Origin of the sequence: Pseudoalteromonas piscicida, assembly GCF_000238315.3 — a bacterium.
Taxonomy (GTDB): Bacteria; Pseudomonadota; Gammaproteobacteria; order Enterobacterales; family Alteromonadaceae; genus Pseudoalteromonas; species Pseudoalteromonas piscicida.
The window spans coordinates 495858-553528 of record NZ_CP011924.1 but is presented as its reverse complement, the minus strand read 5'-3'; the positions used below and the strand labels follow the sequence as shown (position 1 = coordinate 553528).

Annotated in this window: 56 protein-coding genes (2 of these 56 cut by a window edge); 6 read left to right on the top strand and 50 right to left on the bottom strand. The window is 43.5% G+C overall.

The window, feature by feature from the left end; genetic code table 11:
• The 11 genes from PPIS_RS02625 to bamC form a co-directional block, all read right to left on the bottom strand.
• Positions 1 to 20: the beginning of a hypothetical protein gene (locus tag PPIS_RS02625; RefSeq protein WP_010369044.1), read on the bottom strand. It extends 499 nt beyond the left edge of the window; the window shows 20 of its 519 coding nt (coding positions 1-20); its start codon is at positions 18 to 20; the stop codon falls past the left edge of the window.
• A gap of 17 nt (positions 21 to 37) precedes the next feature.
• On the bottom strand, positions 38 to 640 hold the full coding sequence (locus PPIS_RS02620) for a hypothetical protein (protein WP_010369046.1): 603 nt from the start codon (positions 638 to 640) through the stop codon (positions 38 to 40).
• Between the two features lie 10 nt (positions 641 to 650).
• Entirely contained in the window at positions 651 to 1307 is a 657-nt protein-coding gene (locus PPIS_RS02615; protein WP_010369048.1) for a hypothetical protein, read from the bottom strand.
• Positions 1308 to 1340: 33 nt separating this feature from the next.
• Positions 1341 to 1853, bottom strand: a complete 513-nt coding sequence (locus PPIS_RS02610) for a hypothetical protein (RefSeq protein WP_010369049.1) — start codon at positions 1851 to 1853, stop codon at positions 1341 to 1343.
• Positions 1854 to 1861: 8 nt separating this feature from the next.
• Positions 1862 to 4252, bottom strand: a complete 2391-nt coding sequence (locus PPIS_RS02605; RefSeq protein WP_010369051.1) for a PKD domain-containing protein — start codon at positions 4250 to 4252, stop codon at positions 1862 to 1864.
• A gap of 28 nt (positions 4253 to 4280) precedes the next feature.
• A complete protein-coding gene (locus tag PPIS_RS02600) occupies positions 4281 to 4823 on the bottom strand; it encodes a hypothetical protein (RefSeq protein ID WP_223229695.1) in 543 nt (180 codons plus the stop codon).
• Positions 4824 to 4885: 62 nt separating this feature from the next.
• The gene (locus tag PPIS_RS02595) at positions 4886 to 6832 is read right to left on the bottom strand and encodes a hypothetical protein (protein ID WP_010369056.1); all 1947 of its coding nucleotides are present in this window, start codon (positions 6830 to 6832) and stop codon (positions 4886 to 4888) included.
• A gap of 26 nt (positions 6833 to 6858) precedes the next feature.
• Positions 6859 to 7782, bottom strand: coding sequence for a hypothetical protein (locus PPIS_RS02590; RefSeq protein WP_010369058.1), 924 nt, complete (start codon positions 7780 to 7782; stop codon positions 6859 to 6861).
• A gap of 30 nt (positions 7783 to 7812) precedes the next feature.
• Entirely contained in the window at positions 7813 to 9621 is a 1809-nt protein-coding gene (locus PPIS_RS02585; RefSeq protein WP_010369061.1) for a hypothetical protein, read from the bottom strand.
• A gap of 578 nt (positions 9622 to 10199) precedes the next feature.
• On the bottom strand, positions 10200 to 11570 hold the full coding sequence (locus PPIS_RS02580) for a YjiH family protein (protein ID WP_010369062.1): 1371 nt from the start codon (positions 11568 to 11570) through the stop codon (positions 10200 to 10202).
• Positions 11571 to 11635: 65 nt separating this feature from the next.
• Entirely contained in the window at positions 11636 to 12694 is a 1059-nt protein-coding gene (gene bamC, locus PPIS_RS02575; protein ID WP_010369064.1) for an outer membrane protein assembly factor BamC, read from the bottom strand.
• A gap of 332 nt (positions 12695 to 13026) precedes the next feature.
• On the opposite strand from bamC, the gene PPIS_RS02570 reads away from it, so the two are divergent.
• Entirely contained in the window at positions 13027 to 13560 is a 534-nt protein-coding gene (locus PPIS_RS02570; protein WP_010369065.1) for a glycine cleavage system transcriptional repressor, read from the top strand.
• Between the two features lie 9 nt (positions 13561 to 13569).
• The gene (gene bcp / locus PPIS_RS02565) at positions 13570 to 14043 is read left to right on the top strand and encodes a thioredoxin-dependent thiol peroxidase (RefSeq protein ID WP_010369066.1); all 474 of its coding nucleotides are present in this window, start codon (positions 13570 to 13572) and stop codon (positions 14041 to 14043) included.
• 84 nt (positions 14044 to 14127) lie between these two features.
• On the opposite strand, the gene putP is transcribed toward bcp, so the two are convergent.
• The gene (gene putP, locus PPIS_RS02560) at positions 14128 to 15609 is read right to left on the bottom strand and encodes a sodium/proline symporter PutP (RefSeq protein WP_010369067.1); all 1482 of its coding nucleotides are present in this window, start codon (positions 15607 to 15609) and stop codon (positions 14128 to 14130) included.
• A 318-nt stretch (positions 15610 to 15927) separates the two neighbouring features.
• On the opposite strand from putP, the gene PPIS_RS02555 reads away from it, so the two are divergent.
• Both PPIS_RS02555 and PPIS_RS02550 read left to right on the top strand, forming a co-directional pair.
• A complete protein-coding gene (locus tag PPIS_RS02555) occupies positions 15928 to 17148 on the top strand; it encodes an EAL and HDOD domain-containing protein (RefSeq protein WP_010369068.1) in 1221 nt (406 codons plus the stop codon).
• A gap of 89 nt (positions 17149 to 17237) precedes the next feature.
• Positions 17238 to 19256, top strand: coding sequence for a TonB-dependent copper receptor (locus PPIS_RS02550; protein WP_010369069.1), 2019 nt, complete (start codon positions 17238 to 17240; stop codon positions 19254 to 19256).
• Positions 19257 to 19303: 47 nt separating this feature from the next.
• Here the strand turns inward: PPIS_RS02550 and PPIS_RS02545 are convergent, their stop codons facing one another.
• From PPIS_RS02545 to ccmA, 10 genes are read right to left on the bottom strand one after another with little or no spacing between them, the layout of a single operon-like run.
• On the bottom strand, positions 19304 to 20035 hold the full coding sequence (locus PPIS_RS02545) for an MlaA family lipoprotein (protein WP_010369071.1): 732 nt from the start codon (positions 20033 to 20035) through the stop codon (positions 19304 to 19306).
• Positions 20036 to 21289, bottom strand: coding sequence for a c-type cytochrome biogenesis protein CcmI (gene ccmI / locus PPIS_RS02540; protein ID WP_420834862.1), 1254 nt, complete (start codon positions 21287 to 21289; stop codon positions 20036 to 20038).
• Between the two features lie 26 nt (positions 21290 to 21315).
• A complete protein-coding gene (locus PPIS_RS02535) occupies positions 21316 to 21780 on the bottom strand; it encodes a cytochrome c-type biogenesis protein (protein WP_010369077.1) in 465 nt (154 codons plus the stop codon).
• Entirely contained in the window at positions 21777 to 22349 is a 573-nt protein-coding gene (locus PPIS_RS02530; RefSeq protein WP_010369079.1) for a redoxin family protein, read from the bottom strand. The genes PPIS_RS02535 and PPIS_RS02530 overlap by 4 nt, the downstream gene beginning before the upstream one ends.
• A 1-nt stretch (position 22350) precedes the next feature.
• The gene (locus PPIS_RS02525) at positions 22351 to 24309 is read right to left on the bottom strand and encodes a heme lyase CcmF/NrfE family subunit (protein WP_010369081.1); all 1959 of its coding nucleotides are present in this window, start codon (positions 24307 to 24309) and stop codon (positions 22351 to 22353) included.
• A 1-nt stretch (position 24310) separates the two neighbouring features.
• Positions 24311 to 24790, bottom strand: a complete 480-nt coding sequence (gene ccmE, locus PPIS_RS02520; protein ID WP_010369083.1) for a cytochrome c maturation protein CcmE — start codon at positions 24788 to 24790, stop codon at positions 24311 to 24313.
• Positions 24787 to 24990 (bottom strand): heme exporter protein CcmD, encoded by a 204-nt coding sequence (ccmD, locus tag PPIS_RS02515; protein WP_010369085.1) that lies wholly within the window; start codon positions 24988 to 24990, stop codon positions 24787 to 24789. The genes ccmE and ccmD overlap by 4 nt, the downstream gene beginning before the upstream one ends.
• A 2-nt stretch (positions 24991 to 24992) precedes the next feature.
• Positions 24993 to 25730 carry a heme ABC transporter permease gene (locus PPIS_RS02510; protein WP_010369087.1) on the bottom strand — a complete coding sequence of 246 codons (738 nt, stop codon included), beginning with the start codon at positions 25728 to 25730 and terminating at the stop codon, positions 24993 to 24995.
• A 1-nt stretch (position 25731) separates the two neighbouring features.
• On the bottom strand, positions 25732 to 26418 hold the full coding sequence (gene ccmB, locus PPIS_RS02505) for a heme exporter protein CcmB (protein ID WP_010369089.1): 687 nt from the start codon (positions 26416 to 26418) through the stop codon (positions 25732 to 25734).
• Positions 26418 to 27041: a cytochrome c biogenesis heme-transporting ATPase CcmA gene (ccmA, locus tag PPIS_RS02500; RefSeq protein ID WP_081629136.1), complete on the bottom strand. Its 624-nt coding sequence runs from the start codon at positions 27039 to 27041 to the stop codon at positions 26418 to 26420. Before ccmA ends, ccmB begins: the two co-directional genes overlap by 1 nt.
• 103 nt (positions 27042 to 27144) lie before the next feature.
• Between ccmA and fliK the strand changes: the two genes are divergently transcribed.
• Together fliK and PPIS_RS02490 are read left to right on the top strand one after the other, a co-directional pair.
• Positions 27145 to 29595, top strand: a complete 2451-nt coding sequence (gene fliK / locus PPIS_RS02495) for a flagellar hook-length control protein FliK (RefSeq protein ID WP_010369095.1) — start codon at positions 27145 to 27147, stop codon at positions 29593 to 29595.
• Positions 29596 to 29600: 5 nt separating this feature from the next.
• Complete coding sequence (locus PPIS_RS02490; protein ID WP_010369096.1) at positions 29601 to 29897, top strand: EscU/YscU/HrcU family type III secretion system export apparatus switch protein; 297 nt, start codon at positions 29601 to 29603, stop codon at positions 29895 to 29897.
• Positions 29898 to 29930: 33 nt separating this feature from the next.
• Here PPIS_RS02490 and PPIS_RS02485 read toward each other — a convergent pair whose 3' ends face one another.
• The 28 genes from PPIS_RS02485 to PPIS_RS02350 all read right to left on the bottom strand — a co-directional run.
• On the bottom strand, positions 29931 to 30362 hold the full coding sequence (locus tag PPIS_RS02485; protein WP_010369097.1) for a DUF2802 domain-containing protein: 432 nt from the start codon (positions 30360 to 30362) through the stop codon (positions 29931 to 29933).
• On the bottom strand, positions 30363 to 30860 hold the full coding sequence (locus PPIS_RS02480; RefSeq protein WP_010369098.1) for a chemotaxis protein CheW: 498 nt from the start codon (positions 30858 to 30860) through the stop codon (positions 30363 to 30365).
• Positions 30861 to 30884: 24 nt separating this feature from the next.
• Positions 30885 to 31646, bottom strand: a complete 762-nt coding sequence (locus PPIS_RS02475) for a chemotaxis protein CheW (protein ID WP_010369099.1) — start codon at positions 31644 to 31646, stop codon at positions 30885 to 30887.
• Between the two features lie 8 nt (positions 31647 to 31654).
• Positions 31655 to 32425 (bottom strand): ParA family protein, encoded by a 771-nt coding sequence (locus tag PPIS_RS02470; RefSeq protein ID WP_010369100.1) that lies wholly within the window; start codon positions 32423 to 32425, stop codon positions 31655 to 31657.
• A gap of 127 nt (positions 32426 to 32552) precedes the next feature.
• Positions 32553 to 33698, bottom strand: a complete 1146-nt coding sequence (locus PPIS_RS02465; protein WP_010369101.1) for a protein-glutamate methylesterase/protein-glutamine glutaminase — start codon at positions 33696 to 33698, stop codon at positions 32553 to 32555.
• 74 nt (positions 33699 to 33772) lie between these two features.
• Positions 33773 to 36004, bottom strand: a complete 2232-nt coding sequence (locus PPIS_RS02460) for a chemotaxis protein CheA (RefSeq protein ID WP_010369102.1) — start codon at positions 36002 to 36004, stop codon at positions 33773 to 33775.
• A gap of 13 nt (positions 36005 to 36017) precedes the next feature.
• Positions 36018 to 36794: a protein phosphatase CheZ gene (locus tag PPIS_RS02455; RefSeq protein WP_010369103.1), complete on the bottom strand. Its 777-nt coding sequence runs from the start codon at positions 36792 to 36794 to the stop codon at positions 36018 to 36020.
• Positions 36795 to 36813: 19 nt separating this feature from the next.
• The gene (cheY, locus tag PPIS_RS02450) at positions 36814 to 37197 is read right to left on the bottom strand and encodes a chemotaxis response regulator CheY (RefSeq protein WP_010369104.1); all 384 of its coding nucleotides are present in this window, start codon (positions 37195 to 37197) and stop codon (positions 36814 to 36816) included.
• Between the two features lie 42 nt (positions 37198 to 37239).
• Entirely contained in the window at positions 37240 to 37974 is a 735-nt protein-coding gene (locus tag PPIS_RS02445; protein ID WP_010369105.1) for an RNA polymerase sigma factor FliA, read from the bottom strand.
• A gap of 2 nt (positions 37975 to 37976) precedes the next feature.
• Complete coding sequence (locus PPIS_RS02440; protein WP_010369106.1) at positions 37977 to 38837, bottom strand: MinD/ParA family protein; 861 nt, start codon at positions 38835 to 38837, stop codon at positions 37977 to 37979.
• The gene (gene flhF, locus PPIS_RS02435) at positions 38830 to 40305 is read right to left on the bottom strand and encodes a flagellar biosynthesis GTPase FlhF (protein WP_010369107.1); all 1476 of its coding nucleotides are present in this window, start codon (positions 40303 to 40305) and stop codon (positions 38830 to 38832) included. The genes PPIS_RS02440 and flhF overlap by 8 nt, the downstream gene beginning before the upstream one ends.
• A gap of 19 nt (positions 40306 to 40324) precedes the next feature.
• Positions 40325 to 42427 (bottom strand): flagellar biosynthesis protein FlhA, encoded by a 2103-nt coding sequence (flhA, locus tag PPIS_RS02430; RefSeq protein ID WP_010369109.1) that lies wholly within the window; start codon positions 42425 to 42427, stop codon positions 40325 to 40327.
• Between the two features lie 83 nt (positions 42428 to 42510).
• Entirely contained in the window at positions 42511 to 43641 is a 1131-nt protein-coding gene (gene flhB, locus PPIS_RS02425) for a flagellar biosynthesis protein FlhB (RefSeq protein ID WP_010369112.1), read from the bottom strand.
• Between the two features lie 9 nt (positions 43642 to 43650).
• On the bottom strand, positions 43651 to 44430 hold the full coding sequence (gene fliR / locus PPIS_RS02420) for a flagellar biosynthetic protein FliR (RefSeq protein WP_010369114.1): 780 nt from the start codon (positions 44428 to 44430) through the stop codon (positions 43651 to 43653).
• Positions 44431 to 44432: 2 nt separating this feature from the next.
• Positions 44433 to 44702: a flagellar biosynthesis protein FliQ gene (gene fliQ / locus PPIS_RS02415; protein ID WP_010369116.1), complete on the bottom strand. Its 270-nt coding sequence runs from the start codon at positions 44700 to 44702 to the stop codon at positions 44433 to 44435.
• Between the two features lies 1 nt (position 44703).
• Positions 44704 to 45441: a flagellar type III secretion system pore protein FliP gene (gene fliP / locus PPIS_RS02410; RefSeq protein ID WP_010369122.1), complete on the bottom strand. Its 738-nt coding sequence runs from the start codon at positions 45439 to 45441 to the stop codon at positions 44704 to 44706.
• A complete protein-coding gene (fliO, locus tag PPIS_RS02405) occupies positions 45434 to 45892 on the bottom strand; it encodes a flagellar biosynthetic protein FliO (protein ID WP_010369123.1) in 459 nt (152 codons plus the stop codon). Before fliO ends, fliP begins: the two co-directional genes overlap by 8 nt.
• Positions 45892 to 46290, bottom strand: coding sequence for a flagellar motor switch protein FliN (fliN, locus tag PPIS_RS02400; protein WP_010369124.1), 399 nt, complete (start codon positions 46288 to 46290; stop codon positions 45892 to 45894). The genes fliO and fliN overlap by 1 nt, the downstream gene beginning before the upstream one ends.
• A gap of 72 nt (positions 46291 to 46362) precedes the next feature.
• The gene (fliM, locus tag PPIS_RS02395) at positions 46363 to 47457 is read right to left on the bottom strand and encodes a flagellar motor switch protein FliM (RefSeq protein ID WP_010369125.1); all 1095 of its coding nucleotides are present in this window, start codon (positions 47455 to 47457) and stop codon (positions 46363 to 46365) included.
• Positions 47458 to 47467: 10 nt separating this feature from the next.
• Entirely contained in the window at positions 47468 to 47992 is a 525-nt protein-coding gene (gene fliL, locus PPIS_RS02390) for a flagellar basal body-associated protein FliL (protein ID WP_010369126.1), read from the bottom strand.
• A 43-nt stretch (positions 47993 to 48035) separates the two neighbouring features.
• The gene (locus PPIS_RS02385; RefSeq protein WP_010369139.1) at positions 48036 to 50123 is read right to left on the bottom strand and encodes a flagellar hook-length control protein FliK; all 2088 of its coding nucleotides are present in this window, start codon (positions 50121 to 50123) and stop codon (positions 48036 to 48038) included.
• A 142-nt stretch (positions 50124 to 50265) separates the two neighbouring features.
• Entirely contained in the window at positions 50266 to 50712 is a 447-nt protein-coding gene (fliJ, locus tag PPIS_RS02380; RefSeq protein ID WP_010369144.1) for a flagellar export protein FliJ, read from the bottom strand.
• Entirely contained in the window at positions 50712 to 52043 is a 1332-nt protein-coding gene (gene fliI, locus PPIS_RS02375; protein ID WP_010369147.1) for a flagellar protein export ATPase FliI, read from the bottom strand. The genes fliJ and fliI overlap by 1 nt, the downstream gene beginning before the upstream one ends.
• 72 nt (positions 52044 to 52115) lie before the next feature.
• Entirely contained in the window at positions 52116 to 52931 is an 816-nt protein-coding gene (fliH, locus tag PPIS_RS02370) for a flagellar assembly protein FliH (protein ID WP_010369149.1), read from the bottom strand.
• A 3-nt stretch (positions 52932 to 52934) separates the two neighbouring features.
• Positions 52935 to 53975, bottom strand: coding sequence for a flagellar motor switch protein FliG (gene fliG / locus PPIS_RS02365; RefSeq protein WP_010369151.1), 1041 nt, complete (start codon positions 53973 to 53975; stop codon positions 52935 to 52937).
• Positions 53968 to 55686, bottom strand: a complete 1719-nt coding sequence (gene fliF / locus PPIS_RS02360) for a flagellar basal-body MS-ring/collar protein FliF (RefSeq protein WP_096040862.1) — start codon at positions 55684 to 55686, stop codon at positions 53968 to 53970. Before fliF ends, fliG begins: the two co-directional genes overlap by 8 nt.
• A 20-nt stretch (positions 55687 to 55706) precedes the next feature.
• Positions 55707 to 56039, bottom strand: a complete 333-nt coding sequence (gene fliE / locus PPIS_RS02355; RefSeq protein ID WP_010369155.1) for a flagellar hook-basal body complex protein FliE — start codon at positions 56037 to 56039, stop codon at positions 55707 to 55709.
• A gap of 257 nt (positions 56040 to 56296) precedes the next feature.
• Positions 56297 to 57671, bottom strand: partial view of a sigma-54-dependent transcriptional regulator gene (locus PPIS_RS02350; protein WP_010369157.1) — the 3' portion only. Its footprint extends 5 nt past the window's final position; only the last 1375 of its 1380 coding nucleotides appear in the window; its start codon lies beyond the right edge, outside the window; the stop codon is at positions 56297 to 56299.

The window sequence follows — 57671 nt, the reverse complement described above, 5'->3', positions numbered from 1 at the left end:
CACTTCTTTGTTTTTATCATGTTCTTTTCCTTAGCACTCAGTCGAGGTTTTCTGAAATGATAACTGTAAAGTTCATCGAATCCATTTCAGCGCTTGCTGGCGGTACACCCAAACGTGGACACCGTGCTTTGTCTGCCGCGACGGTGATTGTCATAATGTCACAGCTTCCGCCTGTACGCTGCTGTTTATTCACTTGTATACTACGTGTTCCGTATGCTGACGCGCGGAAGTCACCACATGAAACCGTAATATTACCTTTCTCACTCAAGCTACCTGATATATCAAAGTTAAGTAACTGCCCAAAATCGCCATCAACTATAAATTGCGCCTTATATGAACTGATATATTGCATTTCTTGGTTGAATATTCTGTCGTAATACACGTCATAAACAGGTGCAAAATATTGAATATCAAAGCTGTAGCGCTGTCCACCAATATAAACGCCATGTGGAGTAATATTTGCGGCAACATCTAACATATCTTGATGTGTATAAAACGGAGCTGGAGTCACTGGTTCTGCTGTGCCAAATGAAGTAGGGCAAGGTCTCGGGTCTATTTCGATAGGGAAACCAGCGCCAGATGCCATAACAGATGAAGACAATACTGCGCACAAAGAAGCAAATAGAATTTTATTTTTCATTATAATATCCTTATTGAAGTGGAGTATAAACAGCAACAGTGAGATCTAGGCTAGTCAATGCACCTCTAGCTGCTTTTGCCTTGATGTGCATTTTGCTGCATGTTCCACCCGTATTTAGACGTTTTGAAATAATCAGTTTTGTTCCACTATCGCTTAATGTAAACGCCGAACTCCCCGTTCCACAACTTACTGACATAGACACAGAGGTACTGGCTCTGCCTGTTACCTCATAAATCAGATCTTGACCAAAATCACCATCAACCGGTAGCTCAACTTCATACCCTTTAAGCACTCTAATATATTCTGGCGGGTTACCAGGACACGGACCATATATAGGTTCAAACGAATATATCGGTTTCATGTCACTTTTGGTTAATTGATAGCGAGCGCCGCCGACATAAATAGGCTCAGCAGACAGTAGATTAAAGCTCTCAGCAACCTCTGCTTCAGTTAATACTTTTTGATCAGACAAAGGCTCAAGGCAAGGTCGTGACGGATATCTATAATCACAGCAGCCGCTATCAATCGGGCGCGCAGGAGTATTGATTAAACCTGATTGGAGATCCGCACCAACGACCCCGTCGTTTGTTTCTTCGATCTGGCTTGCTGATACGCCCATAGACATTACTATGCCAATTGAAGCGCAAAGATAAGATTTTTTAAACATGTGTTTTCCTTATTATTCCTTTAGTTATTAGAATTACTGTGCATCAGATAAGATGAGTGCATCGAAGCGGATAGATTTTATTATCGCGTCCAAATCAATAAGTTCGCCGGTATGCGGGACAATGTCGATTCGAAGCTGCTTACAGGCACCATTTGTTTTTACACGATTAAAAACATTCATTCTTGCAGGCAGCACGAAATTATACTTTTCAATTAAAATGCTTTGACTAAAGCCAAGTGCCTCTGAATATCCAGAGTCGTTTTGGCAACTAGCAACTAACGAAAGTGGTATCGGGTATGGCACTGCATCGGCCATAATTTCAGCGCTCAAATCAAAAGTAAGTACAGGGTAATCACCGATAAAGTCGTCATATTCATCAAGCAACATTTCTATATTTGACGTATACGTATAAATATTACCGTTAACCACCGTTTCTGGTTCAAAGTCGCTTTTGTTATAGCTGTACTTAGTTCCCCAAACTAAGATGGGCTCGGCAGCATGCACCACTGACGAAGACGCAAGTAAAAGAGCAAATAGATATTTCATTATTTTCCTTATTTGTAATTGCAAATGTTATAAACTATCGGTTGCTGGTAGCCTTCAAGTAGCGTTACCTCAAGGCGATTAGTCGTGGAACTCACATAGTAAGTGTCGCTTTCAGCAGGCGTGATGCGGTAAGTAGCTGTTGCGGGAAAAGACATTTCTTGCCTCTTGTTCAGCGGTACGCTTATCGTTTTGTTGTAGTCAAATACAAAAGGGCTGCTTGCAGGAAAGCTATCAACCAGCTCATATTTAATATTAATTTGGCTCTGACCTTGATAACCGAAACAGCTCCAAACATGCTGTCTTACAGGTTGCATCACCGGCACAAATGCCTCACCCAGCGAAATTTGGAAACCATCGTTGAGTTGTGATGCTGATTGATAAGTGGCATTGATAACTTTATCGTCGGCCGTTTTTATTATCACTCTCTCACCACGAGCCAACTGTACGCTGGTAGAAAACCCGCCGAGATTGTCCGTTACGACGGACATACCGTTGATAGCTAAATTAACATCGGCTATGCCTCGTAACTGGCTATTGACTAGTCGACCTTTAACTGAACCATAGATTAGCTGTGGAGAATCTAATACGGTAAATTCGAAGTTGCGATTAGCACTCGCACCGTCTGTGTCATTAACGACCAACTCAACTCTGTAAACCCCAGCCAAATCAGGTGTAAACGAAAATAGGCTAGTGTTTTCATTACCGGTCAATACGTCATTGTTTGGACCTATCAGCTTCCAACTGTAACTTAGTGCTTGTCCTTCTGGGTCATAACTTTGTGAAGCATCAATGCTGACCAACTGGCCAACTTGAACTTCCGTCTCTAATGGTTCTTTAATTTGAATAATCGGCGATTGGTTATCCGTTACATTAAACGTCACCGATGTCGCCTCTGAATATAGAGCACCATCAAAAGTCTTCAGTTCAATTTGATAACTACCTAAAGCGGAAGGCGTAAACTCTATTTTAGCGTCTTGCAGCGCTGGCAAAGTATCAGAGCCAGGCTGTTTGGCGATGCGCCAAATATAGGACAAAGGCATCCCTTCTGGATCACGACTTTGTGAACCGTCGAGTACGATACTTTCACCCAAGGTAATGTCTGAGATTGGAGCAATAAACGCTGAAGGTTTACTCTCACCGCTTGAGCTGACATTGATAAGTTGTGTATTCGACCAAGATTGCGATACGCCATCTGATACTAACGCCTTGATACCGTATATTCCCGCTAAATCAGGCGTTAATGTTGCTCCGAGTAGCTGCTCTTTACCAATAATATTTGCAGAACTCCCAGAAGGTCTAATCGTCAGTTTCCACTGCCCACTAAGCTCTGCTTGTTCAGGATCAATACATGCATCGCAGGACAAATTAACCACCTCTCCTTGAGTCGCTGAAATATCAGCACCCAACATAGCAATTGGTGGTTGATCAGCATTACTCACCGTAAAGTGATATAACGCGTCGCTGGATAGGCCGCCAAGATCTTTAACATTCAGTTGGACAGTATAGTCACCAACTTTTGTCGCGCTGACAGCTACTTGCTCATCGAACGGTGAACTCAGTCGAACAAAGCTTCCACTAGGCTTTTCGATTATTTTCCATGAATATATCAATAAGTCGGTAACATCAGGGTCATAACTATTTGACCCATCTAGCAACAGCATCTCGTTAGGTTTTACTTGCGTACGTAGACCAAAAATGTCGGCTTGTGGTGCTGCATTTTGCCTTCGGTCAGAAACTTTAACGGACACAGTATCAGTCACAATATTGTTATCTTCATCCGTCACCTGTACCCCTATCTCATAATGACCAACTTCATCAAAAATAAAGGTGCTTTCCAGTTCAGATAAGGGACTAGCTTGGTTTGCAGTCGAGTTTTGTGGTGCAGCCGTAATTGACCATACGGCATGTTCAATGGCTCCTGCTTGTGAAACTGATTCTCTGGCGCTCAGCGTAATACTGTTCCCTTTCTTAGAATCAAAATCAGGGCCCAAGTCCAAAGCAATCACTGACTCTTCACTCACCACAAAATCAACTTTTGCAGTATCGCTATTACCAGCACTATCAGTGACTGTGACCACGCCACTAAAATTGCCAGCGGTGGTAGGACGATATTGGATAACAGAATCGACCGCTTCTACCCTCTCAACTATGCCACCTTGGCTATCTGCGATATGCCAAGAAAAAGTTAACTCACTTTGCGTGTCGGTACTTGAGGAAGCATCAAGCGTAATATTCTGATATAAAAACAAATTTTCAGCTGAAGCATGTAAATACGCTTGAGGTTGCGTGATGTCTGTCATTTGCCCAGCTTCGACTGCATTGATAGTGGCGGCATCGCTTCCACCACAAGCGAGTAGGTTTGCTGTTACAACAGCGATGTAAACTTTTTTAAAATTCAAAATGTAATTCCTTTTATAACTACAACTTTTAGTTATATCTTGCAGCGGCTAATCTAATCGACTCATTGAGCTCTTGCGCTTTTTTCCCCAGTACGTTTGCACTCAGGAGTAACTCATCTCGTTCTGCTTTGAGCATGCTATCTAATGAAGCCGAAGTACTACCATACTGAGAGATTTGTTGATTGCGGTTGGCAATTTTCTCTTTGTAACCCAGCACTTTTTCTCTTTGCTCACCAACACTCTGGCGATACTCACTAATTTCTTGCTTTAATTCGGGAAAGTTTTCGAGTAAAAAGCTGTAATATTCCTCTTCCTTACTCATATCAACTTCTAGTAGTTGTTGAGCACTCAGCGTTGGCTCTACTTGTTTTACTGCTTCTATTTTTGTTTCTTCTGACTTACCGTTCGCGGTAATGTCTTTGTGTTCCAGCTCCTTTGCTGGACTATCTGCGCGTTTTGGTACGCTTACCTTGAGGGTTTCAATAGGCGTGTCTTGTAATTTAAAATGAACAGCAGCACCGATGAGTGCAGCGCTGATTAACCCACCTGTCAAAATTAGTTTCACTTTCACTTTCACTTTAGGTACTCCTTTTAAACTTGTGGGAGAAGTGGAACCCTCTCCCACATTTTTTATTAACTACAGCTTGCTTTATCTACACAAACTTTTGCAGTAACTAATGCGCTGCCTTCCTTAACAGTCCAAGTACGTTTATTAAATCGTTTCCAGATTTTTCCGTAATTGGTTGATACATGCGAAGTAGTACCTTGTGCTTTAGAGCCACCAATAGTGTCTAATGTTCTCAACACAACATTCGCAAAACCACAGACTGCCGATTTACAGAACTTAGTGATACCGTCACCAAGTTGCGCGCCAACTTGGCTTTTACCTGCGTCATCAACAACAGGCTCATCAGAAACTACGTCGTAAGACTCAGCGTAAACAGACAGGAACATTGTCCACATGTCGTTGTACATCTCAGCTTCTAAGTTAGCAGCAATCTCTGCAGCTAATGCCGGATCATTTGATTGTGGTTTCAGATCTAGCGAACATTCCATGCCAAGCTCTTCTCTTGCTTCCTCACGAATGTGATCCCATGAACGAGTCTTGCTTCTGAACCAGCTCCATCCCTTAGATTTACCCGCATTTCTCCAGTAGCTATTCATGCGGTCGACATCAATCGAACACTCACCTTTGATTTCGCCAGGGAATGCGTAGTAGTTGTAGGCTAAGCCTAGGTTTGCAACGAATACACTACGGTTTGGTTGTGGTTCATAAAGCTTACGCTTTACACTCCAAGATGCAGAAACCCCATTTTCATTACCCGTATACTCTTCTTCGATTTGTTCAGAGTATTCACCACAACGAGCGTCACGGGTTACAAAGAAGTTAATACCACCAGATGCAAAAGAATGAGCATCCATCGTGTCGAAGTGAATTGTGTCGCCTTCCAACTCTCGCTCAAATGGCATTGCCCAATCACGCAATACATCTTTGTTTACCAAAGTATTGGCAGGGAAAGTCCAAACATTCTTATAGAACAGAGGAGAGTTATTCGCCTCAACGGTTGGGTTGGCCTGAGTCACACCTGAGTTTAACCGCACGTTAAATACATCCAGCTGTTTGACGCTATAGTCACCATGCCCTGCTTGGTAAAGTGTGCTTGCTAATAAGTCGCGTTCATTTTCCCAAAGGTTGTAGCCCGCACTAGCAAGACCCGTGATCTTGGCACCACTCGTTTCAACGACATCAGTTTGTACTTCCCAAGCTGATTTCACGATTGCACTTTGCGCTGCGAGTAATCGAGTTTGAAAATCAAGCGAACTATCTAAGCGTGTGATTTTATCTTCATACGCGTCATAAAGGCCCTTTGCTTCGTAGTATTCATCACGAATTGCCGCTCTATCTTGTTTCACTCGGTCAATTTCTGCAGTTACGGCAGCCTTTGGTGCTTGATATTTGGTGATAACACCCACTATGCACTGACTCAGCATCGTAGGGTTAGTAGAGTAAGAGACGATACAGGTATTTGTCTCAGTAGCTTGCGCCTTATCTAGCGTATCAAACTCATCTTCTAAAGCACCAAGCTCAATGGCAATACCTTTCCACTTTGCATCTACTGCTTTAAATCGCTCAATAGTACCCGCATTTTGAAACGCTAATTCGTCCATTTCAGCGCGGCTATCGCTGATCTTTCTTATAGTTTCAACCGATGAGCGCGGCAATGCATAAGTAAACTGATACCAGTTACTGACAAACTCTCTGTTACGATAAGCTTGCTCTTGTTGTGCTGGTGTTGATTTCTGACGGTAAGCGTCAGCTTTTATCTTGCTATAATCAGAACACTGAGGTCCCGACGAACCAAGCTCCGCATAATCGCCAATAATAACTTTGCTGCTTGCAGGGCCAACATGTAGTGTTTTTGGGTTCTCGTGGTCAACTGTGATGTCACCAACACCGGCTGGCGTTGGAATACCAAGTGAATCAAGAGGGTTTCCTTTTGTTGCATCTGGCATAGCATATGCTACTGAACTACTAAGTAGCACAGCTAAAACTGATGTAACAGACTTTTTTAAGTACATACCATTTTCCTTACGGGTTATAAAAATCATTGAATCCTTGCTAGCTTGTTCTTAACTAGACTTAGCATGCTGTAATCACGACCAATCGACTTATCTGCAAGCCAATTGACTTGACTATTGATGTAACGATATAAATCTTGTGCTTTCATTTCGTTTAGCAAAATACTGCTATTTGCATAGCTGCGAATATTGGCAAGTTCAGCCGTGCATAGCTGAGCAGATGTGCCTGCTCGACAATTTTGTTCGAGGATTTGTTTTGACGCGCGTAGTTGAGATATATCGGAATTAAGTTGTTCAATCGTGATTGGGTCTTCAACCTCAAATAGCACAAACTCCAGAGTATCTAAGGTATTATCAATGCTATTGAGCAAAGTTAAATACCCTGTAGATGGTGTAGAGATATTGATCATTGTGCTCAAGGTACTGTTCCAAGAACTTAAGCTTGAAGCAACTTGATTAAAATAAGTGGGTTCCGGATAAGTTACGACTTTGCTAACAACGAGCTTACAACCAGGCTTGATAGCTTGAAACCCCGTGATACCACTCATCGCTTCAAAGCTGATATATGAATTTGAAAATCCATGAGTTAATGGGATCGTATTCAATTCACTTGAAGCAGCGCCAGAAATCCGGTTAGAGATACTCGCAACACCATCTGACTCAACACTATACCGAAGTGATAGCGGTCGAATAGACTCACATTGAAAGGTGTACTCTATCGCAGTTTTGAATAATCCATTTCTTACTATACTTGGGCTTGAATAGCTTAATTCTTGCTCTGCATACACTTGTGTTGGCGAATAAGCACAAGGCGGGAAGTATCTTGTTCCTTCCGTTGTTTGCTTTGCCGTACACATGGTATTGGCATCGAATATAGTTTGTTCCGTGGCATTTCCGTGCACACTCATTCCGCCAGACAATAGCAGTCCAGCAAGCAAATATTTGCTCATCAGATTTTCCTTCTGTGTAGTTATCGTTTCTTAGAGTTGCTCTAGAGTAGCTCTGAGAATGTGCCGCTTAACCTGACCATTTGGTGATTCCGCTTTTATAATGAGCTGTAGTTCATTATTGTTCTCAGAACAGGCACTAAAGGGATTTTGCTTTATTAACATTTGAAGTACATTCATCGAACCTGCCGATGCGCTGCCGGTGGGGAATAACGTACTTTCAGGCGTGGAGATATTGACTATGGATGGCATTATCTCTGGGATTGATGGCAACATATTTGGTGTCCAATAAAGTCCATCGTATTCCAAGTATTCTATTTCGATGTTGCCATTATTTGTGAAGAAATTGTCTGCTTGGTCCAACTTCCATACTACCGATTGATACCTATCAACTTCGGTGATATTGAGGTTCGCAATTTGAATTGATTGAGCCGCCAAGACATTTAATCGTGTAATGATCCACTCTAATCGAGCGAGCTGTTCACTGTCTAAACCAAAATCAATCAATGTAGCAATTAGCTCATTAGCTTCATGACCAAGAGTGAAACTCTCTTGCTGAAACTGGCTTAGTTGCGGGTTTATTCGTGTGTACTCTTTACACAACAATGTGTGCTGCTCATTAAATGGCGCTATTGAACTGAAGCCATCAATCGTACTATCAGCCGTCTGTGCAAGTTTTTGAGACAGTCTTCGGCCATCAACATTTTTAGCTAAATAAGCAACATTAATCGCAGTCGCTAGCTTTTTCAAAGAGAGTTCTGTGCCCTGCGCTCGCATATCCTGATAGTGCTCAGTTACAAACCCTGCGAAAGTCGGCATTCGAACAAAAGCAGGATCAACAGGGTGATAATCACTCGAATAAGCATTGCTCAGCAAAGAGGCTTCATTGTTTAACTGTTCCAAATATAACTCAAAATACGTTAGTTTTTTGTCATAATCGGTATCAATAACCACGGCGCTAGCATCAAGTGCGTTAAAGCAAGTCGTTGTCTCGCATTGTCTGAAGCTGACATCAAAATAGGCATTTAATACCTGAGTCTTGTTGATAAATGCTTGTTGTTGAACAAATGGAATGAGGATTAGTGAATCATTCAATGCAGTAAGTCTGCGATTAATAATTCGCACCCTGCTTGATAAAATTGTACTTGCATCATATTTTTTGAGAATTTTCCAAAGCCGGGTCTGGCTATCAACCAGTTGATTTATCTCCACCTTTAGATTTTCTTTCTCAAAAGCACTCATTAAGTCAAATTGATTGATATTTGCATTCACTTTCGCTAAATGCGCATTTAACTTTTCTTCGAGTAGCAAGCCATACTCATATCTTCTGTAGAGCGCAGCATGTGACAAACCCGCTGCAACGCTTCGAGTTGAGCTAATAGTATTCAGTCTAAAATTAACTTTTCGAAGGCTATCACTTGCAGGACTAAATCCTGCAACATCTGCAGGGTTAACAAAATCTTTATATAGTTCACCGTAAAGCGATTGCTGCAATACATAATATTGCTCAATCAAGGCGGTATGATTCATTAAGTCGGTGACATGAAACCATTCATGACCATTTCTGTTTTGGTACCCTAATGCCGATGCTTTAAGCTCTTGCTTTATCCCACAAGGCAGCTCTATCTTCCTAAAACACGATGGTTCCATAGAAGGTTCTGCGGCAACGCAAATATCATTACAACTAGATTCAGAATACTCGGAATAACAAGTACGAGGCATAAAATCTCTAACTTGTACTGATACTTGACATGAGTTTTCAGTTCCCGATGCATAACTTTTACTAGCTATGAAAAAAAATGCGGCAAAACGTAATACGCCGAATCCTTTTACTTCGTACATAAATCAGCTTCCTTAAGCTATGTTTTCCTTAAGCAGGAACATACTAGCGTTGCAAGCCCCGCATGTAAACCCAAAAAGTTACATTTAATAAACAATAAAACCCAAAATAAAAACAAAAAGAAACAAAGCAGGAAAAAACAAATTATTATAATCAAGTAGTTATAACCCACCCTAAGCCACAGCTGAACATCCCGTAAAAAACAAAAATAAATAGTTAACAAGGTTAATTTTATAGGGTTTAAGTTCTTAAAGGTAACGGGGTTTATCCACACATGCTACTTAAGAAGCTTTGGAACGAATCGGAGCTTGCTTGGAGAATGATCTAGGCTGTTATACTTTCGGCTAGCTATACGGTTACAATAGGCTATTGATTTACCATACTTGAGCAAAGTCTCTAATAGAATCGGTAATGTGCTAAACCTGTCAATAGGGCCTGTTAGATTTACAGACGAGGGAATGACTTTGAAGTTACTTTGATGAAGCGGAGTAGTGATAAGGAAAATATTCTCTTTAGAAGAATTAGCTAAAAGTTTAGCTATTCAAATAAAACCCCCTCGCATAGTAGGGGGTTTTTTATTTTAGCCGACTAACCATTTCGCCATAAAGACGATAACAGGCAAGGTAATAAGTGTTCTTAAAATAAAGATTAGGAATAGCTCCCACAAATTCACTGGGATTTTGCTACCAAGCAGTAATGCCCCAACTTCAGACATGTAAATTAACTGGGTAACACTCATTGCGGCAACGATAAACCTGGTAGTATCACTTTCAATAGAACCTGCAGCAAGGATTGACGGAATAAACATATCAGCAAAGCCGACAACGATTGTCTGTGCTGCTTTTTCGGCTTCTGCCACATTGAGTAGCTCGAGGTAAGGAACGAAAGGTGTACCTAAATATTGAAATACAGGGGTGTATTCTGCGATGATCAGGGCAAAAGTACCAACTGCCATAACCACGGGAAGTACAGCAAATACCATATCTAAGGCATTGTACAGGCCTTCTTCTAATGTTCCTTTAAGCCCTGGTGCCGTTTTTGCCTTAGCAAGTGCAATATCCAAAGAATGACCTAATAGGCCTTTTCCTTCTGGCACCGCTTCTGAATCCTGGTTGTGATCGCTACCATCTACATAGATATCCTTTTTAAACCTTAGCGGTGGTAGGCGCGGCACTATGATTGCTGCAACAAAGCCAGCCGCACATACGGTGAGGTAAAAAGGAGCAAACAGGTGTTCGAGTTTAACTTGACCAATAACAACTAAACAGAAAGTAATGGAAACCGCAGAGAATGTGGTGCCGATGATAGCCGCTTCTCGTTGTGTATAGTGTTTATCCTCATATTGTCGAGCAGTCATCAAGATACCTACGCTGCCGTCGCCAAGCCAAGAAGCAACACAGTTTACCGCGCTACGACCTGGCACACCGAATAGCGGGCGCATCACTTTGGTCAAGAGCGTGCCAACCATCTCAAGTAGACCAAAGTTAAGTAGTAATGGCAGTAACAAGCCAGCAAGAATAAAGACAGAAAAGAGTACAGGTAACAAGTCATTTAGCACTAATGCTCCTGTGTTTTCTGAATGGATCGCTTCTGGACCAACACCATTGAAGGTAAGCACAATAAACACCATGCCAACTAGTCGGGTTATCAACCAAACCCAGCTAACGTCAAATAAGTGCTTTATTATGGTTATTTTTAATAGCGCTTGGGGTCTTAGGAGCTTTATCACCAAACTCATGATCCCGGTAATACATACTATTGCGACAATCATGTCTTTAATAAAAGGAGCGACTTGCGCTTGTAACCACTTCGCCATAACAGCAATTGGGATAGTCATTGCTTCCCCCACCGCCACTGGCGTCATAAATAAAAAGATACCAATCAATGACGGTACGATAAACGCAAACCACGTTTGTAAGGTGGAGCGTGGTGTCATAGTGCTCTCTGTCATTTTTTACTTCCACAAAAACAAAGAAAAGAGCCGAAGCTCTTTTCGTTTTTAAATTATTATATTTATTAGATTGTTAGACCTTTTTGCCTAAGCAAAGTGATCAAGGCTTGATGCAGGTTATTCATGGTGTTTGCATCAAGTATGTTACCTTCGCTATCCTTCCAGGTAATTGAAGTACGCGTATCCTGCGCTTGAGCGATCTTTATCGTGTAATCACCATTTTCAATTGGCAACACAACCGCTTCTTCACCCCAAATAGAATCCCAAACGCTGCTTTCAGGCGCTTCGTAACGGACCAAAACTTCCTGCTTTTCTCTATCGACACGGACAACCGTGAAGTTACTTCTTTCTAGGAAGTTTGAGAAGCGATCAAGCACCGCTTCTTGACCTTTTTCAGTCAGAAGCGCGGAATCACCATTCTTGTCAAACCCAAGTTCAAGTGCCAGTACACCCTGACGCTTACGCATTTCAACTTGCAGTAGACGATATTGATAGTCAAATTCTGAAACGACTTCGTTCAGTGCCCGAACTTCGAGGTGATTTTTCTGAAGCGCAGTTAACTCACCATCGCCTTGATAATCTACTAATTCCGCTCGAATTGACGCCGTACGCTGATGTTCTTTTTGCTCGACAGTAAACTTAAACTTTTGCTTAGATGGCTCTGTTGCTTCTTCCCAAAACCAGCCGTCTTTTGGCTTGATCAGTGAATACCAGGTTGTGGTTACCGAGCCTTGCGCCTTGTTATCGCTTTCAAGTCCGGCATTGTGCATCGCCACAACGCCATCCACAGCACGCCAAATAAATGCCGGTAAATCTTCTATACCGTCATTCTTATCAAAAAAGATCCTTGCAGCTTCTTCGCCCTGCTCTACCCAACTGCCTTGCGCAACTGTTAGTACCTGTTGCGGTGCACGGTAACTTACCGGTTCAGCTGTATTTTCATATTGGCCGACTGGCATTGCAAATTCAGGGTCTCGATAAGGCTGAGCTAAGTCCTCAGGGGCTTTCACCGGTGCATTTGCACGATAATTTCTTTCATGATGTGCATCATTTGTGAAAATACTACAGCCGCTTAGACTCACGGCAATTCCAAGAACCAGTGATTTTGGGATCCAATACTGCACTCATTTACTCCTTAGCAAACCCTATTATTATTCGAATCAAAGTTATGATTTAGGATTGCCGAATTGGTTCACACAAAGTTGCCAAAAATTGACAATCTTTGAATTAATAACGCTATGGTATCAAGTATTCCACGTACTATGCTGGGAACACACATCCCATAGCCAAAATTTTGCCTTATGTTACTTGTCATACATTAGAAAAACAAGCAACCATGCCACGCAACCCTAATTCTATTTTTTATTACAACGCGCTAGCGCTAAAACTCAGATATGGTAGTATTTCGCGTTAACTATTAACCTTGAGCGCATTACGTGAAATCAGAGGTTCCAAAATGACCATGCATGCAAACCATCAACTTGTCTTAACCGCAATAGGAGAAGACAGATCTGGTATTGTTGGCGAATTGACCCAGCTTGTGAGTGACTGCAACTGTAATATTATCGACAGTCGTATCGCAATATTGGGAAATGAATTTACCTTTATTATGTTACTCGCCGGTGACATGGCGTCTATTAGTCGTGTAGAACATACCTTACCAGCAAAAGGGATGGAACTCGGTCTCTTAACCATGATGAAACGCACGTCGAGCCATCAGCAAGGCGAATACAGTGCAGGTTATACTTTGGAATATGAAGGACTAGATACTCCCGGTACACTAAGCAAAGTAACGCGCTATTTTGCAGCACAAGGAGTGAATATTTGTTCACTGAAGTCAGATACCTTTGAGCAAGAAGACGAGCTACATATGCGCTGCGAGCTTGAGTTTAATATTCCAGTGGATGTGGATATTGATAACTTTAAAGTTCAGTTCGAAGATCTTTCTCACTCCTTAAACGTAGACTATATATTTAGACGCATTCGCTAAGGATTTACTATGAATACTTTAAAAGTTGGTGATCAAGCACCACTATTTTCACTGCAAAACCAAAACGACGAGACCGTTGAACTTGCTACTTTATTAAAGTCTCACCAAGTTTTAGTCTATTTTTATCCTAAAGCATTGACCCCGGGCTGTACGGTTCAGGCCGAAAATCTACGCGACCACAAAGCTGAACTGGCTGAATTAAACACCGTAGCCGTTGGCATTAGTCCAGATCCTGTGAAAAAGTTAAAGAACTTTGAAAACAAAAAAGAACTCAACTTTGACTTACTTTCGGATGAAGACCACGCGGTAGCCGATGAGTTTGGTGTGTGGGGGCTAAAGAAATTTATGGGCAAAGAATATGATGGCATTCATCGCCTATCTTTCTTAGTCGGTCAAGACGGTACCATCAAGCACGTGTTCAATAAGTTTAAAACCAAAGATCACCATGAAGTCGTGATTAACCACTTAAAAGAGCAAGCTTAAAGTGACTCCTTAAACCGTATTTACGTATATTTAAGAAATAAAAAACGGAGCAAATGCTCCGTTTTTTATTCACTTCAACCGACTTTAATCAAGCGCTTTTTCTACTTTATCAAATGGCGTCGTGATCTCTTTACTTGGCTCCTTGGTCAGTAAGCTGACAGCAAAGATAGCGATTGTCGCAACAATGAATCCAGGAACAATTTCATATAATGTCGCGCTAAGCGGCTCACCATTATAAGTAAACGGACCATAGATCCATACCAACACAGTCACTGCGCCAGATACCATACCAGCAAGCGCGCCAGCAAAGTTCATGCGAGACCAGAATAAGCTTATCAGCACCAGTGGGCCAAATGCGGCACCAAAACCAGCCCAAGCATTACTTACAAGATCTAGAATCGAGCTATCTCTGTCGTACGCAAGATAAATGGCAGCAAGCGCTACAACTAGTACACTAGTACGACCAACAAGCACCAGTTCTTTATCCGAAGCATTCTTATTCAAAAATATCTTATAAAAGTCTTCAGTTAACGAACTTGAACTCACTAACAATTGCGAAGAAATAGTACTCATAATTGCGGCAAGAATAGCTGCCAGTAAAAAACCTGCAATCAACGGGTGGAACAATAGCTGAGATAAAATCAAGAAAATGGTCTCGGCATCATCCACAACAATCCCATGTTCATGTGCGTAAGCTGCACCAAACAAACCTGTGCCCACAGCACCGAGAGCTGCAACTATCATCCAGCTCATCCCTATACGACGCGCTGTCGGCATGTCTTTCACACTTCGAACAGAGATAAAGCGCACGATAATATGAGGTTGACCAAAGTAGCCAAGACCCCAAGACATTGCCGAGATAATACCTATTGCACCGGCCGAGCCAACCCACGTTAACATCGTTGGGTTTAACTCATTTAGTGTTTGAGATAGCGGATTATCGAGCAGTGAGAAGGTAACTAAAGGCACTAAAATCAAAGCGATAAACATAATACAACCTTGCACAAAGTCGGTCAGGCACACCGCTAAAAAGCCGCCAAATAAAGTATAAAGCACAACAACGCCGGTGGTGATGTATAAACCACTCTCATAGCTCATACCAAATGAACTTTCAAACAGCTTACCACCAGCAACCACACCAGAGGAGGTGTATAAGGTGAAGAAAACAATGATCACCAACGCTGAAACTATTCTTAACGCGTTTCCTTTATCTTCAAAACGATTTGCAAAATAGCCAGGAATGGTTATCGCGTCATTTGCATACTCTGTGTAAACACGCAGACGTGGTGCAACCAATAAATAGTTAAGCCAAGCACCAATCACAAGACCTATTGCAATCCATGTACTGCTAAAACCATACAGGAACATAGCGCCCGGCAGACCCATTAAGATCCAACCACTCATGTCGGATGCGCCCGCTGAAAGCGCCGCTACACTTGGTGGTAAGCTACGACCGCCCAACATGTAGCCTGACACATCACTGGTCGACTTTTTATATGCGTATAAGCCAATTCCCAACATCGCAATAAAATACAGTGCGAGAGAGATTATCGTACCTATCTCCAAATTAGCCTCCTAATTGTTAGTTGGGCTCTTCTCCAAATGTGAGCTTTTTCTATCACTTAATTATTCGATTTCTAACTCACTTTGAATAAAAGCCAAAAACATAAAGAACCCACTATAACATGCACAAACCATACACTCAACCACCTGCGACCATTGATCAAAACAGTATTTTATTCGTACCTAATTCAATTGGTTAATTATCATTCGCCCTATGTTCTGTATTTACCCATATTCTATAAACTCAATTTCCCAGCGTGACCTGATCGCACTTTTACCTTATATTAAAGCCAATAGCATTTTGTTTGGACGGTAGTATCTATGTACTTTTACGCGGCTCGTCAGCCAATTTTTGATGTCCAAAGGGAATTGATTGGCTACGAACTTTTATTTCGTGATGGCCTAAATAATGTATTTCCCGAAATTGACGGTGATGAAGCAACAAGTCGCTTGGTTGAAGGCAGCCAGTTTACCTTTGGTCTTGATGACCTCACAAATCAACGCCCTGCTTACATTAACTTCACTCTAGAGACGCTGGCAAAAGGCTATGTGCAAATGTTGGCGCCTGAACAAGTCGTCGTAGAAATATTAGAAACGGTACAACCGGGGAAACGACTCTTAGCGTGTGTAAAAGAGCTTAAAGAGCAAGGCTATACGCTTGCACTTGACGATTACCATCACCAAAATGTGTGGCGCCATTTTTTTCCCTATATTGACCAGATAAAAGTCGATTTGTTGGCAACTAACCTAGAGCAAATCCATGCCATTAAAGCCGCGATACAGGATTTCCCAAACATTGATTTAGTGGCAGAAAAAGTAGAAACCTACGAACAGTTTGAGCTCGCCAAGTCGCTTGGATTCAAATATTTTCAAGGCTTCTTTTTTGCCAAACCCGAAATGGTCAAAACCAAAGCGTTGGCTCCTTCGGAATTAGCCATGGCTGAATTGCTTTATGAAACTTCAAGCGTTGAGCCCGACCTTGCTAGGATCACACAGGTCTTTGAGCGTGATGTAAACCTAAGCTACAAACTTCTTCGTTATGCAAATAGTGCTGTATTTAAACGCCGAGCAGAAATATCAACGATTAAACAAGCCTTGGTTGTACTCGGTAGTGAAGAGCTTAAGCGTCTGATCTCATTATTATTTGCTTCACAGCTTAATACTGAAAAGCCCAAAGAACTACTTTCACTCTCTTTATTGCGCGCACACTTTATGGAAGCAATAGCAACCAAGGCCAATGAGATCTCTGATACTGGAAGTACATTTTTGGTTGGCATGATGTCACTGATGGACGCCATTCTCGATGACGATATGGCCAGTTTATTGACGAAATTACCCTTATCTCAAGAAATTAAATCAACCTTACTGAAGAAACCGAGTGCTTTTGGTATTTATCTAGATCTTGCGGAATCGATGGAAAAGGGTGACTGGGATAGCGTTGACACCATGTCAAAATCTCTTGGCGTAACCAGCCAAAATATCGCCGAACTATATCAAAAGTCGCAAGTTTGGAGTGACACTCAAATAAAAGCGATAGAGTAACCTGTCAAAGGATGCGACAATCTGTCGCATCCCGCTAAGCACCTGATAGCGATAAAATAAGTGCACTAAAACAACTTCAAAGTGAACTTATGAAACGCACCCTACTCTCTCTTGCTATTGTTTCCTTATCTCCCATCACCCATGCTGATGAAATTGAAAAAATTGTTGTTATTGCACCGATGCAAACACCAATTACGCTAACAACGGATACCAAAGCAGTACGCCAACCACTACCAGCACAAGATGGCGCGGATTTACTCTCTTCAATTGCGGGGTTCTCACTAATTAAAAAAGGCGGCGCAAGCGCTGACCCTGTGTTTCGTGGCATGGCAGGCTCTAGAATTGCCATTATCGCCAATAATGGTCAAACGCTTGGTGGTTGCGGTAGCCGCATGGACCCGCCTACGGCATATATTACGCCACAATCCTACGACACCTTAAAAGTCATCAAAGGCCCACAAACTGTGTTGTATGGTCCAGGCAACAGTGCTGCGACTGTGGTGTTTGAACGTGAAAATGAACGCCTAGCTAAATCTGAAGTGATTGGCTTTACCAATGCGGTGCTTTCGAGCCAAGGCCGCCACAGTGTTAACAGTGATATCAAGGCTGGTAATGAACGCGGATACGCTCGGATAGCAGCAAATTACAGTGATGCAGATGATTATGAAGATGGTAATGGCACCAAAGTTCACTCAGCGTATGAACGCTGGAATATAGACACAGAGTTTGCCTATACCCCAAGCGATGACGCTTTTTACTCTATCACTTACGGGGTAAGCGATGGTGAAGTTGCCTATGCCGACCGAATGATGGATGGCAGCCTCTTCGATCGAGAAAATATTGGCCTGAATATCAAATTATCTTCCCTTTCATCACTGATTGAAGAGTTATCATTCAACGCATACTATAACTACGTTGACCACATCATGGACAATCATAGCTTACGCCCTTTTGTTGCAAATATGATGATGAAAACCCCAACCTCCTCCAACCCTGACCGTAAAACTTATGGCGCAAAGCTTACGTTGACTTCAGAAGTCAATGCCCAACATACTTTAATTTACGGTGTCGATTACCAAGTAAATGAGCACCGCAATCGAGTCAGCCGAGATCAATTCAACAATCCGGTAGAAACGATGCCACGCCAAATGGATGCTGAATTTAGACAACTCGGTATATTTGCCGAGTTCGAATATCAATTGACTTGCTCCAGCCAATGGGTTAGCGGATTGCGCATTGATGATTGGCAAAGTGAAGATCATCGCACCATGATAAGCGCAATGATGTCGATGAAACCAAACCCAACCGCCCTACAAACAAGAGACGATACGTTATTCAGCGGATTTAGCCGCTATCAAGCACAATCTGAAAACAGTAGCTATTTTGTCGGTTTCGGCGTTACAGAGCGTTTTCCCGATTACTGGGAAGTAGTCGGTGGTAGCCGAGGAAGTGAAACGTCTATTTCTGCCTTTAATGTCGATACTGAAAAAACCGTGCAATTAGATGCTGGATTGGTAAAGCAGTTCAAAGACATTAACGTCAATTTCTCGGTGTTCTATAACCAAATTGACGACTATTTATTAATCGACAATCTGTTTGAAAAGATGAATATAACATCAAAAGTGACCAGAAATGTTGATGCAGAAACCTTAGGTTTTGAGGGTGAAGTAATGTGGCAAGCGAGCAAAGCGCTACAACTCACCAGTAGTATCAACTACGTAAAGGGTAATAACCTTACCGACAATCTCGCATTAGCTCAGCAACCACCTTTGCAACTGCGTATTGCAAGCAATTACCAATTAAGCGATAAGTGGCAACTAGGCGGATCGGTAAGATTAGTACAACACCAGCACAGAGTGGCGATTGGACAGGGGAATATTGCAGGGCAGGACGTCACTGCGACGGCAGGCTTTGGCACGCTTTCACTTAATACCAATTATCAATATAGCGATGCATTACAGCTCAGTGCTGGTGTAGATAATGTACTCGATAAAACCTATGCCGAACATTTAAGTCGCTCCGGTGCCGCGGTAAGTGGCTTTGACCAAATTGATCGAGTCAATGAGCCGGGACGGACGCTCTGGGCAAATCTTAACTGGCGCTTTTAACCGTATACTAAGATAACGAAAAGGTCGGCGATTGCCGACCTTATTTTTTACAGGTTCTCTAAAAAGTTCTCGTCAAAATCATCCGGCTCTTCTTCTATTGGCGGATTGCCATCGAATAGCTCGTACAATTGACGTTGATAATAGACATCCTTTAAGAAAGTGTATGGATCAAGCGACTCATTTAGCAGCTTTTCTTGTGACATCAAAGCCGCCCTTGCTTCAACCGCGCGCAGCGCAAACACTAATACTGTTTGTGGCGTAGTGAGTGCAATTTCTGGTAAGACAAAGTTATCGACTACATCACCCGTTAAGTTTCTCGCGGTCGTCGGTCCCATACCTGGGATCATAATATACGCACCATCGCCAACACCCCAAACCCCCAAAGTTTGGCCAAAATCTTCGTCTTTAAGCTCAAGGCCAAGTGTTTTCGCAACATCAAACAAGCCAAAAATACCGACCGTAGAATTAACTAAAAAGCGAGCAACATTGATTGCCATATGATCAGGCTTACCCTGTAGGGCCGCGTTTACTGCATCGGTCGGTGCGGCGATGTTGGTGGTGAAATTGACAACACTACTGCGTACAGGAGCGGGAGTCACCGCAACATACCCTTTAGCAACAGGACGCAAAATATAGGCATCCAACACATCCATGTTAAAGTCATAGAGTGGGCGGTTAAGTGATTGAAATGGATCTCGTGGATCCTTTTTCTCTTCGGGTACTTGCGCACAACCGACAATGGTCAACGCAAGTAAGCCTGTGAGCACGGCTTTAAGCATTTATTTCCCTGTATTTGTTAAGACACGACTAATCTCGACATTGAGCTGATTTTCGCCTTGTTGAAGTTCAATTACGCTTGAAACACCCTCAAGTTCTCCATCTGAAGGCATTACTGAACCATCATTAGAAATACGTGCGGTGACCGTAACTTGAGAAAATTTCGACAAGGTTAATTCAGGCATCATTGCCATACTATCATCTAGGTTTACCGTCATTGGCAAGTTAAAGTTTGTAATTTTGGCCACCGCCAATGGCATGGCAGGACCTTCAGCTGCTTTTGCAAAAACGAACAAGGTGCTGTCCTTTGGAATGTTATTCCGTAACTCAGCTGAAATGGTTACAGTAGCGACAATACCAGTTTTTACAGCCACTGGTTCGTCTTTCTGTTGACCCAACTTTTGTTCGATTTCAGCAATGCGCCCTGCAATCATCTCATAACGCGGATCATCTTTGGTTAATTGTGACAACAAGACTTCAAAGGCGGCTTTTGACTCTTTCCAATCTTGACGTTCATAGGCAATTAACGCCAGCAAGCTTATCGCATCAATATTCGTTGGATCATTCTTGAGCACTTTTGACAACATTCTGGCCGCGCGATTCATACTTGGCTCTGAGCCCTCTATCAATAATGCTTGGCTATAATTCACGAGGACATTATTGTTATTAGGTTGCATCACGAGTGCTTTATCAAATGCCTGCATCGCCATCTCAAAGTCATTGAGTGACATTGCAACACGACCAAGTAACATCCATGCAACTGCATCATCGCCAGCTGTTGCTAGTTTAGTTCTTAGCCCCAGCGCAAATGCTTGTAGCTCGTTGGCATTAAGCGGCTCTCCAGATTGCATTACTGCACGCTCACCATACTCAGGTAACTTTTCAACGGCTTCATGCCAGCTCGCTATTTGCCTGTGGCTACCCGTGTAGTAATAAAAGACACCAGTGACCAGCACCATAAATGCAATACCCGTCAGCGCCAACACACGGTTGTCACCACGACTCGTCAATGATTGTTCAGGCGATAACTCATTCAATAAGCGACGCTTGAGTTCAACCACAGATTCATTATAACTGTCTTTTTCGATACGTTGATTAGCAAGCTCTTCTTTTAACTCTTCCAAACGCTGATGGAAAATATCGATACGCTCGGCATTCGCATCATGATCAACCGTGATGCGTCTTTCTTTTTTAATAAACGGAAAAACCACAAAGAGACCGGCAAATACGCCTAGCAGAAGAAACAAAAACCACATTTGGGTTAAATCTGTCGAGAATTCGCTCACTGCTCACGCTCCTGACGTTGATATTGATTAATGAGCTCTGTCAGCTTTTGTTCGTCCGCCGCATTCCAATCTTGCTTTTTCGCAGCGCGCTTTTGACGAAATACGATAAAGCCGAAGCCTAAAATAATGATTGCCACTGGCAGTACCCAAAGTACAATCGTTGCAGGCGTAACCGGTGGTTGATAATGAACGAAATAGCCATAGCGGTCGATCATATAATCAATGACCTCTTGCTTAGACTGACCTTCATTAACCAAAGCGATAACTTTGTCACGTAGATCTTTGGCTACGACAGCATCTGAATCGGCAATGTTTTGGTTCTGGCATTTCGGGCAGCGTAGCTCATGAGTCAGCTCTCGGAAAGTTTGCTCACGTTCAGCTGTAGCAAAGTTATATTTGTCTTCCGTTGCTTGCGCCGCTGCGGCAATCATCATTAAAAGCAAAACAATTACATATTTCATTGCGTTAGCTCCTGATAGATTGCTGCAAATTTAGTACGCCACACGCGTTCATTGATGTCGCCAGTATGATGCAACACAATCTTACCTTGCTTATCTACCAAAAAAGTCTCTGGCGCGCCTGAAACACCTAGATCCAGTGCTAATGTACGCTCCAAATCAAGAATGTTAAATTGGTATGGGTTACCTGCACGGCTCAACATGTTATTGACATCTTGTCTTAGAGCATTGATATCAAACTGGTCGCCAAAATCAGGGTCATAAGCCTGCTCGTAATACAGACCTATTATTTTCACACCACGCTCTCTAAGCTCAGTTAAATAACCCAGCTCAGCGATACACGTTGGGCACCAAGTGCCCCATACGTTCATCAAGTAGACTTCACCCTTAAGCGAGTCGGCGGTCCAGGTTTTATCACTATCCATTAGGTCCGGTAATGAAAACTCAGGCATAGTGTGTCCTAAACGGCCGGTCTGGATCTCTCTAGGATTACCAAAAAGTCCTTGGTACAAAAACACACACAGGAAAATAAATATCAAAAAAGGCACTAAACCTAATAACTTGCGGTTCATGTTAAGCCTCCACTTGGGATGATTTTTTCACGCGGCTGCGGTAGCGTTTATCCGCAAGCACAATGAAGCCGGCAAAAGAGATAAGTAGCCCACCTAACCACATCCAGCGTACGTATGGTTTGTGATAGATCCTAAGCGACCACGCGCCTGCAGAAAGCGGCTCGCCGAGTGCTAGATATAAATCGCGGAAGAAGCCATCATCAATAGCGGCTTCGGTCATAAACTGCATCCCTACATCATAGCGGCGTTTTTCTGCATGCAGCTCGGTGACTTTTTTACCATTTTTGAATACCGTCACTACGCCTGCATGGCCACCGTAGTTCGGGCCTCGAATTTCTTTTACCCCATCAAAGCGATATTCGTACTCGTTTAGCATCGCTGTTTCACCCGGTTTCATGCTCACGGAGCGCTCAACTGAGTATGCTGAAGTTAACGTCACCGACGCGATAACAAAGGCAATACCAACGTGCCCGAGTACCATTGCCCAATAGCTCAATCCTAGCTTTTTAAAGCCGATCGCAACACTTGGGTGAACAGTCACTTTATTAAATAAGTCAGCAGCAGTAGCCACACTTATCCACACAGCTAAAGCGGTCGCAACAAACGTAAGTGGCGCCACCACTTCGTAGCTCGAGTATAACCACGTCGCCGTGAGCACTAAACTCACCGCAATCAATGCAGCCCATTTTTTCACTAGTGGCGGCATTTTATTTTGTTTCCAGCGCAGCATAGGTGCTAAACCCAGCAAAATCGCGAACGGCACGATTAATATCGCAAACATTTGGTTAAAGAAAGGTACGCCAATAGAAATAGAGCCTAAGCCCAACTCTTTATGGATCATAGGCAATAGCGTACCCAATAATACAATCAAGGTCGCAACCACTAAGAAGATATTGTTGATCCACAGCGCTACTTCACGCGAAATGAATTGATAACGCCCTTCGCTATATACTTGAGCTACGCGCAGTGCGTAAAGCGCTAAGCTACCACCCACAACCACAGCCAAGAATGACAGGATATATAAACCACGGTCTGGATCGGTTGCAAACGCATGCACCGAAACGATGATCCCAGAACGAACGATAAAGGTACCCAGTAAACATAAACTAAACGCGGTGATAGCAAGTAGTACTGTCCAAGACTTAAACACACCACGCTTTTCTGTTACTGCGAGTGAATGCAATAAAGCGGTTGCAACAAGCCAAGGCATCAGTGAAGCGTTTTCCACCGGATCCCAGAACCACCAACCGCCCCAGCCTAGCTCTGAGTACGCCCACCAACTACCAATAGTAATGCCTAGAGTAAGAAAGCCCCATGCGGCCATTGTCCAAGGACGTGACCATTTAGCCCAAGTGTTATCAAGTTTACCGGTTAAAAGCGCAGCAATTGCAAAAGAGAAAGACACAGATAAGCCAACATAACCCATATAAAGGAGTGGCGGGTGAATGATCATTCCAGGGTCTTGCAATAATGGATTTAAATCACGCCCTTCAACAGGGAAGTAAGGAAGCAAACGCTCAAACGGACTCGACATCCACAGGGTATAGAGCATAAAGCCCACACCTAAAAAGCCAAGTACGCCTAACACACGCGCTCGCAATACCCACGGTAGCGACTTTAACATCACTGCAACCAGCATGGTCCACATGGATTGCATCACTAACCACAGTAAAATTGCGCCTTCATGTCCACCCCACGTTGAGGTGATTTTATAATACCAAGGCAAAGTACTGCTCGAATGATGTGCCACATACGCAACCGTAAAGTCATCCATTAATGTGATGTAGATCAGTACCACAAATGAGAACACCACAAGAATACACTGACCAACGGCCAGTGAAGGAGCGGCTTTCATCAGCCTCAAATTACCCGTATAAGCACCCCACAATGGGAAAATACACAGTAATAAGCTCAATGCCATCGCCAGAACTAAAGCGAAGTAACCTATTTCTGGGACCATCTTAGTTCTCGCTGTTTAAATTATATTTTGGCTTTTCGTGCTTAATGCCTTTCACGGCTTCCGCCACTTCTGATGGCATATACTCTTCATCATGCTTGGCAAGTACTTCAAACGCTTCAACTACATTAGACTCAACTAATGTCCCTTGTGCTACGATACCTTGGCCTTCACGGAATAGATCAGGAAGAATGCCTTTATAACGAATAGTAACCATTGGACCGGTGTCGATAAGTTTAAATGACACATCTAAGGACGTTTCATCACGCACCACTGAGCCCGGCACAACCATACCGCCAATGCGCAGTTTCTGGCCAATTTGCGGTATTTCTTTTAACTCACCTTTACCTTCAACAAGCTCGCTCGGCGTGTAAAACAAATTAATATTTTCTTGTAGTGCGTAAAGCGTAAGCCCGACCGCTGCGCCAATACCAAAGATAACGGCAACAACGGTGAATAATCTCTTTTTGCGTCTAGGATTCATGCTTGCGACTCCTCTTTTGCTTTTTTAATGCGTGCTTCTCTTGCCATTTGCGCTTTAACTGCTTGCTTTAGCGCCTTACCATCCAAGATAGAGCCGACTAAAATACCAGTCAGTATTAATGCACATGAGCCAAATGAGAGCCAAACATAAAAGCCATAACCACCCATGGCTAAAAATTCACTGAAGGATTCAAACTGCATGATTAACCCCTATTCACTAATTCGCGGACCCAAGGACGGTGTTGCTCACTTCGTAAAATTTCATTTTTCAAACGAATTAGCGTAACCACGCCAAGCACACCAGCAAACGCCACTATGTTGATCAACAAAGGCCACAACATAGAAGGATCAATCGCTGAAGTATCAAATTTGGTGATAGTTGACCCCTGATGCAACGTGTTCCACCACTCTACCGAGAAATGAATAATAGGCAGATTAACGACCCCGACAATGGCAAGAATACAGGCAGCTCTACCACCTGATTTTTTATCTTCAAAGGCGTGATATAGAGACAAAACACCAAAATACAAAAACAATAGGATAAGCTCTGACGTCAATCTTGCATCCCAGACCCACCAAGCACCCCACATAGGTTTACCCCAAGCAGCACCAGTGATTAACGCAATCGCGGTCATTGCCGCACCAATAGGAGCAATGGCTATAACCGCCAATTCAGCATTACGAATTTGCCATACCAAGGCAACAATAGCCGCAATAGCCATAGACGAGTATGCGCCCATTGACCAGATAGCCGACGGCACATGAATAAAGATAATACGATAGCTGTCTTTTTGTTGGTAGTCGGCTGGCGCATAGGCTAACCCCCAAACCCATCCAACAATTAAGCCCACTACCGCAATCACGGCAAAGTAAGGAAGCAAGGTGTTACACAGTTGGTAAGCACGCTCCGCTTTGGCATAAGGATGTAACCACTTCCACATTTTAACTTACACTCACTCTTAAAGCTGACGATATGGCAATTGGTGCGGTAACAATTGCGACGGCAAGCATCGCACCAAGGATTGCAAGCTGACCACCATACGCTAAAGACATGCTACTGGTATCTATGGCAGACGTTGCAAAAATCAATACGGGGATATAAAGCGGTAGGACAAGTAAACTCATTAAAATGCCACCCTTTTGCAATGCAACGGTGAGTCCTGCGCCAATGGCCCCAATAAAACTTAATAACGGTGTACCTATCAGTAAGGTCAATACAGTCGCATTGAGAGACTGCGACTCGAGATTCATTAACAGCGCGAACAAGGGCGCAAGCACCACCATTGGCAAACCACTGACTGTCCAATGCGCAGCTACTTTTGCTAATACTGATAGCGATAAAGGATAAGGTGAAGCAATCAATTGCTCTAATGAGCCGTCGTTGTAATCGTCCCTAAATAATTTATCTAGACCTAACATAGTCGATAAAAGCGCCGCTACCCAAATAATACCCGGTGCCATTCTGGTAAGCAGCGCAGGTTCGGGCCCAATTGCTAACGGAAATAGGGTGATCACGATTAAGAAAAACAACAGCGGGTTGACTATCTCAGCGCGTTGTCTAAAGGCCAAGGTCACATCTTTGGCGTAAACCGATTTAAAAGCTAACCAATAAGAATGTTGAGTCTGCATTACAAACGGTACTCCAACGCCAAGGTTTGTAACTGTGCAAAATGTGCGGTGAGATCTTGGTGGGTCGTCAATAAAATGGCGCCCCCCTTGTCGAGATGAGACTGAAATTGGGTTTGCAACATGGCGACCCCTTTTTTATCCAGCGCAGTAAATGGTTCATCTAGCACCCAAAGTTTGGCTTGATTTAGCCACAAACGTACTAACGCAACACGGCGCTGTTGGCCTGCCGACAATGTCCGCACAGGTACATCTTCAAGTCCAATTAAGCCGAGCTTAGCAAGCAGTGTATAGACTTCTTCTTCTTCGGCCTGAGCGCCATGGACCATAAGCCAATGTTGGACATTTTCGTAGGCACTAAGTTGTTGATTGACACCTGTCTTATGACCAATAAATAATAAATCGGCAGCGAATGAATCATAATCATCGCGGATGTCAGTGCTGTTGTAGCGGATCTGCCCTTCGTCCGCTCTGGCGAACCCAGCAATGATCCTCAACAAAGAGGTTTTTCCGGCACCATTTGGGCCTTCAATTTGCATGATCTGCCCCGCATGGAGAGTGAAACTTAATGAGTCAAACAAGCATCTATCTTGTTTGGTACAAGTGACGGCGTCTATCTCTAGCAAACTTGGGCTTCTCTTTACCTAAAATTGGGCGTTAGTCTAACATAATGGTATGGTAATACGAATAATCCGATGCGACCGATTAGCGAAAATTTGATTTAAAATAATGAATAAGCTGCCAATTACAACAAATACGACGACAGCATCTGTGATAAGCACAGATAATAACGAAGTATCGAGATTAGACTTAGCTAAAAACCAACCGTTTGCAGCAAAGAATATCCAAATTAGTAACGATAAACTAAAAATGGATGTGGCAATTGATGGCCGCTGGCAAACTATCCAACTTGCGCTTAAGCCTCCAACCCAGCCCAATCAGCTTCCAGAAGCACAGGTTAGTATTGATGAAACTGGCAAGGTGATTACCTTTCAAACGCCCAAACTACAAGCACAAGTAACACTAACAAAACAGCTTTTTGATATTTTAACGACGCTAAAGACGCATACGCCAAGCCCAGTAATACAGTCTTCAGCAACCACGTTGCCAGACGCCACATTACACATCAAGGCACTTGATTTAAAAGTACCGCTTGTGCAAGCCGTGGCAGACTTGCTCGCAAGTGAAAGTAAACTCATTGCGCATCTTAGTGCCCAACAAAGTAATGTTTCCTTGCAGGTCGTCAATCAATTTAAAGACTTGCTGTTTAGTACGGCTTTACCTAAGTCAATGATTGCAAAACTTATCTCTAGTCAACTTAGTAGTGTTGAGGTGAAGCCGCAGCCAAGTGGGATAACACTTAACATTCATGACCGTTCAGTAACCTTATCGCCAATAAGCAGTAACTGGCCTGCAGCAACCACATGGCAAAAAGGCGAAGTAAAAACGGCTTTCAATGGAATTGACATCACAAAATCGACACAACAAGTAAAAGTAGAAACCATAAAGCCGCTTAGCGCTTTGCTGCAACAGGTAAGCACAGTCAATAAGGATGCACCTTCACCGCTTGAGTCACGCTTAGCATCAGTACATACGCTGGCGTATGACAAACCGCTAATTGAAGTCAATCTGCAACAAATTAAGTCAACAGTAGTAAAAGCGTTGCAAGTACTGATCGGAAGACCTTTTGGTAAACCACTCACAAGTCAGGTCGCTCAGCCCACGAACTCCCCTGTCAAGAAAGGTAAAAGTGATGTTTTGAGTCACTCGGTCGCAACTCTGCTTGCGCCAAGCGAGAAAGTAAGTGCTCACAATAAAAATAAACCGAGCACGCCACTGCAACAACTCTCAAACCAAATAAAGCTTAATCTTACAGAGCTGATGGCAAAGCAACCATTACCATTGCAAAAAAGTCACACACCTTTGCAAAACGAAAAGTTAGCCAGCTCCATTGCTCGTTACTTACAACACCAGCTCGCAGAGACACCAAAATATCAAGCACCACCGGTCGATTTTGAGGTAAAACAAAAAGCCCTGTCCTTATTATTGGACACCCTCACAGGTAAACTATCGCTTAGCAATAAGCAAGTTGAACAGCTGACACAAGCCTTAGCGCGGCCGCTTTATCGTAAAGCGAGTTCTGCGCCTGTAGATTCTGCTAAGACGTTCCAGTTGCAATCTGCACATTCGCAAAGCACACAAGTAACCGCTACGCCTTCCCAAATCCCGCAGCTTACCAGTAATCAAATTAAAGGGGTGATTGAAGCCCTGCTTGCTCTGCCCACGGCTAAACCCGAGCAAAAAGAAAACACACCAAACATGTTACGCCAAGCTTCTACAACCATCGAAAAGCTCGTAAAAGCAGATACATTCAAACAAACACCTGAATTACAGAAACTAGTCAACCAAGCATTTACGCGCTTGCTTGATGACCGTTCAGTCAACGCGCTTACCGTTAAAAACCAGTTAGAGAGCCAACTGGGCATGGCAACCTTTGCTAACACGCCAACAAGTTTAGCTCAATCGAGCTTTACACAAATGTTGGACCGTTTAATTGTGTCGCTATTAGGTAGTCAGGTGGCAAATCAAGCTCAGAGCAATGAGCTAGCGACGCAAAAAATACAAGCTTTGCTGGATGCGCTGCTACCACAGCTAAAGCTGCTCTCCCCCAAGCAAACAGCAGACGCGCTTCAACAACCACAAGCAAAAGAGCTGTTAAGCGAATTGGGGCAATTGCACAACCAATTACAACCGCAACAATCACCGACTACAGCGACCAACTCTGCAAAACAAGACAGCGAAGCACAGTTGATTGTTAACCTGCTCTTCCCTACAAAAGTAGGACAAGAGCAACAGCAAACGCAATTACAAATAGGTGAATATAAAAAGTCGCCCAAACCTGGTATGCCAGAGAAGTCTGTGTGGTTTATTCGTCTTTGTTTTGATTTTGCAGAAAAAGGTCAGATCCATGCCCAAGCCGAGCTGATGGATAAAGCCCTAGAATGTGCATTAGTAGCCACCTCCAACCAGGTCAAGCAGCTCGCAGAGCCACATTTGGCAACACTCAGACATAAGTTAGCATCTCATGGGCTACAAGTCGCTGAGATAGGCCTTAGAGAAGAAGCCAGCTTTCAAGATAAGTTCTTTAATGAACACGCAATTATCAACATTAAGGTGTAAAAGAGATGACACAAAAATCTGCTATTGGACTGTTATATGAAGCTGGAAGCGCACCTCAGGTCACCTTTAAAGGATATGGCGAGCTGGCAGAGGAAATTATTGCGCTGGCAAAAGAGAAAAACATCATGATCCATGAAGATGAATCATTAGCACAAACACTCAGTGCACTTGAGTTACACCAAGAGATCCCACGGGAGCTCTACTATGTAATTGCTGAACTCATCGCTTTTTCTTACATTATGCGTGGTAAGTTTCCACCTGGCTGGGAAGGTTTTCGTGGCAAGCTAGATATTAAGGCATAGCCAAAATTTTCTAACTTGCTACTTTCTAGACGATTATTTTGATTTGTTATGTAAAGACATGAGCAGCTCTGCCTCAGCTCTTGGCAACTCACACTCGCGCATCACCTCTTCAATATCAGCGCCAAGTTCCACCATTTTCACGGCGCGAGAATACATTTTTGCGTCGGGGTCATCATATTTCTGTGCTGCTTGCTGATTCGCAACATCATTTAATTCTTGCTCGGTTGCGACCACCCGCTTACCAATACTCATGATACTGGCGCGTAACTCCGCAACTTCGCTGCGTAATATTGCTATTTGTTGCTCAGAGCCTTGTAGTGAGCTCGAAAGTTGCGCTGTTTGACCCTGCGCATCCTGTAATTTTTTACCCAGCACAAAAACAAACCTCAAGCATACTAACGCAAGTATGCTTGAGGTTATTGATATGACGAGTAAAACGGTTTGTGCGTTTACTACTTCAGACATCTAAATATGACTCAGCTCATCCCATTCGTCATCACTTAATAGCTTATTAAGATCGACTAAGATCAATAGCTCGCCTTCTCGGTTTGATACGCCTTGGATAAACTTAGCGCTCTCTTCAGTGCCGATGTTTGGCGCGCTGTCAATTTCCGAGCTACGTAAGTAAACCACCTCAGCAACGCTATCTACTAAGATGCCAATAACTTGCTTCTCGGCTTCGATTATTACAATTCTCGAATTATCCGTCACTTCTGCACTTTGCAGACCAAACCTAGCTCGTGTGTCTATAACCGTTACAACGTTACCACGTAGATTAATGATCCCGAGTACGTAGCTTGGCGCACCTGGGACTGGTGCAATTTCGGTATAACGTAATACTTCTTGCACTTGCATTACATTGATACCGTAAGTTTCCTCTTCAAGCTTGTAAGTAACCCATTGCAATACTTCATCATTACTATCAGCATTTTTGTCTGCAGAAAGTAGTCTATCTTGGCTCATGGTTTCACTCCATCAATATACTAGTTACTGCTCTCGACTATCGAGGCCTTGTTCTAGCAAACGGTTTAAATTCTCTACATCAATCAGCGCGCACATTTTCTCTTTAATCACCCCAGCCAACCAAGGCCGTTTACCATCTGCTGTGCGCCACTTTATGTCTTCAGGCTTGAGTGTTAAGTTGTTGACTAGTTTCTCTGCTAACAGTCCCCAGTTACTATCCCCAAGCGTAATCAAATACTGGTAATCCAGAGCATCTTCTAATTTTGGTGTTAACTTCTCAGGCATTACCCATCGCGCAGTATCAACAACATTAAGCTTTTCTTCACGATTTAGCATCACGCCTTTAAACCATTTAGGTTTACCAAAGAGTTGATTGACTTCACCCAGTTGGTGTATTCCCCCAAGTGATTTAAGCGGAATCGCCAGTGTTAAGCCTGCAACTTCAAAAAACAATGCCTGAGATTCACCTTCTTGATAGGCTTCCCTTGCAGAAACGGATTCTATCGTTGTCTGTTCTTTGATAATAGATGTATTTTCAGTGACTTCAAGATCTTGAGCTAATTTACTCGGTTGTTCTTCAATAACTTCACTCACCGACTCCTGAGGCTCTGTAGCAACGACAACTGGAAGGTCTGTATCCTCAAGTTCGGATTCCGGCTCTTTTACTTGTTCAAGTAGCTTTGCAACCGGTGATAATTCGCATTGTTCAATCTCTGGCTCCTCTTGTAATAGGGCGCCAAGATACTGCTTCATCACCTTTTCATTTGCAAATAAATGCTTACTCATTATGCTCTCTAGCTTAACTGCTTCAAATAGTCCAAAAGTGCACGATAAGCGAACACGCCTCGTGATTTAGGACAAAATTGTACTGGGACTTGCTGTGCAAGACTCGCATCCCTAAATTTAGTATCTACAGGAACCACACCTGGCCAAACAGCCTCTTTGTATGTTGCTAGCAACGTTTTATACGCCTCCAACGACGCTTTGGTCCGTTTATCATACATAGTTGGAATGATAGTATATTGATACTGTTTCTGCTGTGAAGACTGCATCAGCTCCATCGTGCGCATCATTCTATCTAGTCCCTTCAATGCCAAAAATTCAGTTTGGACAGGTACTAAAATTCGCTCACTCGCTGCTAATGCGTTAACCATCAGTACCCCAAGCACTGGTGGGCAGTCTAAAATAGCATAGTCATATTGATCCGCTATTTTTTCGAGCGATTTCTTTAAGATAAGCCCCATGCCCGTTTTATTACCCATACTACGATCAAGCGTAGCAATGGCCATAGTGGCAGGCAAAATATCAAGATTCTCTATGGTTGATGGGCAAAGAGACTGTAAAATTTCTTCACTCGTCATGCTGCTGCCGCGTGCAAAAATATCATACACACTGACTTCTAACTCTTCAGAATCAATACCAAAGTAATATGTCAGTGAAGCATGTGGATCAGTATCAATAAGCAAAACTCGGTGACCCTGTTCAGCAAGAATGCCTCCTAAGCTCACCGTCGTCGTGGTTTTACCCACACCACCTTTTTGATTTGCTACTGTCCAAATTTTCACTCTATATTCCTTCGCTTATCTCTATTGATTTCGTTCAATAGATACTATACCAACTCAGTGTTATTCATTCTTTTTAGACGTTTGATATTTACAAGCTTCAAGCAAAGCAACCAAGTGATGACTTAGTCTATTGATTACCCGCTTCTTTATTAATTCTCGCAGCAAAGTCTTGTAGGGCGATACTATCCGACGAAAGTCCAGCGCCAGCGACAGCTTGAGGCATACCATAAACAACACAAGTCGCTTCATCTTGCGCCCATATAGTGGCCCCTACCTGTTTTAGCATACGAGCACCATCTCGGCCATCTGCGCCCATTCCCGTTAAGACAATCGCTAACGTGTCGCCACCATAAGCTTTTGCAACACTTGCAAATGTCACATCAACGCTGGGTTTATAGGTGATCCTTGGACTATCATCTTCGAACACTTTTAGTGTCTTACTACCACCGCGATTTTCAACCAGCATTTGCTTACCGCCAGGGGCTAAATAGGCCACCCCAGGCATTAATCTATCACCTTGCTCGGCTTCCTTAACCTTAATCTGGCATAAACTATTCAATCTTGCTGCAAACGCAGGTGTAAATGCGGCCGGCATATGCTGGATAAGTAAAATTGGATGAGGAAAGTTTGCAGGCAACTGAGTTAGTATTGTTTGCAGTGCAACGGGTCCACCTGTTGATGTACCAATTGCAACCAGTCCATATTTCTTACCCGATGCTCTAGCACCCGCAGCACTAGACGTACCACCAGATACAGGCCTCTGAAAACTTCTATCCGGTTGAGGGATCGTTGCTCGTCCTGTATCAGCGCGAGTTGCTCTAGACTCGACGCGCTTTGGCGGAGTCGCAATAGTAGGGCGAGTAAAACGGCTAACGCGACGGCGGCCAATTTCCTTTACCTTATTTTGTAACGACTTAATTGCTTCTTCGCTATTACGAGCGATGTCTTCAAACTTTTTCGGTAAAAAATCTACAGCCCCCGCATCCAGTGCATCTAACGTAGCACTAGCGCCTTCACGAGTTAACGAAGAAAACATTAAGATTGGGGTCGGAGTGGCCTGCATGATCTGCTTTACCGCACTGATCCCATCAAGCACAGGCATTTCCACGTCCATCGTAATTACGTCTGGCCGCAATGAAGCGGCCTTTTCAACCGCCTCCTTGCCATTAACTGCGAAATCTATAACTTTGATTTCACTGTCTTTTTCTAAAATTTCACTGACTCGACGACGAAAAAAACTAGAATCGTCTACGACTAACACTTTAACTGCCATTGGCAACGCTCTTTAATTTGCTCTACAGCAGAGCAGCAAATGCCGCTCTAGAATTCGAACTACGCCTAATAAAATTAGGCGTAGTGTTTTAATAAGTTGGGGACATCAAGGATTAGCGCTATACCACCATCAGATGTGATGGTAGCACCGGCCATACCTGGTGTACCTTGTAATAACGCATCTAGTGGTTTGATTACGACTTCCTCTTGGCCTATAAGAGAATCAACCACAAAACCGACTTGTTTAGTGCCAATTTGCGCAATGACAACATGGCCTTCAGCCTTTCTCATGCCCCTGTTCGCACCTTTTACCAACCAATGTTCAAGATAAAATAACGGAATTGCTTTTTCTCTCACTATGATAGTCAACTGACCATCAACCACATTCGTTTTTGTCAAATCTAAATGGAAGATCTCGTTCACGCCGGCAAGTGGTAACGCAAACGTTTGCTCTCCAACGACCACCATCAAGGTAGGCAAAATAGCCAGTGTAAGCGGTACCTTAATCTCTAATACGGTACCAACACCCAATTCTGATTGGATATTTACCGAGCCATTCAATTGAGTGATCTTCGTTTTAACAACGTCCATCCCAACACCACGACCAGAAATGTCTGAAATTTGCTCTTTTGTTGAGAACCCTGGTGCGAAGATCAAATTATAGGCTTCAGTATCGGACAGTCGGCTTGCTTGATCGGAGTCAATCACGCCTTTATTTATAGCAATCTTTTTGAGCTTTTCAGGGTCCATACCGGCACCATCATCTCGAATCGTGAGAAGAATGTGATCTCCCTCTTGAGATGCTGACAATGTGACTGTACCCATTCTTGGTTTGCCAGACGCTTCACGTACGTCAGGCATTTCAATACCGTGATCTACTGAGTTTCTCACTAAGTGGACCAGTGGATCTGCAAGCGCTTCAACCAAATTTTTATCTAAATCCGTCTCTTCGCCCTGTAAAACTAGGTTGATTTCTTTTTTCAAGCTGCGAGCAAGGTCTCTCACTACTCGAGGAAAGCGACCAAATACCTTTTTGATTGGCTGCATCCGCGTTTTCATCACGGCGCCCTGCAAATCAGCAGTGACTACATCAAGGTTCGAAATAGCTTTACCCATGCTTTCGCTGTTGGTGTTATTCGCTAAGCTAACCAAACGGTTACGAACCAATACTAATTCGCCAACCATATTCATGATTTCATCAAGACGTTTAGTATCAACTCGGACCGTGGTCTCAGCTTGTGCCGCAGGTTTCTTCGCAGCGGCTGGTGTGGAAGCTTTTGCAGCCTCGGGCTCTTTTTGCGGTGCTGGTGCTGGAGTCGCAGGCTTAGCTTCAACTTTGGGCGCAGGCTTTGGCGCAGGTTTCGGCGCTGGCGCGGCTTTAACAGGCTCTGGTTGCGCAGGTTTAGTCTCTGAAACCTCTACTGGCGATTCATCGACCGCTTTAGGTGCACTGCCTTTACCATGAAGCTCGTCCAACAAAGCTTCAAACTCATCGTCGGTAATTTCTTCGTCGCCAGTAGACCCACTTGGGGCTGCTGGTGAGGTTGATTTAGCCTTAGGTTCACTCGCTTCTGGGGCAACAGCATCTTCTGCATTTGGTGCTCCACCGAATTTACCAACACCATGAAGTTCATCTAAGAGGTTATCGAATTCGTCATCAGTGATATCACCATCATCTGTGGTTGATACAGCTTCAGGTTTAGTTGCCGGAGCAACAGCAGGCGCATTACCCGAACCGTGTAATTCATCTAAAAGATTTTCAAATTCTTCTTCTGTTATCTCATCGATGCTGGAGCCGCTATCATCGCCTGAACCAACATCGGCGTCGAATAAAATATCATCAGCACTTAAATCTGGCACCACAGGTTCTGGCTCAGAAGTAGGTTCGTCAATCACTTCACTGACTTCGTCTTCAGATGCAGGCTGGCTAAGTTTGTGGAGTGTTTCAAGCAACACAGGGTCGGCCGCTTCTGGTTCCTCACGGTTTTGAATACAAGCGAACATTTCGTTGATCGTATCCAAAGATTGCAAAATAACATCCATCAGTTCGGAAGTTACTTTTCGTTGCCCTTGTCGTAGTACATCAAACACGTTTTCCGCACCGTGACAGGCATCGACCAGTTCGGTCATACCTAGGAAGCCAGCCCCACCTTTTACGGTATGGAAGCCACGGAAAATCGCATTGAGAAGTTCTTTATCTTCAGGATTATTTTCTAGTTCAACAAGCTGTTCAGATAACAGTTCTAATATTTCGCCTGCTTCAACAAGAAAGTCCTGCAAGATATCTTCATCGACTTCAAAGCTCATACACACTCTCCAACTAGAAGCCTAAACTAGATAGCAAGTCATCGACTTCGTCTTGACCAGAAACCACGTCATCTCGCGATTCAGCGTCAATAATTGGACCTTCAGGTCCAGACAATTCATCACTGATAGTCTCGGTTGTTTTTATTTCGTTTTCATTCGCTTTCACAGCAGTTGAAGGCGCTTCATCTGAAGTACCAAAAACAGTCAGGAGGTGAATGAGACTATCTTCTACTTCTCTCACAAGCTCAATGACGCGCCGAATAACCTGCCCAGTCAAATCCTGATAGTCCTGAGCCATCAGCACATTAGTCATTAAACCTTGTAATTCGTCTGTACGTGTCTTTGAAGTCTGCATAAAGCTGTCGAGATCATGACACAGAGATTTAAACTCACCGAGTTGAATGTCTCTGCTCATCAATCGATCCCAAGTGGGCTTTATTTGCGCTAACTCATCCGCTAGATTCTGCGCAAGAGGTAAGCTTTCTTCGACCGCGTCCATCGTTTTATTAGCAGCGCTTTCTGTCATTTCCATAACATAATTAAGACGCTGCTTGGCGTCAGGTATAGCCTCTGTCGTGAGATCTGAGAGTCGAGTATCGAGCTCAAAGTTCTTCAAGGACTCGTGTAATTGGCGAGTTAGCTTTCCAACTTCTGCAAATAACTCCGATTGCTCTTTGTTAGCAGCTTCTAAAATCAGCTGGTCAGCTTTTTCTTGTTCACCTTGTTCTAGAAGCTCAACAAGTTGCTTAGCTTGTTCAAGTGTAATTTGAGGCGCAGCATTTACAGACATAGGCCATATCCCCTTGCTGTTAGCCTAGTCGCTCAAATACTTTTTCAAGCTTAGTTTTGAGCGTACCCGCAGTAAACGGCTTAACAATATATCCGTTCACCCCTGCTTGCGCTGCTGCAACAATTTGTTCTTTTTTCGCTTCTGCGGTAACCATCAACACTGGAATGTGCTTAAGCTTTTCATCTGCGCGTATTGCACGAAGCAAATCAATACCTTGCATGCCCGGCATATTCCAATCAGTTACTACAAAGTCAAACTCCTGATTTTGTAGCATCGGAAGTGCTGTACTACCATCATCAGCTTCTTGAACATTGGTAAAGCCTAAATCTCTTAATAGGTTTTTGATTATTCTTCTCATAGTAGAGAAATCATCAACCACGAGAATCTTCATGTTCTTATCCAAAACTTCCTCCAGTGAGGTTCGAACCCAACTATTTTATGTACTCTAATTTATCCAGTCATTGATTTTAGCTTTAAGCTTTATCATTGCCTGACCGTGAATTTGGCTTACTCGAGATTCACTGACATCAAGGATGGCACCAATCTCTTTTAAATTCATTTCGTCGTTATAGTAAAGTGATAAAACCAGAGCATCCCTTTCGGGTAACGCTTTGATAGCATTTACTAAAGACTCGTTAAAACGTTCATTTTTAACGTTATTAAACGGTTTGTCTAGCGCAAAATCGCTGTTTGCTGGGGTTATCACGTCTTCATCAACCCCAAGATCCTCAATACCGATGACTTTACTTGCATTTACATCATGTAAAATATGATGGTACTCATCTAGAGATATATCAAGTTTTTCAGCGATTTCAGTGTCTTTTGGTTCTCGACCAAGGAGAGATTCGAGCTCAGATATAGCTTCTGCAACCATTCTGCTATTTTTGTGAACAGAACGAGGCGCCCAATCACCACGACGGATTTCATCCAGCATTGCGCCTCGAATACGGATCCCGGCAAAGGTCTCGAAACTAGCGCCTTTAGTTGCATCGAAATTTTTAGATGCTTCAATCAACCCAATCATACCTGACTGGATCAGATCGTCGAGTTGCACACTTGCCGGAAGTCGAGCAATCAGGTGGCACGCCACTTTTTTGACAAGTGGAGCATGCCGTTCAACCACCTTATGAATGTGGTCTGAAGTTTGATATCCCGCAGCTCTATTGACCGGAGAAGCCATAATCACCCGTTTACAAGTTGTTCAATGAAAAATTCTAGATGACCGGAAGGTTGATGCGGAATTGGCCATTTCACTGCCTTAGCGGCAAGTCCCTTAATCGCAATCGCCGCAGGAGAACTCGGAAATAAATCCACGATAGCTCTTTGTCTGCGAGAAGATTTACGCATGTTTTCGTCAAACGGTACGGTGGCCACTAATTCCAGTGCTACATCAAGAAAACGGTCTGTAACTTTTGAAAGTTTAGCAAATAATTCTTGCCCTTCACGCATACTGCGGACCATATTGGCAACAATTTTAAAACGATAGACACCATGCTCTCTGCTCAAAACTTTGATCAACGCGTAAGCATCTGTAATAGAAGTCGGTTCATCACACACCACAACCATCACATCTTGTGCAGCTCGAGAGAAGCTCAGAACCATATCTGAGATACCAGCTGCGGTATCAACAATTAATACATCAAATTGCGTGTTAAGCTCGCTAAATGCACGAATAAGTCCTGCATGCTCTGCGGGAGTCAGCTCTACCATACTTTGAGAGCCTGAAGTCGCCGGTACAATTTTAATTCCAGCGGGACCTTCTACGAGAATCTCATCTAGTTCACATTCACCCGACAACACGTGTGACAGATTCTTTTCTACCCTTAGACCTAACATCACATCACAGTTTGCCAAGCCCAAGTCCGCATCTAAAACGAGAACTCGCTGTCCTTGTTGGCCCATAGCGATGGCAGTATTGAGCGAGACGTTGGTTTTACCCACCCCACCTTTTCCACCGGTCACGGCTATTACTTTTACACCCTGGTTGCTATTTTGACTCATTCTACGCAGGCCACTTGCTTGATCTAAAACTGTGTTAATCATACATTCCTACTGACTCTGACGCTACAGGTACACGTCGAGAGTGCTGTGCTTTTATTCTTTTTAAATACAATTGCTCAGCCTTTTTTACTAGCTTTTGAGCATTTGCTACGCGAATGTCTTCTGGCACTCGCTGACCGTTGGTAAGATACCCTATTGGCAAGCGATTTTGAATCGCTATGCTAATTATCTCACCTAAACTTAGACTTTCATCAAGTTTTGTGAAAATACAGCCACTTAAATTTACTTTTTTGAAGTGTCTTACTGTTTCTTGTAACACATTCATTTGTGCTGTCGCACTTAATACTAAATAGCTGCGAATATCTACTCTCGCGCTACGCATAAGTGTATTTAACTGTTCAGTTAAGCGCAAATCTCTTTGACTCATTCCCGCTGTATCTATTAATACTAGACGCTTATTGCGTAAATGATAAAGCACTTCTGCAAGTTCATTTGCATCTTTAACTTGCTTAACCGGACAACCAATGATTCTACCATAGGTAGCTAACTGCTCGTAAGCGCCAATTCTGTAGGTATCTGTCGTTATTAACGCCACTTTATCTGCACCGTATTTTTGTGCACCTAATGCCGCTAATTTTGCAACCGTTGTGGTTTTACCAACACCAGTTGGACCCACCATCGCAAATACGCCACCTTGACGAAGAATATCATTGTTAGTGGTGTGCATTTGGTTGATCACCATGTTTAACAATGCATTCCAGGCTTCTTTACGAGACACATCATCAGGGATAAAGCATGCCATTTGCTCAGCGACATCTTTGTCTATGCCCATTCCTTCCAAACGGTCAACAAGACACGCACGGGTTGGATCGCGACGAGCCATTTCTTGTTTCATTAGACCAGATACTTGATGTTCAAGTAATTGACGAATAGCGTTCATTTCTTCACGCATTGCACTCATTTCGTCAGGCTTGGCATTTAACTCCGGTAAATCATCACCAAAACCGTTGTCTAACTCATCCGACTCGCCCCACTGCTGTGGCTGCTCAAATGCATCATCATCAAAGTCAAAAGATTGGCGACGAGCTTGCTGTGGCTTCGCTTGGTACGCCGGCGCAGCAGCTTGTGTTTTACGTTGGCTGCTTAACATTTGCTCTGTATCTATCCCCGACTGGGAGAACATAGAAGCAAGTTCTGGTGAGCGTGGGCGCGGTGCCTGACGCTCAAGCAGTGCCGCTAAGCTATCGGCAACTTGCGCTTGTTTTGCTGGCTGTGCTTGGCGAGGCTCTGGACGGACAAAGCGAGTCTGTGCTTCTCTCGGGGCTGCTGCATGGGTCGCTGGTGCTTGCTTAGCAGGTGCAGCAGTACGGTCATTATCAATTGCTGCGACGATTTCAACACCATCCGCTAACTTTTTGTTAGACATAATGACAGCATCAGCACCAAGCTCTTCTTTTACTTCATTTAAAGCCGTACGCATATCTTTTGCGAAGAAACGTTTAATTTTCATGTTACAGCCCCTTTATCCTCTATTGTCCAACCGAGCTCACTATCTTAATTTGTCTTTCTTCCGGCACTTCTTGATATGACATCACTCTAAGACCTGGAATTGTATGTTTAACAAATCGAGATAGCACACTTCTTAACATACCTGAGGTTAATAAGATGGACGGTTCCCCTAGCATTTCTTGGTTGTGATGTGCTTCTCTTAATGATTCTTGAAGCCTCTCAGCCAAGCCAGGTTCAATACCTGCCCCCTCATCACCTGCGTTCTGAAGTGACTGATGCAACATCTGTTCCAACTCAGGCGCCAATGTTATGACAGGAATTTCTTCTTCGCTTCCAACGGCATCTTGAACAATCAATCTGCGTAATGAAATTCTTACCGCAGCCGTTAATACATCAGGGTCTTGGCTACGTGGTCCGTACTCAACTAAGGTTTGTACAATCGAGCGCATATCTCGAATTGCAACGCCTTCATTAAGAAGATTTTGTAGTACTTTTACTACGGTAGTGAGTGGTAAAATATCAGGCACTAAGCCTTCAACTAATCTAGGGTGACTTTTCGCAAGCATGTCTAATAGATTTTGAACTTCTTCATGACCAAGCAATAGTGACGCATTATTCGTCAATAATTGACTAATGTGTGTTGCCACCACAGTTGCAGCATCTACTACTGTATAGCCAAGTGAATGCGCTTCATCTTTTTGATCTGGTTTAATCCATACTGCATCTAAGCCAAATGCAGGATCTTTAGTCTCTATGCCTTTAATCGGCCCAAACACCTGCCCTGGGTTAATTGCGAGCTCATCGCCATGCTTCAACTCACCGGTTCCTGAGCCAACTCCCATTAAAGTAATATTGTATGCATTTGGATCTAGTTCTAGGTTATCGCGAATATGTACCGGCGGTACTAAAAAGCCCAGTTCCTGAGATAGCTTTTTACGCACCCCTTTAATACGACTGAGAAGCTCCCCGCCTTGGGCTTGGTCAACTAGAGGAATTAGGCGATAACCAACCTCTAAACCAATCACATCAACAGGTTGTACATCATCCCAACCAAGCTCTTTTTGATCTTGTTGATGGCCTCCTTTGGCAGCAGGTCCTTTGGCAGCTTGTTCTGCCTTTTCGATTTCCGCCTTTTTCTTTTGCTGGCTTGTGTAATAGGCTATATAGCCAAGTAATACGCCTAAACCTAGGAAGGCAACATGTGGCATGCCTGGAACGAGTCCCATGGTGATCAAAATACCTGAAGCAATAGCTAGCGATTTTTCATTACCCAGTTGGCTTTTAAACTGATCGCCCATGTTGTGCGATTCATTTTGACGCGTTACGACAATTGCAGTGCCAATTGAGAGTAAAAGAGATGGAATTTGCGCGACCAGACCGTCACCGATTGTCAGCATGGTATATACTTCCATCGCGTGGCCAAAGCTTAAATCATGCTGGATCATCCCAACGAAAAGGCCACCTATTATATTAATGGCGAGGATCACGATACCTGCAATAGCATCACCTTTAACGAATTTACTTGCACCGTCCATTGACCCATAAAAGTCGGCTTCTCGAGTCACTTCTTCACGACGAGCCCGGGCGTCATCTGCAGAGATAAAACCGGCATTTAAGTCCGCATCAATGGCCATTTGCTTACCCGGCATAGCATCAAGGGTGAAACGCGCAGACACCTCTGAAATACGACCCGCACCTTTGGTAATTACGACAAAGTTAATAATAATAAGGATAAGGAATACAACTAAACCGACGGCGTAGTTGCCACCAATAACAACACTACCAAAGGCTTCGATCACCTTACCTGCCGCATCACCACCATTATGACCTTCAAGTAATACGACGCGAGTACTCGCTACGTTTAATGCCAATCGCATGATAGTCGCGATCAGTAGTACCGCCGGAAACATACCAAATTCGAGTGGCTTCAAGGTATAAACAGTCACCAATAGCACCACTAGTGCCAATGCAATGTTGAAGGAAAATAGAATATCAAGCAAAAAAGGAGGTAACGGTAGAATAACCATGCCAAGTGCTGCAAGCACCAACAATGGAGTACCCACACCTTTAGCATATTCTTTTTTATCTCGATTGAGTTGTTGTAAAACTGCTTTAAATTCCATAACTTAACACAAGCAAAAAATTGACACATAGCAACAAATGCAATATGCGTTCCAATTAATAGCTTATTCTTATGAGGGCAATTTTAATGCTTCAAATCGTCTGGGATTGGTAAATCTCGAGTAAGTGCAACGGGTCTTTTCCCTTTACCTTTTTGGAAACGATTCAACTGAAATACATAAGCAAGTACCTGTGCAACCGCGGTAAACAATTGTTCAGGGATTTGATCACCCACTTCAGTGGTGTGGTAAAGCGAACGAGTCAATACAGGTGATTCCACTATCGGCACTTCATTCCCTTTGGCTATTTTTCTAATTTGCATCGCAAGTTCATCAACCCCTTTTGCGATAACAATAGGCGCCCCCGCCCTTTCAGTGTCATATTTAAGCGCAACCGAATAGTGAGTAGGGTTGGTCACAACAACATCGGCATCTGGTACATCTTGCATCATACGTCTTTGCGACATTTCTCTTTGTGTTCGGCGGATCCGCGCTTTTATTTGAGGATCACCTTCTGAGTTTTTATATTCATCCTTGACTTCTTGTAGCGTCATTTTAAGCTGTTTATGATGATTATAGCTTTGATAGGGCGCATCAATTGCGGAGATCACAATCATAGTGCAACTAAGCGCTAAAAACATCCACGCAATGATTTCTAACGCATGTTCTATACTCGAAGGGATTTGTTCAATACTCAAGTGTAATATTTCGTTAAAATACATATTGATAAGCAAGATTGCAAAGCCTGCAACTAATACAAACTTAAGAACTGACTTCAATAACTCAATGGCCGCTTGTGGGCCCAACATTCGCTTCAGTCCCTTCATAGGTGACATTTTACTTGCTTTAGGTGCGGCCGCTTGCCAAGAAAAGTTAAAGCCACCGAGTAACGTATTCCCCACTATTCCGGCAATTGCGATAATAAAAACGAACATAGCCATTGGGAATAACAGCTCAGCGCCAATATCCCCCCACACAGCAAACATTTTGGTTGTATCGTAGGTTTCATTGCGATTAAGCGACAACATTCGTCCCATCACGTTGTAAAGCGCTTTCCCTATACCAGGACCATACATTAGTAAAGCGATAGCAGAAAACAATAACACAAACGTAGTCCCCAACTCCTTTGAACGGGCTACCTGGCCTTTACTCCTCGCATCACTTATCTTCTTGGAGGTGGGTTCTTCGGTGCGTTCTTGACCTGAATCTTCTGCCATTTCAAACTCCTAAACCGTGCAACCAATTAAGTCGCACATCAGCTCCGTCATTTTGAGCCATTGAAACTCAAATTGTGCTAAGAAGTTACCCAATGTCGCCCAAATAATGGTAAGCCCTGCAACTAAGGTAAAAGCAAACCCTACAGAGAAAATATTCATCTGAGGTGCAGCTCTGGTCATGATCCCAAACGAGATATTGATAACCAACATTGCCGTTAACGGAGCTAACGCAAGAGCCAGTGCCGTAGAAAACATCCAGCCCCCCCAATTAACTATTCGCCAAAAATTGTCTACCGCCCACCAATTACCTGCAATGGGAAAGCTTTCGAAGCTATACACTACCATTTGTATCATCATCAGGTGACCGTTATAAACAAAAAACAGTAATGTCGCTAATATTAAATAGAACTGACCAACTGCTGGGACACTTAATCCATTGGCAGGGTCAACAACAGATGCGAAACCAAGACCTGTTTGCATAGCAAGGATTTGACCCGCAATGATAAAAGTATTTAAAAGCAATAGAGAGCCAAAACCAATTGCGACTCCGGTCATCATTTCTTGAATAACAACCAAAATCATCGAAAAGGAGAACAAATCGGTAAACTCTGATTTGGGCAAAACGGGCACCACGGCGAAGGTAACGACCACAGCAAGTGCAAACTTAATTCGGGCAGGTACACTCTGTGCCCCAAGCCCCGCCATTACCATCATCATTGAACTTATCCGCACCAGTGGAAGTAAAAAATCACTTAGCCACTGCATGATTACCGCAAAGGTGAACTCCATGATTAGCCTGCAATTTCAGGGATGCGCATAACCACGAGGTTAAAATAGTCCATCAGTTCTTGAGTTAACCAATGGCCACCAAAAATGAGGGCTAGAATCGTGATAATTAAACGCGGTAAAAAGCTTAATGTTTGTTCATTAATCGATGTTGCTGCTTGAAACACAGCAACAACTAAGCCAACTAGAAGCCCAGGTACTACAATCGCCGCCACCAGCTTGATGACTAAAAACAATGCATCACTTAAGATATCGACAAAGACTTCTGGTTCCACATTACACCCCCAATCCGAAGCTTCTGGCCAGTGTACCCATGACCAAACTCCAACCATCGACGAGCACAAAAAGCATAATCTTAAACGGCAAGGAAACTATCATTGGAGATAACATCATCATACCCATGGCCATCAAGACACTGGCTACGACTAAGTCGACTATCAAAAATGGAATAAAGAACATAAAGCCGATAATAAAAGCCGTTTGCAGCTCAGATGTAACGAAAGCCGGAATAATAACGATAAACGGCGTGTCTTCAGGGCTATCAAGCTTGTCATAACCCGCTATCTTGGCAAAGGTTTCAAGGTCTTTAATTCGAGTTTGTGACAGCATAAAGGCTTTCATCGGTTCTTTAGCACGTTCAAGTGCTTGGATTGACGTGATTTCTTCCTTTATGTACGGCTGCACCGCCTCATCATTTATCTGCGAAAATATGGGTGCCATTATAAACAACGTCAAAAACAACGATAAACCGAGTAAAATTTGATTCGATGGCGACTGCTGCAGACCAATCGCCTGTCTCAAAATCGCAAGCACAACAATTATTCGAGTAAACGAAGTCATCATGATAACAGCTGCTGGAATAAAACTCAGCGCTGTCATAATGGCGAGTACTTGAAGTGTCACTGAGTACTCTTGAGAGCCATCAGGGTTTGTTGTAACGTTTATTGCTTCTATCCCTTCTGCAGAAGCTACCCCAGAAAACAGTAATAAACAGAGTATCAGCAATCTAATCATGACTTTTCTTATTATGGTTATTGTCTACTTGCCCTTTGCCCGCTAAAAACTTTTGTAACTCATTTGCAAATGGCGTTCGGCTAACATCATCTAACGGTGTTTCCAACTGGTATAAGTAGTTGATATTATTTGGTGTTACTCCAAGCAAGTGCTGCTTTTCATCCAACTCGATAACCAGCAAACGTTCTTTAGTACCGAGCGATATACTTCGGATCACCTTAAAGTCTTTCTGGTTTACAATATTGGGATTTAAACGTTTTAAAACGAACGCTAAGCCTAAAATAAGTAGGATCACCAACATCAGAGACAATCCCATGGAAAGTAGCTCTGAGCTTAACCCCGCGGTACCAGCCCCTACAGAAGATTTAGGTACTGTCTCTGAGGTTGTTGCAGTGACAGCCCGTGTATAAAAAGCGATGCCAAACACTGCTAAAGACCAACCCCAGCGCATTAACGTAGCTTTTTAATACGCTCAACCTGACTAATGACGTCCGTTAAGCGAATACCAAACTTGTCGTTTACTACAACCACTTCACCGTGTGCGATCAACGTACCGTTAACAAGTACATCCAGCGGTTCACCAGCTACTCGATCCAGCTCAACAACAGAGCCCTGATTTAGCTGTAATAAGTTACGAATATTAATTTTAGAGCGGCCAACTTCCATAGAAATGGTAACTGGAATGTCTAAAATGGTATCGAGTTTTCGTTTTTCATCTGACGATAATGCAGGCGCTGAATCTTTGAGTTCATCTAACTCTGCAACTTCTGGCTCACTGCCACCTTCGGCACCTTCGGCTTCAGCGAGTGCTGCTGCCCATTCGTCCATAGTATCTTGATCATCGCTCATTGGATTACTACCTGATTAAGTTAATTTGTTGTCCATAATTAGTCTCACGATTTTGCGTATACAAGTCCGCGACTACCAATCTAAATCTACACCTTCGGAAAGATGTAGATCTTCTTCTAATTCTGCCAGTTCAGCATCAGAGTCGAGCTTTTTACCACCTTTGGTAAATACATGAAGCTCAGACTTAACTGATTCTGGACGTTTAATTTTTTCACTGATCTGCAACGCGACATTGTCACGAGAACGGCCCATTTTTGCTCTAAACGTTGGCAATTCTTCAATAAAAACCGTTACATGCTCTGGCATTTCCACAGGAATAACATCACCAGCTTGAAGCTTCATTATTTGCTCAAGCGATAAGTCAACTTCCAGTAACTGGGAAGAAATCTCAACTTCTACATCCATAATCTCATCACGAAGCGCCTTACTCCAACGTAGATCGGTATCTTCAGTATCTGATTGAACACCGGCATCGAGCAATTCTCGAATAGGTTCTAACATAGAGTAAGGCAGTGAAATATGGAAATCGCCCCCTCCACCGTCTAACTCGATGTGAAAAGAGCTAATCACCACCACTTCTGTAGGTGACACAATATTAGCCATCGCTGGGTTCACCTCTGAGTCGAGGTATTCAAACGACACATCCATCACCGGCGCCCAGGCTTCTTTGTAATCTTCAAAGATGATCTTAAGGAGCATCTGCACGATACGACGTTCCGTTGGTGTAAACTCACGCCCCTCGATCTTGGCATGATAACGACCATCCCCACCAAAAAAGTTGTCTACAAGAATAAAGACCAGACGCGCTTCCATGGTTATCAGGCCAGTACCTTTTAGCGGTCTAAAGCGCACCATATTCAAGCTGGTAGGAACGAATAGAGTATGGATATATTCGCCAAATTTCAGCATTTGTACGCCGTTGATAGAGACCTCAGCGGTGCGGCGCATCATGTTGAAAAGGCTGATCCGCATATGGCGGGCAAATCGTTCATTTACGATTTCAAGCGTCGGCATTCGCCCACGCACAATTCTATCTTGAGACGAAAAGTCATACTGTAAGGCACCAGCACCTTCGCCGTCACCACCATCACCGATTTCGTCTTCTTCGACTTCATCTACACCATGGAGTAGTGCATCAATTTCGTCTTGGGATAATAAATCGCTCACAAATACTACCTTATTGCATCACAAAGCCAGTAAACAACACACGCTCGATTACTTTGCTACCTTCAACCCCTTCCATCGCAGCTTGGACTTTATCTAGCGCCGTTAAGCGCAACGTTTCTTTACCTGCACTTGTGCTTAACTCATCAGCAGTAGTCGTTGAAAACACGCTCAGTAAAGTACCTTCAATCAAGGGAATATGCTTCTTTGCTACTTCTTCATTAACATCACCGCGAACCAGCAGCTGAACTTTAATTTGCACAATTCTATCGCGACTAGCACCTGGTACATTAAAAACAAACGGGCGAGGCATAGCAACGTACAGTGCGCTCCCCATTTGCGCAGCGCTACCTTGCTCCGCTTTAACTTCGCTTGCTGTCGTCTCTTCTGCTAAGGATTCTTCTGGTGCGTCTGAGCCTGAAAATAAGAAAAACCCTGCGACACCGCCGAGTATCAATACCGCAGCGGCAATAATGATAATCAGCTTTTTCTTAGAACCACCCGTTTCTTCTATTTCTAAGTCGGTTTCTTCAGCCATAGCAAGCCCTTATGATCTTTATTAATTATAATAATAGCAGGTGTTAGGCATAGTAATCTATTGCAGAATCAGTATTTCTCTTTTGCGGCGATTGCGAATTATCAGAAATCCCCGATTCATCACCTAGAGTTTGCTGTCCACTCGTATTGCCACCAGCAGTTTGCGACTCTGATTCAGTATTTCCACCTTGCTGATGTGATATTTGGCTGTCACCCAGCTCAATACCCTGCTCAGCTAACATTTCTCTTAGTCTTGGAAGTGATTGCTCTAACAATTCTTTAGCTTGCTGATTTTGCACCACAATATTCACTTGGGCCTGCTCTGCATCGCTTTTTATCCGAATTTGCATCGCCCCAAGCTCTGGCGGGTCTAAGCGAATCTCAGCTTCCTTATTGTTAATGTTTAGCATCAGTCCTACCCGTTGATGCAGCTCTTTAGCTGCATCCTGACGAGCTATGTTAATCGCCTGTTGAAGATTAGCATCTGTTGCTTGCTTTGTCTGTGTTGTGCTTTGGTTTGTTGGCTGAGACTGTTGAATTTGCTGAACTTCTTTCAATGTTTGGTTTAGTGAGCTAGTGTCTTGCGATGCGCTTAAAGGACTTGCTTCAGGCTTGACTGGAGTTGGTATCGCTGTTGCAGCATTAGCCGATTGACGCTCATTTTTAACCGTCTCTTTCGCGATGCTTGCTTCCGCTTGCATCAGCTTACTATTTTCTTTATCAACTATCTTTTCACTTATTTGTTTTTCTAAGTTCTGTTTTTCTGAACTTTGCTTCTCTGCTGCCAACTTTTCATCGCTAGTCAATTTATTTACAGCTATATTTTTTTCAGCACGTTCATCCTCTTTAACTGCCACAGCCTGCTGCTCACTATTGTTAGACTTTTCTTGCGCGCTATTTACATTAAAAGACGCTTGGGTAGTGTTTTTAACATCCGTAGCAGCTTCTTGCGGCGTGTTTGTTGTAGTTTGTGTTACGACAGAGGATGGCACAAATGCTTTAAATTGCTGTGCATCTGCGATATCAACACCTTTACCAATTAATTGAGCTACGGCTTTTTGTACACTTGGTGATGCATCATAAATATCCAGCTTACCAGCTATCACGGCTTTTAATTCTTGTTGTTGCTGTACGGTCAACTTTTCTACCATAGTTTGCACATCTGTAGTGCTTTTAGTACTTACTGCGTTTTTGTCTTTTGCAGTTTGTGCACTAGCCTCAGAGACGGTTTGCTTTGCCTCTGATTGCTTAGCTTCAGATGAGGAAACCGATTGAGCAAGTTCTGATTTCTTAGCAGCTAAGAGTTCTTCCAGTTGCGCGGTTTCAGACTCACTTTCAACTTGAGACCCGATTGACTTATTAGCGCTTGTCTCCCGTTTTTCTATGTTTGTATTGGTAACCAAGGCTTGAGTGCTAGTATCCTTTTGTAACTTAGGCTGTAATATTTGCTCTTCAGTTTCTGAACTGTCATTCAATAACGAAGGTTTAGCAACCTCACCTTCTGAGTCTTGGCTGTCCAAAAAAGCTGCCTGCTGTAATAACGAGGTTGGCTTAGTACCGGCGTTTTCAGTTTGGCCTTTCCCCCCTCGACTGAGTTGACTTGCTTCGTCTTGTAGTTGCTCCTGAGACAGTGCACTATCGCTAGCTACAACCTCTTCATCAGCCGAAGAAGCATTGCCCAATGCTTCTTTGACTGATTGCGCAATTGCTGTTGGGATTTGACTTAATGAAGTGCTCTGCTGTTTTGCAGCGTTGATCTGAGCATACAAGTCATTATCAGGGGAATCTGGGAGTGGTTTGTCCACAACTACCTGACCTTTGTCAGTGTAGCTAACAGTAGAAGTTGGTGCTTCCCCTTGCTGCTTAGAAGAAGAGGCTTGTGCTTTACTATCAGACTGCGGAGCATCATCTAATGCTACTTCGCTATCTATTGGCACATCCAGATCTGAGGTTACAGGATCTGCAGACTCTTTTACCTGCTTGTTTGCACTCTCTTGTTCAGCTAACTCTGCCATTAAAGCACTAAACCCAGAGCCGCCCTCAGAACCCTCAGCATCCATATCTTGGGATTTTTCTTTAATATCAACCTCGTTACTGCCTCGTTGCAGCATGGATGCAAGCATTAGATTCATCTTAAAGCTACCTCATAAAGTGGCAATGTCCTGCCGTTGTAATACACCGTTAAAAACCAACACTATGAATATTAGTGACTTTTACGAGTGAACTACCTAAATAATAAAACGCTGATTATTACGAAGCATATTTCGAGCCAACTTACCAAGCACGCTCTCTTCGTACAAACTGATTCGTTGCAAACTCATCAAGCATCTTTTGCTCTGCTTTGGCAAGACGAGTTTGCTTCGCAAGGGCTTGCTTCTCGATAAGCTTTTCAATTGCCTTCGTTTTAGCCTGCTGTGCTAGCCATAGCTTGCGGCGTTGTTCAACCACCTGCTTCGCGGTGTTGACCGTTTTTGCTTGCTGATCAATAGCCTGCTCAATCTTATTAATAAAGTTATGGTATTGATTGAAACCGCCACTAGACAGACCAACTTGTGCTTTACTATGAAGCTGCATGCTGTATTCCAGACGGAAATCGTTTAGTCCCGATAACCGTTGTTGGTTTGTTGCTAAGTGCTGCTGCGCTTGAACAAAATTCGCTCGAAGGTTATCTTCTTTGTCTTTTTCTAGCTTAAGCAATAAAGTCAGTTTGTTATTTGCCATTATGCTTGTCCTAGTAGCTTAGCGAGGCCTTGTAAACACTCGTCGTAATTGATCACGTCTTTCATGCCTTGCTGAAGGAAGTTATTCACCGCAGGCATCATATTTATCGCCTGATCTAGCATCTGATCACTGCCACGTTGATAAGCACCTAAGGTGATCATGTCTTTATTTTGCTGGTACATTGAATAGACTTGTTTGAGCACTCTGGCTTGTTGCATGTGTGCCTCTGATACCACTTGAGGCATCACTCGACTAATGGACTTTTCAATATCTATCGCTGGATAATGACCACTATCGGCAAGCTCTCGTGATAATACAATATGACCATCCAAAATAGCTCGGGCAGCATCGGCAATGGGGTCTTGCATATCATCACCTTCACTCAATACCGTAAAAAATGCGGTAATTGAGCCTTGTCCTTCACCACCATTACCTGCGCGCTCAACCAATGCTGGGAGCTTTGCAAACACGGAAGGCGGATACCCTTTTGTGGCTGGCGGCTCGCCTACCGCAAGCGCTATCTCACGCTGTGCCATGGCATAGCGCGTCACTGAATCCAATAACAACAGTACATTTAACCCTTGATCGCGAAAATACTCCGCAATAGTCACAGCACTTTCACAGCCTTTTAAACGCATCAGCGGTGAGGCATCGGCGGGAGCGGCAACCACTACGGAGCGGCTTCTACCCTCGGCGCCCAAAATCTCATCAATAAATTCTTTCACCTCACGACCACGTTCACCGACCAAGCCTACGACAATAACATCCGCTTCACTGCCTCGTGTCATCATGCCAAGCAGTACCGATTTACCCACACCACTCCCTGCAAACAGACCCATACGTTGACCTTGACCCACTGTCACGATCGAATTTATCGCGCGTACACCTACATCCATTGGTGAGTCGATTGGACGCCTTGCAAGCGGGTTAATAGGCGCTGCGGCAAATTTAAGATGTTTCTCAGCGTCAATGGCACCAAGGCCATCTAGTGGCCTACCAAGTCCGTCAACTACGCGGCCAAGTAGACCCATTCCGACAGGCAATCCAGCATCCTTAACTTTTGGGATCACTCGTGCTCCAGGAAGGACGCCTGTAATATGATCGTTTGGCATAAGGTAAAGCGTTTCTTGATTGAAACCGATGACTTCTGCATCAATAAAACCGCCCAGCGTCTCGATTTTACATTGACTGCCGACGGGAGCACTTAGCCCCCTAGCTTCAAGGGTGAGGCCAACCACACGGGTGAGGCTGCCTGCAACCGCAACCCCGTATGGTTTGATAAATTTCTGATACTTACTGATGCGCTCGCTCATAGCAGCAGATGTCGACATGTTCGCAATTACCTTAGGAAGGCATCGTTATCCTGTTTTGATTGCTTCGCTTATCTAGATAACAGTGCAGTATTATTGGTTTATACCGCTATCCTGCAAAAATGATTCCAACACTTCGCTAATACGGTTCTTAAGCGTCATATCAATGGATGACTGTGGCGTCTTCACCTCGCAGCCACCTCTGTCCAACGTCGGCTCTGGAAGTAACTGCCAATGCTGTGATTGTATATGTTCTTCGCCGTACATGGCTTGCACTAAGGCTAAATCTTCTGGATGCAGATGGATGCGTACTGTTTGATCTTTGACAGGCAGCGCGTCCATTGCTTTTTTCAACGCGTTTAAAATGAGTTCAGGCGAGGTTTTGAGTTCTTTAAAAATAACCTGCTCTGCCAATAAATTGACGAGTACTACCAGCTGCTTTTCACACTCATCATCAACCTTATTCAGTGGCGTTTGCATGCTATCTAGAATAGCGGATAGCGCTTTCATCCTTTCTTCAATGAGAGGTTGTGCTTCCTCAAGTCCCTTTTCTTTACCTATTTCTACGCCTTCTTTATAACCGGCTTCTTTACCTTCAGAAACCCCTTTGTCAAAGCCTTCAATATAGCCCTGTTCATGGCCTTGCTTTATTCCTTCGTCGTAGGCGTCCTGACGGATCTGCTCTAATTCTTCAATGGTCAAAGTAGGAAATTCAGGCTCTTGTGGCTCAGGTTCGGAGTGTGCCTGCTTTTTCGTATACAGCTCTTCAAGCGGTGTACCGAATGCGGTCGAACGACCGCGGAATTTTTCGGGCTTATCCGTAACATCTGGAATGGGCCAGTTTTCTAATAACTCATCCAGCGCTTCGGTGCTGACTGGGCGGCCTTTATACAACTTTTTATCGACCATGGTTTATAGGAACTCCTCACCACCACCGCCACCAAGCATAATTTCGCCTGAGTCAGCCAAACGTCTAGCCGTTGCCAAAATTTCTTTTTGTGCTGCTTCCACTTCACTGATCCGTACTGGAGGCATAGCCTCAAGGTCATCTTGCATCATCTCAGCAGCACGCTTGGACATATTCTTCATAATCTTTTCTTTCAAAGATTCGTCTGCACCTTTTATTGCTTTCATCAGTACGTCTTGCTGTACTTCACGCAGAATAGCCTGAATACCTCTGTCTTCTACATCCATCAAGTTTTCAAACACGAACATGAGGTCTTGAATTTGTTGCGACATTTCTTCGTCATGTTCTCGGATTGAATCCATCAACTGACCTTCAATATTGGTATCCAAGTAATTCATGATATCTGCAGCGGCTTTTAAGCCACCCATTTTCGCTGCTTGTGCACCAGCTTGACCAGCGAACTGCTTCTCCATGATCTCGTTTAGTTCTTGTAGTGCCGCAGGTTGCACTTCTTCTAAGTTTGCAATACGCATTGTTAAATCTAAGCGTACTTTCTCAGGAAACTGAGACAAAATCTCGGCGGATTGCTCAGGCTCTAAATAAGACAATACAATCGTTTGGATCTGCGGGTGCTCGTTGCGGATAATATTGGCAACCTGCTTCGAGTCCATCCACTTCAACGAATCCAACCCTTTTGCACCAGAGCCCATAACTATTTGGTCAATAAGACTTGCCGCTTTGTCTTCACCAAGTGCTGCGGTTAGCGCCTTCTTAATGAAATCTTCCGATTGGAAACCTATCGTACTAAAACTTTGAATTTGTTCGATAAACAAATTGTGCACAGCTGCTATTTTAGCCTGAGATAGGTCATCCATGGAGGCCATTGCCATACCGACCTTTTGCACTTGCTTCGGCTCTAAGTGTTTCAAAATCTGAGCCGCATCTTCTTCAGTCAAACTAAGCAGTAAGATGGCAGCCTTGTCGACGCCATCTAGCTTGTCAACGTCAAAGGCTGCGGGCAATTGTTTTTGTTCTTGATCAGTCATCTTCTGTCAACCACGCTTTCACAACTTGTGATGAGAGTTCTGGTTCGTTAGCAACTAGGGCACGTACTGCTTTGAGTAAGTCCTCGTCGCCATGTAAGTCTGGCAATTGTAATCTACCGTCAGAAGAGAAGCCAACCGCAGACTCATCGAATTCGTTATTTAGCATATCGAGTGTACTGTCACCTAAATCTACACCACTGGTCAACGCATCTTCATCAAAATCTTCAAGCGTATCATCTGGGTAAATTAGACGCTTAAGCATAGGTCTTACTACCGCTAAGATTAGCACAATGATCACTAAGGTACCTGCTGCAAGACGGATTGTCTTTTGAAACCAGTCTTGCTCCCAAAGCGGTATCTCTTGCATTTCAGTGAGGTCTTCACGAACGAATGGTACCGTCACTACCTCTAGTGCATCACCTCGCTGCATATCAAAGCCCACACCACCTTGTAGCAAACGACGGATGTTATTTAACTCTTCTTGCGTACGCGGCGCCATTGCCATGTTACCTTCAGCATCAGGTTTTGCGAGGTAGTCAACGGCCACACTCACACTGATCCGGCGAATAACCCCAGTTTGCTGACGTTTATGGCTAATAGTAGTATCTAATTCATAGTTACGGGTTGCTTCTTTTTGATTACTGCTTGGTGTCGCACTTTGACCATTACCGCCTTGCCCTGCAACCTCTGGGATATTTGAGTTTATAGGAGGTTGATTAGTCAGCGCACCCGGAATACCTACTGCTAAACCACCAATATTATTTTCTTCATACGTCGTTTCGCTACGAACCGCAGGTAAATCTGGGTTATAACGTTTTTGCGTTTCTTCAACTGCGCTGAAGTCCATCGTTAAGTCAACCTGCGCGGTAAAGTTACCAAGACCTACAGTTGGGATCAGGATGCTATCAATTTTTTCTAGATATTCTTGTTCACGCTTACGTTCGATTTCATACTCTTTTCTCGAGCGCGCAGCTAAAGAGTCTTGAGAACCAGAGTTGAGTAGACGACCGTTTTGATCGGTGACAGTCACGCGTGAAGGCTCTAGGCCTTGTACTGCTGATGCCACAATGTCTACGATTGAATCAACTTCTTCGCCGCCAAGCGTTTTGCCACGTTTAAGGGTAATAACTACGGTTGCAGAGGGCTTTTTCTCGCGACGTGCAAAGACGTTTTCTTTTGGAATTGCAAGTAACACTTTTGCACGGTTTACGTCTTGTAACTCTTCAATTGTTCTCGCAAGTTGTTGCTCACGACTATGTTTTAAGCGCTCTCTTTCAAGACGTTGGCTAACACCAAAACCCATATCCTGCATCAGAATATCAGTGCCAGAACTCGGAGACTGGGTAAAGCCGTCACGCGCCATGCGTAGTTTTATGTCTTGATAGTCCGACTCAGCAACTAAAATGGTATTACCATCTAATTGGTATTCAATTTTCTGTTGGTCTAAAAAGTCTAACGTTTCGACGAGTTCTTCTGTTGGGTATTTACCAAGCGGACGCATATCTGGCTGGCGCGCCCAAATGATAATAAAGATTGCGATTGCTAAACAAATAGCAAGGGCAATAACCAGAGTAACCTGGCGCAACATATCAACACCGCTTAGCGCACTGAAGTAGCCTGATTTTTGCTCTTGTTGCTCATCCGATCCGCTGTCATTATTCAGCGCTGCATCGGAAAGCGTAAGATCTGTTGATTGATTAGTAGCCACGATTACTCTCCACAGTCACTCAATTAAACTGGCATGCTCATGATTTCTTTATAGGCCTCAACAAGTTTATTACGAACTTGCACTGTTGCCTCAAAAGCGACCGACGATTTTTGTTTCGCTATCATGGCTTCTGCAAGAGAAACGCTTCTGTCACCCATTTCAACAGCGGTGACTTTTTGTTTCGCTTCTTGTTGTAAGCCATGAACCGTATTAAGTGCGTCTGAGAGTAAATCGCCAAACTGAGCCGATGAAGATGCCGCCGTCTTAACCGGCTGCACTGATGGCTGTGTGTTTCTCGTCGCTTCTGCAGCCATTGCCTGCATTTCTTGAAATAGCGCTGATGATTGTACTTTCATGATGCTTTACTCAAAATAACTCTTAGTTACCTGTAATAAAGCAGAAAACGTGCCAACTTAAAATCGTTAATTTTCAGTATCTTGAAAAATTTTTAGTATGTCGAAAAATTGGCAGTGCATAGAAGTAAAAACTAGGCGCCTAAGATCTGCTGATCTTTATAGACACCTAATTAAATTTTAATTGACATATAAAGCTTAACCTGAGGTTTGGAAAAGCAATGAGCTAACTCACTCCTTTTAAGCTTAGGTATCTTAGGTTAAGCGGGTAACGCAATCCCTAAATCTCGCATTTTTGCCAGCTTATAGCGAAGTGTGCGAGGACTCATACCCAATACCTCCGCCACCTCTTTACGTTTACCATTAAACTTTGCCAGCGTATCTAAAATAATTTGGTGCTCTTTATCCTGTAACTCATCTTTATAGCTAATGATCTCATCCTCACCTTGAGATCGCTCCATTAATGTTGATGCTTCATGATTTACAAGTGGTGTAGACTCAATCAAAGCCATCGGTGAGAAATTTTCGATAAAAATATCATCTTCTTGAATTTCATTACCTTGGAACAAAATTAGGGCACGTTGAATAACGTTATCTAATTCCCTTACGTTTCCAGGCCAACTGTGCGAACTGAGCTTGCGCTTTGCACCGCTGCTTAATATAGGTGTTGGCTTGCCTGCTTTTTGCGTATGTCTTACCAACAAATGCTCGGCTAACACAGCGATATCACCTGCTCTGTCCTTCAATGGCAACCACTCTAGCGGGAAAACATTGAGGCGATAATATAAATCTTCTCTAAATACCCCGTCATCCACCGCTTCTTTTAAATCGCGGTTACTGGTTGCCAACACTCTGACATCCAGTGAAATGGTTTTTCTGCTGCCTAGACGCTCAACCTCGCGCTCTTGTAACACGCGAAGTAATTTTGCTTGTAATCCCAAATCCATCTCTGTGATCTCATCAAGCAAAATCGTTCCCTTTTGTGCTTGCTCAAATTTTCCAGGGCACGCTTGAATGGCACCTGTAAACGCCCCCTTTTCGTAACCAAATAGGGTCGCTTCGAGCATATTTTCCGGGATTGCAGCGCAGTTAATTGCGATAAAAGGCTCGTCTGCTCTGTCAGATTTATCGTGAATATAACGAGCCAACACTTCTTTACCTGAACCGCTTGGCCCAAGTACCATAACGCTGGCATCCGACTTAGCTACTTTTGCGGCCAGTTCAAGTAGTTTAATACTCTTTGGATCGGCAACAATGGGGCCGTCTGTCTCTTTTTCCTTCTCAGGTAAATAACGTCCAACCATATTAAGCAATACTTCTGGCGCAAATGGCTTCGCCATATAGTCGATAGCACCCAATCTCATCGCCTCAACCGCATCATCAATGGTCGCGTATGCTGTCATCATCAATACCGGTAATTCGGGATAGTTGAGTTTAATGGTCTTTAACAAGTCAAGCCCACTCATGGCACCCATTTGCACATCACTCACCACCAAAGAAAAGGTTTCCTGCTTTAGCAATAAAACGGCTTGTTCCGCACAACTTGCTTCTACGCACTCGATATTTGAAAGCTGCAATGTATCTATGAGTGCTTCTCTTAAACCAGCATCATCTTCAACAACTAAAACTCTGTTA

Coding starts and splice junctions, on each gene's coding strand:
- PPIS_RS02620 (WP_010369046.1), bottom strand. CDS start 640: ATGAAAAATAAAATTCTATTTGCTTCTTTGTGCGCAGTATTGTCTTCA.
- PPIS_RS02615 (WP_010369048.1), bottom strand. CDS start 1,307: ATGTTTAAAAAATCTTATCTTTGCGCTTCAATTGGCATAGTAATGTCT.
- PPIS_RS02610 (WP_010369049.1), bottom strand. CDS start 1,853: ATGAAATATCTATTTGCTCTTTTACTTGCGTCTTCGTCAGTGGTGCAT.
- PPIS_RS02595 (WP_010369056.1), bottom strand. CDS start 6,832: ATGTACTTAAAAAAGTCTGTTACATCAGTTTTAGCTGTGCTACTTAGT.
- PPIS_RS02590 (WP_010369058.1), bottom strand. CDS start 7,782: ATGAGCAAATATTTGCTTGCTGGACTGCTATTGTCTGGCGGAATGAGT.
- PPIS_RS02585 (WP_010369061.1), bottom strand. CDS start 9,621: ATGTACGAAGTAAAAGGATTCGGCGTATTACGTTTTGCCGCATTTTTT.
- PPIS_RS02580 (WP_010369062.1), bottom strand. CDS start 11,570: ATGACAGAGAGCACTATGACACCACGCTCCACCTTACAAACGTGGTTT.
- PPIS_RS02570 (WP_010369065.1), top strand. CDS start 13,027: ATGACCATGCATGCAAACCATCAACTTGTCTTAACCGCAATAGGAGAA.
- bcp (WP_010369066.1), top strand. CDS start 13,570: ATGAATACTTTAAAAGTTGGTGATCAAGCACCACTATTTTCACTGCAA.
- PPIS_RS02555 (WP_010369068.1), top strand. CDS start 15,928: ATGTACTTTTACGCGGCTCGTCAGCCAATTTTTGATGTCCAAAGGGAA.
- PPIS_RS02550 (WP_010369069.1), top strand. CDS start 17,238: ATGAAACGCACCCTACTCTCTCTTGCTATTGTTTCCTTATCTCCCATC.
- PPIS_RS02545 (WP_010369071.1), bottom strand. CDS start 20,035: ATGCTTAAAGCCGTGCTCACAGGCTTACTTGCGTTGACCATTGTCGGT.
- ccmI (WP_420834862.1), bottom strand. CDS start 21,289: ATGTGGTTTTTGTTTCTTCTGCTAGGCGTATTTGCCGGTCTCTTTGTG.
- PPIS_RS02535 (WP_010369077.1), bottom strand. CDS start 21,780: ATGAAATATGTAATTGTTTTGCTTTTAATGATGATTGCCGCAGCGGCG.
- PPIS_RS02530 (WP_010369079.1), bottom strand. CDS start 22,349: ATGAACCGCAAGTTATTAGGTTTAGTGCCTTTTTTGATATTTATTTTC.
- PPIS_RS02525 (WP_010369081.1), bottom strand. CDS start 24,309: ATGGTCCCAGAAATAGGTTACTTCGCTTTAGTTCTGGCGATGGCATTG.
- ccmE (WP_010369083.1), bottom strand. CDS start 24,790: ATGAATCCTAGACGCAAAAAGAGATTATTCACCGTTGTTGCCGTTATC.
- ccmD (WP_010369085.1), bottom strand. CDS start 24,990: ATGCAGTTTGAATCCTTCAGTGAATTTTTAGCCATGGGTGGTTATGGC.
- PPIS_RS02510 (WP_010369087.1), bottom strand. CDS start 25,730: ATGTGGAAGTGGTTACATCCTTATGCCAAAGCGGAGCGTGCTTACCAA.
- ccmB (WP_010369089.1), bottom strand. CDS start 26,418: ATGCAGACTCAACATTCTTATTGGTTAGCTTTTAAATCGGTTTACGCC.
- fliK (WP_010369095.1), top strand. CDS start 27,145: ATGAATAAGCTGCCAATTACAACAAATACGACGACAGCATCTGTGATA.
- PPIS_RS02490 (WP_010369096.1), top strand. CDS start 29,601: ATGACACAAAAATCTGCTATTGGACTGTTATATGAAGCTGGAAGCGCA.
- PPIS_RS02485 (WP_010369097.1), bottom strand. CDS start 30,362: ATGTCTGAAGTAGTAAACGCACAAACCGTTTTACTCGTCATATCAATA.
- PPIS_RS02480 (WP_010369098.1), bottom strand. CDS start 30,860: ATGAGCCAAGATAGACTACTTTCTGCAGACAAAAATGCTGATAGTAAT.
- PPIS_RS02475 (WP_010369099.1), bottom strand. CDS start 31,646: ATGAGTAAGCATTTATTTGCAAATGAAAAGGTGATGAAGCAGTATCTT.
- PPIS_RS02465 (WP_010369101.1), bottom strand. CDS start 33,698: ATGGCAGTTAAAGTGTTAGTCGTAGACGATTCTAGTTTTTTTCGTCGT.
- PPIS_RS02460 (WP_010369102.1), bottom strand. CDS start 36,004: ATGAGCTTTGAAGTCGATGAAGATATCTTGCAGGACTTTCTTGTTGAA.
- PPIS_RS02455 (WP_010369103.1), bottom strand. CDS start 36,794: ATGTCTGTAAATGCTGCGCCTCAAATTACACTTGAACAAGCTAAGCAA.
- PPIS_RS02445 (WP_010369105.1), bottom strand. CDS start 37,974: ATGGCTTCTCCGGTCAATAGAGCTGCGGGATATCAAACTTCAGACCAC.
- PPIS_RS02440 (WP_010369106.1), bottom strand. CDS start 38,837: ATGATTAACACAGTTTTAGATCAAGCAAGTGGCCTGCGTAGAATGAGT.
- flhF (WP_010369107.1), bottom strand. CDS start 40,305: ATGAAAATTAAACGTTTCTTCGCAAAAGATATGCGTACGGCTTTAAAT.
- flhA (WP_010369109.1), bottom strand. CDS start 42,427: ATGGAATTTAAAGCAGTTTTACAACAACTCAATCGAGATAAAAAAGAA.
- flhB (WP_010369112.1), bottom strand. CDS start 43,641: ATGGCAGAAGATTCAGGTCAAGAACGCACCGAAGAACCCACCTCCAAG.
- fliR (WP_010369114.1), bottom strand. CDS start 44,430: ATGGAGTTCACCTTTGCGGTAATCATGCAGTGGCTAAGTGATTTTTTA.
- fliP (WP_010369122.1), bottom strand. CDS start 45,441: ATGATTAGATTGCTGATACTCTGTTTATTACTGTTTTCTGGGGTAGCT.
- fliO (WP_010369123.1), bottom strand. CDS start 45,892: ATGCGCTGGGGTTGGTCTTTAGCAGTGTTTGGCATCGCTTTTTATACA.
- fliN (WP_010369124.1), bottom strand. CDS start 46,290: ATGAGCGATGATCAAGATACTATGGACGAATGGGCAGCAGCACTCGCT.
- fliL (WP_010369126.1), bottom strand. CDS start 47,992: ATGGCTGAAGAAACCGACTTAGAAATAGAAGAAACGGGTGGTTCTAAG.
- PPIS_RS02385 (WP_010369139.1), bottom strand. CDS start 50,123: ATGAATCTAATGCTTGCATCCATGCTGCAACGAGGCAGTAACGAGGTT.
- fliJ (WP_010369144.1), bottom strand. CDS start 50,712: ATGGCAAATAACAAACTGACTTTATTGCTTAAGCTAGAAAAAGACAAA.
- fliI (WP_010369147.1), bottom strand. CDS start 52,043: ATGTCGACATCTGCTGCTATGAGCGAGCGCATCAGTAAGTATCAGAAA.
- fliH (WP_010369149.1), bottom strand. CDS start 52,931: ATGGTCGATAAAAAGTTGTATAAAGGCCGCCCAGTCAGCACCGAAGCG.
- fliG (WP_010369151.1), bottom strand. CDS start 53,975: ATGACTGATCAAGAACAAAAACAATTGCCCGCAGCCTTTGACGTTGAC.
- fliE (WP_010369155.1), bottom strand. CDS start 56,039: ATGAAAGTACAATCATCAGCGCTATTTCAAGAAATGCAGGCAATGGCT.